Below are 57238 nucleotides of genomic sequence, written 5' to 3'. Positions count from 1 at the left end.
CCGGGTGGCAGCGTGTACGAGGCCTGCAGGGTCGCCGGGTCGTTCGGGTCGGGAATGCGCTCGCGCGAGGCGACATCGGCAAAGGCGCTGAAACCCGCGAATTCGTGGCGACGCCCTTCGCGCACCGCCTCGTCCAGCGGCGGCGCGTAGTCGGTGAAGAACAGGAATGGCGATTGCGCCTGCCAGGGTTCACCCATGAACAGCAGCGGGATCATCGGCGTCAGCAGGGTCAGGGCCAGTGCCGCGCGCAGCGGCGCGGGATCGACCAGCATCGACAGGCGCTCGCCGAAGGCACGGTTGCCCACCTGGTCATGGTTCTGCGCGAACACCACGAAACGCGCGGGCGACAGGTCGGCGCTCGGTTCACCGCGGGGATGGCCATGCAGATCCGGTTCGCCCTGCCAGGCGAATCCTTCGGCCAGGCAGCGCGCCAGCAGTGCTTCGGCGCGCCCGGCATAGGCCGCGTAATAGCCTTCCTGCTCGCCGGTCAGCATCACATGCAGCGCGTTGTGGAAGTCGTCGTTCCACTGCCCCTGATAGCCGCCGCGCAGCCACCGCGCCTGGTTGCGTTCGTTCTCCAACACCAGGTGCGCCTGCGGCACCGTCGCGCGCACCTCATCGGCCAGCTGCTGCAGGAACCGGTCGTCGTCAATGGCATGCACCGCATCCAGGCGCAGGCCATCGAAGCCGTAATCGCGCAACCACATCAACGCATTGTCGACGAAGAACCGCCGCACCCATGGCTGGCGGAAGTCGATGGCCTCGCCCCAAGGGGTGGTGCGGTCGTCACGGAAGAACCCCCGTGCGTAGTCGCGCAGACGGTTCCCCTGCGGCCCGAAGTGGTTGTAGACCACATCCAGCAGCACGGAAAGCCCGGCCTCATGCGCGGCGTCGACAAAGGCCTTCAAGGCTGCCGGCCCGCCGTAGGCATGCGCCGGCGCGTAGGGAAACACGCCGTCGTAGCCCCAGTTGCGCTGGCCGGGGAACTGCGCGACCGGCATCAGTTCAATGGCGGTCATGCCCAAGGCCGCCAGCATCGGCAGCTGCGCGGTCAACGCCGCAAAGCCGCCGCCCGCTCCGATATGCACTTCACAGATCACCAGGTCCTGCCAGGCATGCCCCTGCCACGTGGGCCGTGCTCCATCCATGCCCAGCACCACCGCGCTGTCGCCATCGATGCCGTCCGGCTGCCAGCGCGAGGCCGGGTCGGGTACGTCCTGGCCGGAGGGAAGGAGGAACCGGTAGCGGTCACCATGCGATGCTGGCGTTCGCAGCCAGTGGCAGCCATCCCGGTCGCGCTGCATCGGCCGCTGGGCGCCCTGCAGGCACAGCGCCACCGTATCCACGTCCGGCGCCCACACGCGGAACTCCACCTCTTCGCCGGCCACCGACCATGCGCCCAGGCGCGGGGCCACTGTCGTCATGCATCAACCTGCAGGTACAGCGTAGACAGCGGCGGCAGGGTCAGCCGCAGCGACTGGGCGTGACCATGCATCGCACTCGGCTCGGTAAGCACCGCGCCGAGGTTTCCCACATTGTCGCCGCCGTAATACCCGCTGTCGGTGTTCAGACGTTCGGTCCAACGCCCCGGTTGCGGCACGCCTACCCGGTACCCGTCGCGCTGCACCGGGGTGAAGTTGCTCACCACCAGCAGGGTGCGGCCGCTGCCGGCAGGATCCCGGCGGACGAAGGCATAGACGCTGTTGAGGCTGTCGTCCGCCACGCTCCAGTCGAAACCGCGTTCGTCGCGTTCGTCGCGATGCAACGCAGGTTCGGCGCGCAGCACGGCATTGAGGTCGCCCACCAGGCGCGACAGACCCCGGCCCTCACCGCTGGCCGCCTGTGCCCAGTCCAGTGCCGCATCGTGCGACCACTCATGGCCCTGGCCGAACTCGCCGCCCATGAACAGCAGTTTGCTGCCCGGGTGCGCCCACATGAAGCCGTAATACGCGCGCAGCTGGGCCAGCCGCTGCGCCGGCTCGCCGGCCATCTTGGCCAGCAGCGCCCCCTTGCCGTGCACCACCTCGTCGTGGGACAGCGGCAGCACGAACCGTTCGGAGAAGGCGTAGACCAGGCCGAAGCTGATCTCGCTGTGGTGATGCGGGCGATGGACCGGGTCGCGCCCCAGGTACTGCAGGGTGTCGTGCATCCAGCCCATGTTCCATTTGTGGGTGAAGCCAAGCCCACCCTCCTCCACCGGCGCGGTCACCCCCGGCCATGCGGTGGATTCCTCGGCGATCACCAGCACGTCCGGAAAGCGCTCGCGCAGCGCCTGGTTCATCCGCCGCAGGAACGCGACCGCCTGCAGGTTCTCGCGTCCGCCCTGCTCGTTGGGTATCCACTCCCCCTCGGCACGGCTGTAATCCCGGTACAGCATCGAGGCCACTGCATCCACGCGCAGACCGTCGATGTGGAAGCGCTCCACCCACTCCAATGCGCTGCCGATCAGGTAGGCGGCCACTTCGTTGCGGCCATAGTTGTAGATCAACGTGTCCCAGTCGGCGTGCACCCCTTCGCGCGGATCGGCATGCTCGTACAGCGCGGTGCCATCGAACCCGGCCAGGCCATGCGCATCGTTGGGGAAGTGCGCGCTCACCCAGTCCACGATCACTCCCACGCCGGCCTGGTGACAGCGGTCCACGAAGCGTGCGAAGGCCTGCGGGGTGCCATGGCGTGCCGTCGGCGCGTAGATCCCCAGCGGCTGATAGCCCCAGGAACCGCCGAAGGGATGTTCGCTCACCGGCAACAGCTCGATATGGGTGAAGCCAAGCCCGGCCACGTACGGAATCAACCGCTCGGCCAGGGCATCCCAGTCCAGCGGCGCACCCTCGTCGCTGCGCTGCCAGGAGCCCGCATGCACTTCGTAGATCGACAGCGGTGCGCGGGTTCCGGCCTGGCGGCGGGCCGCCAGCCATGCGTCATCGTGCCACTGCATCGGCACAGCCGAAGGCACCCGCGATGCTGTCGCCGGTGGCAGCTCGGCCCAGCGCGCCATCGGATCGAACTTGTCGGGCATCACCCGGCCGTCGGCGCCGACGATGCGGAATTTGTAACGGGCACCGGCCTGCACGCCCGGCAGGAACAGCTCCCACACGCCGGCGGTGTGACGCAGCCGCATCGGATGACGTCGGCCGTCCCACCCGTTGAAATCGCCAACCACGGCGACCCGCCGGGCATTGGGCGCCCACACCGCGAAGCGCACGCCCGCAATGCCCTGCACCTGCGTCGGCACCGCACCCAGCTGCCGCGCTGCATCAGCATCACCGGCATGAAAGCGCTGCAGAAGCGCCTCGTCCAGCAGCGGGCCGAAGGAATAGACATCGTGCACCTGCTCCACACCCTGCTCGAAATGCAGGGCGAGCAGCGGCACAGGCGCTTCGCCAGCCGGCCCCTCGAACAGCCCGGGCAAAGGGCCCGGCTGCAGACCCCAGCGCCGCTCCGGGCCCGCAATCACTTCCACGCGATGCGCGTGGGGAACCAGTACGCGCAGCTGTCGCTGGCCATCCGGTTGTTGATGCGGCCCGAGCCAGGCAAATGCATCGGCAGGTCGTGCATGGACAAGGTCTTCCAATGCCGGCGCCGCGCGCTCGTCCAGTCCGGCGCCCACCATGGCTTGGTCGTCAAGGCTGGCCGGATGCAGGCTGTCGTGGCTCATGCGGCCACCTGGCAAGTCTGCTGGTACAGCGCCAGATACGCACGCCCCGCCGCATCCCAGCCACCTGGCCGGAGCATGGCGGCGCGGCGCATGGCCTGCAGCAGGCCCGGCAGGCGGAAGGTGCGCATCGCCCGTTCCACGCAACGGCGCAGGCCATCAGCATTGGCGCCGTGGAACAGGAATCCGGTCACGCCATCCTCGACGGTATCCACCAAGCCGCCGGTCGCGTGCGCGATAGGCAGGCAGCCAAAGCGCTGCGCGTACATCTGGCTCAGCCCGCAGGGTTCGAAACGCGAAGGCATCAGCAGGAAGTCGGCGCCGGCAAACATCTGGCGGGCCAGCGCCTCTTCGAAGCCGATGAATGCGCCCACGCGACCCGGGTAGCGCCGGGCCAGCGCCTGCACCTGCGCTTCCACCTGCGGCTCGCCGCCTCCGATGATGACCAGCTGGCCGCCGGCCGCCACGATCTGTGGCGCCACGTCGCAGGTGATGTCCAGGCCCTTCTGGTGCACCAGGCGGGAGACCACCGCGAACAGCGGACCAGCGGAGGGCGCCAGGCCGAATGCACTGCGCACCGCGTGCGCATTGGTGGCACGACCTGTCCACTCACCAATGCCGAAGTGGGCCTTGAGGTGGATGTCACGACGCGGGTCCCAGCTGGCGTCGATGCCGTTGACGATGCCGCTGAGGTGGCCACCAGCCGCTCGGCGCGCCAACAGGTCGTGCAACCCGCAACCATCGTCCGGGGCAGTGATCTGCTGCGCGTAGCGCAGGCTGACCGTGTTCAGGCGCGTGGCATTGGTGATCCCGCCCTGCAGGAACGACATCTGCCCGTGGAAGTGAAGCTCATCCAGGTGTTCGGCCGGTACGCCCAGCGCAGGGGCAAGCGCGTACGGAAACAGCCCCTGGTAAGCCAGGTTGTGGATGGTCAGCAGGGTCGGCACGGCTGTCCGGTCCCAGCGCACGTATGCCGCAGCCAGCGCCACGGGCCAGTCGTTCAGGTGCAGCAGCTGCGGCGACCAGTCCAGCCCGGCACGCCCGGCCGCGATCTCCGCGGCCGCGTGTGAGAGCGTGGCGAAGCGAACCGCGTTGTCCTTCCACTCCTGGCCCTGCCCGTCGACGTAGGGCGATCCTTCACGCTCGTACAGCTCAGGCGAGAGCAGCACATAGATCGGAAGACCGTCTGCCTGCACCGCCATGCCGATCGTGCACGCTGGCAAGCCGGCCCGCGAGCTGACCTGCCCCACCCGCTGCAGCTGTGGCAGGCGCTGCAGTACCTCCGGGTAGCCGGGCAGCAGCACGCGCGAATCACAGGCGCCGCGTACCGCACGCGGCAGGGCTGCGGCCACGTCGCCCAGGCCTCCGGCCTTTATGAAGTCGGCCATCTCGGTGGCGACGAACAACACGCGCTGTACCAGTTCAGGCAGCTGCAATGGTTGCGAGTGGCCACGGCGGGTGCCGATCGGCACCAGCGAACCGGAAGAGGTCGCAACAGATGAAGCGGACTGGACAGCGCTGGCCATGGGAGGGTCTCTCGGGTATTTCAGGTAGACGGACGCCAGCAGCGCCCTGATGGGCGCTGATGGTGGGGAGGAAGTCGACGCAGGACGTGGGGGACGTCAGCGAGAGGCTCAGGACGACAATAGCCCTGCATGCGATCAATCAACCGTGAAGCCATGGCGATTTCTTTGTGACAACACGTCATGAGCTCAGTACACATGACGTCCACCCGCCTCCCGCCCGTGTCTCTCATGTAGAGCCGAGCCCACGCTCGGCTGCTGGCAATCCCGTTTGCCGCGTGAGCCGAGCACGGACTCGGCGCTACGGAGATTCTCCTGCGACACCCGGTCGCAGGCCTTCGCGCCACGCGCTTGACCAATGTCAAACCGCCCGCCGCCGCGCGGGCGTATTCCTATGCAGGACCCGAACACGCCGGCGCGGCCGGCATCCACAAGGACCCTGCGATGAGCTACATCCCCGACAACGCCCAGCTGCTGAACGCCATGCAGAACGTCATGGTGATTTCCACCACCGACCTGCAGGGCAACATCACCTACGCCAACGACCTGTTCTGCACGCTCACCGGCTTCGCCCGCGAAGAACTGATCGGCCAGCCGCACAGCATCGTGCGCCATCCGGATGTTCCCAAGGCCGTCTACAAGGACATGTGGGACACCATCAAGGCCGGCAAGACCTGGACCGGCATCGTGCCCAACCTTGGAAAAGGCGGCGTGCTCTACGTGGTCGACACGACCGTGCAGCCGCTGTTCGACGCCGATGGCAACATCACTTCGTACATCAGCATCCGCCGCGTGGTGAACGACCTGATGCAGAACTACGACCTGGTCGAGTTCAGCAAGGAAAAGTTCGACGACTTCTACGAGGCCGCGTGAACGCCGTCCCGACCAGTACGCCCTTCAGCCGCCTGCTGGTGGGTTTCGCGTCCGAGTCGGGCAATGCCCGCGCCCTGGCCCAGCGTCTGGGCGTGGACCTGCAGCCGCACGCGCCGCAGGTGCTTCCGTTCAACGACATCGACGTGGCCAGTCTCGGCCACGGCGATGTGCTGCTGGCGATTTCCAGCTCGTTCGGCGATGGCGAGCCGCCAGCCAACGGCGAGCAGTTCTTCGAAACGCTACGCCAGACCCCAACGCTGAGCGGTCTGCGCTATGCGGTGTTCGGCCTTGGTGACACCGGCTACCCGAGCTTCTGCGGCTTTACCAAGGCGCTGGATGCCGCCCTGCGCGAGCGCCAGGCGCAGCCACTGCTGCACCGCGTGGATGCCGACCTGGGCTACGAGCAGTTCTTCCAGCAATGGCAGCCGGTGCTGGGCCAGGTGCTGGATGGCGACCTCAACGCTGGCCAGGACCTGCACCTGCAGGTCACCGCTTATGGCGAAGACAATGCCTTTGCCGCGCCTATTCTCGAACGCCGCCGCTTGAACAGCAGCGACCCGGCGGCGTGGCACCTGCAGTTGGACATTGCCGGCAGCGGCATGGCCTTCCGCGCGGGCGACACCCTGCACGTGGTGCCGGGGAACGATCCAACCCTGCTGCACGCGGTGGCGAGCTGGTACGGCGACACTGCCGCCGTGGCCGCCCTGCATGACCGCGAGCTGCGCCTGCTGAGTAAGGGCGTGCTTCGCGAACTGGCCAGGCTCGGTGGCAGCGAGCTGCTGAAGGGCCTGTTGAAGGTCAGCCAGAAGCGCGAGCTGGACGCCTACCTGCACGGCCTGGACCTGCTGGACGTGCTGCAGGACCACGCCACGCCGGACAGCGTGCCGTTGGCCCGGCTGCGTGAACTGCTGTCACTGCGGCTGCCGCGTGCCTATTCCATCGCCTCGCACCCGTGCGACGACCAGCTGAGCCTGTGCGTGCGCGAAGTGCGCTACACCCTGCGCGGCCGCGAGCGCTTCGGTACTGCCACCGGCAGCCTGCTGCATGGCGGCGACCATGCCCGTGTGTACTGCCGCTCCAACCCCGGCTTCCACCTGCCCGATACCGGCGAGGCACCGCTGCTGCTGGTCGGCACCGGTACCGGGATTGCACCGCTGATGGGCCTGATACAGGAGCTGCAGGCCAACGCCCACGAGCGCGAGGTGCATCTGGTATTCGGCGAGAAGCACAGCAAGCACGACTACCTCTACAGGGAACAGCTGCAGGACTGGCACACGCGTGGCGTGCTGACCAGCCTGCATACTGCGTTCTCGCGCGACGGCGCGGAAAAGGTCTATGTGCAGCATGTGCTGCAACAGCGCGCCAGCGAAGTGCGCGATGTCCTGGCCCGCGGCGGGCATCTGTACCTGTGCGGCAACAAGCGCCACCTGGAAAGCGCGGTGCGCGAAGCCATCGATGCCATCGGTGGCGAAGGGCACTGGGACGCGCTGCGGGGCGAAGGTCGCACGCACTGTGAGTTGTATTGATCTGTTGATCCTGTAGAGCCGAGCCCATGCTCGGCTGCTTTTCGCGACACCACTAACAGCAGCCGAGCATGGGCTCGGCTCTACAACCGCAGCTCAACCACCGACGATGCGACCATCCACCACGCGCGCCACCTGCTGGCCGAACATCGCCACATCCTGTGGATCGTGGCTGATCAACAACAACGGGATGCCGGTCCGGTCCAGCACCGTTTCCAGCTCCTGGCGCAGGTGCTGGCGCAGGTCGTGGTCCAGAGCGGAGAACGGCTCATCCAGCAGCAGCGCCTGTGGCTGGGTCACCAAAGCCCGCGCCAGGGCGGTACGCTGACGTTGGCCACCCGATACCTGCGACGGCAGCAGATCGCCCACCGTGTCGATGCGGAATGCGTGCAACCACTGCTCCACCGCATCGATGCGCCGGCTGCGCAATGGATTGAACCAGCCGCGCTCCAGCCCGAACGCCACGTTCTGGCGCACGCTCAGGTGCGGGAACAACGCGTAGTCCTGAAAGACATAGCCCAACCGGCGGCGCTGCGGCGGCAGATCCACACCGGTGGCCGCATCGAACAGGGTCTGCCCCTGCAGCCGTACATGCCCCTGCCCCGGCCGCAGCAGCCCGGCCACCGCCTTCAGGGTCAGGCTCTTGCCCGCGCCCGAGGGGCCGAACAGCACCACCTGGCGCTGCGTGCACTGCAGCGCGACATCCAGCACGAATTCCTGGCCTGCTGCCAGCAGGCGACGCTGCACCTGCAGGTCAAGCCACATCGCGCAGCTCCCGGCGAGGTCCGCCCACCAGCCGCGCAGCCAGCAACAGAATCACGATGCAGACCACCGAGGTCAGGATCACCAGCGCGTTGGCCTTGCCATCCTGACCGGCCTGCACCGCCTCGTAGATGGCGATCGACAGCGTCTGCGTGCGGCCAGGAATACTGCCAGCCACCATCAGCGTCGCGCCGAACTCGCCCATCGCGCGAGCAAACGCCAGCAACAGACCGGCAAGAATGCCACGCCAGGCCAGTGGCAGCGTGACGCGGAAGAACACTGCGGCTTCGGACACACCGAGCGTGCGTGCGGCTTGTTCCAACTGCCCGTCCACTTCTTCGAACGCCGCGCGCGCCGGCTTGAACACCAGCGGAAGCGAGGCCACCGCCGCAGCGATCACGGCAGCCTGCCAGGTGAACACCAGGTTGATACCGAACCACGACTGCAGCCACGCGCCGATCGGGCCGTTGCGGCCGATCAGCACCAGCAGGTAATAGCCCAGCACCGTCGGTGGCAGCACCATCGGCAGGGTCAGCAACGAATCCAGCAGCTCACGGCCGGGAAAACGCCGACGCGCCAGCAGCGCGCCCAGTGCCACGCCCAGCACCAGATTGATCGCGGTGGCCCAGCCGGCCACCTTCAGCGACAACCCCAATGCGCTCCAGTCCAGATCCATGCCTCAGGGCTTGCCGAACCCGTGTTTGGCCAGGATCGCCTGGCCCTGTGCCGAACGCACGAAGGCGGTGAAGCGCTTGGCTTCCGCCTGCTGTGGGCTGGCCTTGACCACGGCCAGCGGATAGGCAATGCGCCCAGACACCGGCACCGCAAAGGCGCGGCGCACCCGGTCGGGCATCGCCTGCGCATCGGTGGCATAGACGAAGCCGGCGTCCACTTCACCGCGCGCCACGTAATCCAGCGACTGGCGCACGTTCTGGGTGGTGATGGTCTTGCCCTGCAGCGACGGCCACAGGCCCGCCGCTTCCAACGCACTCTTGGCATAGCGGCCAACCGGCACGCTGTCCGGGTTGCCCAGTGCGATGCGCTGCACGCCGGCACCGGCCAGGTCCTTCAGGGTGCGCGGCGCGGCCTTGGCCTGCGGCGGCACCACCACCCACAGCGCATTCACCGCAAACACCTCGCGGCTGCCGGCCGCCAGCAGATCCTGCCGCTGGGCCTGGTCCATCGTGGTTTCATCGGCCGAGGCGAACACATCCACCGGCGCGCCACGGCTGATCTGCTGCAGCAGCACGCCGGACGCGGCGAAGTTGAAATCGACCCTGGTTCCCGGGTGCGCCTTCTCATAGGCAGTGCCGAGTTCGCGGAAGCTCTCGGTCAGGCTCGATGCCGCCGACACCGTCAGCTCAGCCGCCCAGGCCGGCACCGTGGCCAGCAGTCCCAGCAACAACAATGCCGCTCGCTTCATGCCCAGCCCTCTGCCTGATCAGTCCAGTCCGGCGTCCCGGGCTACGGCCAGTTCCGCCAGCCGGTCCGGGTCCAGCAACAGCATCTCACGTTGGTTCACCGCAATCACACCCTCTTCGCTCAAACGGCGCAGCACGCGGCTCACCGTCTCCGGCGCCATCCGCAGGTAGTTGGCGATATCGGTGCGGGCCATGCTCAGGTTGAATCGGGTCGCCGAGAAGCCCCGCCGGGCATAGCGCTCGGAAAGATCCAGCAGGAACGCCGCCATGCGCTCCTCGGTGCGATGGTTGGCGGCCAGCGTGGCCACCTTGCCGATCTCGGCGCTGAGCAGGCTGAACAGCCGCGCCTGCAGCCCCGGCATGCGGGTGGCCAGCAGGCTCAATCGCGGGAACGAGATCCGGCACAGGTAGACGGTGTCCAGCGCCACGGCGTTGCACGGGAAGCGCGCGCCGTGGATGGCATTGAGCCCGATCACCTCGCCCGGCAGGCTGAAACCCAGCACCTGCTCGCTGCCCTGGCTGTCATCGACAAAGGTCTTGACCATGCCCGCGCGGACCGCTGCGATCGAATCGAACGGATCGCCCGCACGGAAAAGATAGTCGCCGGCCTGGAACGGGCCGACGTGGTCGACCAGCACATGAAGCTCGCCCAGCGCGGTCTTGTCGTAGCCCTGCGACATGCAGGCGTCGGAGAACGCACAGGTACTGCAGAAGTGCAGCGCGTCACCGTCATCGGCCGCTGCCGGATTGGGCGTAGCCGGTCGGGACGCAGAGGGAGCGGAGGGGTTCAGGGGCATTGCAGCAACGCAGGAACGAAGGCCGTCATCATACGACAGCGGGGCGCCCCACCCTGCGCACCATGCGCCTACTCTGGCGCAGGTTCAGAGCGTCGCTGCGGGCCACGCTGGCGCATGCTGTCGCGCACGTCCACGTCGAACTGCAGCTGCAGCATGCTGTCATCGTCCAACGCGATACCGAAGCCCAGGCCATCGCGGCAGGGCAGCCTCTTCGCTAGTGCTTGAACCGCTTCGCGTGGCAGCACCAACCGGCAGAATGTCCCGCCATCGAGCAGCACCGCCTGATCGCCGGCATGCAGCGACAGCGCTGCGCCCCAGCCACCGCTGCCACCAAAGCGCGTCAGGTTCTCCACCGATTCACCGGCCAGCAGTCGTGCCAGTTCCACTTCATCCACGCGCAGGCGCATCGATTGCTGTTGCAACTGGACCTTCATGCTGTGATGGACTCCCATTCCGACGGGGTATTGCAGTTGAGCAGCATCGCCTGATCCTCCGGCGCCAGCGGCAACCGTGTCACGCCCAGGCGTTCCTGCAGGGCGCGCAGTGAACGGCGCGCCGTCGGGTCATCGATCAAGGCCTGCAGCACGCGGCGGCAATGATCATCGATCTGCAACCGCATCGGCAACGGTTCATCGTCGAACACCGTGCAGGCACGCGCTTGTTCGGCCTGCAGCCGTTGCAACAGCATGGGTGTCACCTGCGGCGTATCGACCGGCACTACCCAGGCAGGGCCATCAGGCATCTGCATCGCCACGCTATAGAGGCCGCCCAGTGGTCCGCAGCGCGCAACCCGATCCGGGATCCCGCCAAACGCCGGGTAGTCACCGCTGACCCAGACCTCGCGCGCGCCCGCCTGCTTCAACAGGCCGCGCATGTGTTCCAGCAATGTGCGCCCCTGCCAGGGCAGCAGTGCCTTGTCGCGGCCCATGCGCGCGGACAGGCCACCGGCCAGCACGATGCCGTTGATGGTTCCATTCATGGTAGAGCAACGCCATGCGTGGCTGCACCGGCATCAATGCGGGTGGTCGTGCGCATGGCCATGGTCATGTTGGGGTTCGCTGTCGGCATGGCACAGGCTGCAACCTTCGCTCCACTGGCTGTCGCCGTCTTCGTAATGCTCCTGCTTCCAGATCGGGCACTGGTGCTTGACCACCTCGATCAGCTGCCGGCAGGCCCGGAACGCCTCGTCACGGTGCGGGCTGCCGGCGGCCACCACCACCGCCACATCGCCGATACCCAACCGGCCCTTGGCATGGGCCACATACAGCTTCAGCTTCGGACCGAACGTGGCTTCGACCTCGGCGGCCAGGCGCTTGAATTCGTTCAGCACCAGCGGCTCGAACAGGTCGTAGGTGATCCCGGTCACCCGCCGGCCCACATTGACGTCGCGCACTTTGCCGATGAACACATCGATGCCGCCGAAGCCCGGGTCGGACACCGCCGCGATGCCCTCGGTCGGATCGATCGCCGCCTGCGCGCGGTCCACCACCTTCGTGATGATCGTCTCGCTCATCGCTCAGCCCCCGCTCACCGGCGGCAGGATCGCCACCCGGCCATCGTCGGGCAACGCCTCGTGGTCGCGCAGCACGCGTTGCTGGTCGGCGAATGCCGAGTAATCCAGCAAACCGGCACGGAAACCCGGCCACCGCACCGGCAGCAGCTCACGCAGCGCCTGGCGCAGATCGGCCACAGTGCCGCCAGCCACTTCCACCGCGATTTCGCGGCTGGCGTCCAGATCGGAAAACGCACCGAACAACTGCAGATTCACCTGTCTCATCACGACTCCTGGCTCGCCAGCTGCACGGGGTTCTGATGACCCCAGCCCTGCACGCGCACTGGCGTGCCGGCAGCGACCACGCCGCCCTCGCCTTCCAGCACCACCCAGGCGTTGGCCTGCAGCATGGACATCAAACGGAACGACTCCTGCCCGGCCAGCACGCGCGCACTCAGGCGGCCCTGCGCGTCCACTTCCACCCGCGCCCGCGCATGGAAGCGCAGGCCGTGCGGCGTGCGCACGTCGGCCTGCAGGGGCAACGTCAACACCTGCTCGGGTGCCAGCCCCAGCAGGCGGCGTAGCACCGGCTCGACGAAGAAACGCTGGCCCACGGCGGCCGACACCGGGTTGCCCGGCAGGCCGAAATACAGCGCGCCATTGGGCAGCACCGCGAACAGCAACGGCTTGCCGGGGCGGATCGCCACCTTGTGGAACACGATGCGCGCCCCCCGGCCGCGCAGCGCGTCGGGAATGAAATCGTAGCGGCCGGCCGAAACCGCGCCGGTACTGATCAACAGCTGCGCACCCGCGTCCAGCGCTTCATCCAGGACCGCGTTGAACGCGGCCACCTCATCGCCCACCGTGCCCTGCCAGACCACCTCGGCACCGGCGGCCTGCAGGCGGCCGACCAGGTACGGCCGGTTGCTGTCACGGATCTGCCCGGATTCCAGCGTCTGCGCAGCTTCGGTCACCAGCTCCTTGCCGGTGGCGATCACCGCGGCCTTCGGCCGTGCCATCACCGCCACCTGAGCCACGCCGATCGCATGCAGCAAGGTGCGCGCGTTGATGTCCAGCACCTGCCCGGCCTGCAGCACGCGCTCGCCGTCGCTAACGTCTTCGCCGCGCAGGCGCACGTTCTGGCCCGGCTTCACCGATGCCTTCAGGGCGATGCGGGTCGGGCGGCCGTCCTCGCTGGCGAGGATCTCCACGTTCTCGACCGGCACCACCGTATCCAGCCCAACCGGCATGCGCGCACCGGTCATGATTTCCCAGGCACCCTCGCGGCCTTCGGCGCCAGCATCGCCAGCCGCCTGCCAACCCTGCACGGCAAATTCGGTACCGGCTTCGAACGTTGCGCCGTTGGCGCGCAGCGCGAAGCCGTCCATCGCCGAATTGTCGAACGGCGGCAACGACTGCGCGCTGTGGATGTCGCTGGCCAAGGTACGGCCGCCAGCCTCATGCAGCGGCAGATGTTCGGCCGGCAGCGGCGTGGCCGCATCCAGCAGATGCTGCAAGGCCTCGCTGTAGGCAATCATCAGTGGCCACCGCCATCGACCATGGCCAGGGCGTGGCCCAGCACCGGCGCCAGAATATCGAGGCACTGCGCCGCTGCCTTCGGGCTGCCCGGCAATGCAAACACCAGCATGTTGCCCAGCTGCACCACCTCGGCGCGGCTCAGCCAGGCCATCGGCGTGTGCTGCGCACTCAGTGCCCGCACCATCTGCGCCAGGCCATGCACCGGCCGCGCGTTCAAGGAACGCAGCGCCTCCGGGGTCAGATCACGCGGGCCCAGCCCGGTACCGCCGGTACACAGGCACAGGCGCACGCCCTCGGCGGCCAAGGACTGCAGGCGGCTGGCCAACGGCTCGATGCCATCGGGCAGCACTTCGGCGACCACCACCTCGCCACCCAGCTTCTTCAGCCCGGTCACCAGGGTCGGTCCAGAGATATCCTCATAGGTGCCTTCGCTGACGCGATCGCTCAGCGTGATCACCGCGCAGGCCGCGCCTTCCAGGCCCTTCGGCGCACGCGGCTTGAACCGCTCACGCTCGGCCTCGTCCATGCCTTCCGGGTGCAGCCAGACACCGCGCTTGCCGCCCTCCTTGAACAGCAGGCGGATGCCTTCGATGCGCAGGGCCGGTTCCACCGGCTTGCTCAGGTCGTACAGGGTCAGCAGCGCCGCGTTGACGCCGGCCAGTGCCTCCATCTCCACGCCGGTGCGCGCCTCGCTGGCGCACTCGCACCACACGCGGATCGCCTGCCGTTCCGGCACCGGCGCGCAGAAGACCTGCACCAGTTCCAGCGGCAGCGGATGGCACAGCGGCATCAGCATCGACGCCATCTTGGCGCCCTGCAGACCGGCAATCTCGGCCATCACCAGCGCATCGCCCTTTGGCAGGCGGCGCTCGACAATCAGCGGATAGGCCACTGGACCGGCATGCAGCTCGCCCACCGCCACCGCACGGCGGCGGCTGATGCGCTTGTTGCGCACATCGGCCATGTGGAAGGCCGCGTTCAATTCCCCACTCATCGTGTTGCTCATCCTCCGATGGAGGCCAGATGCGGGGTCAGCCCGGTCTGGCCCTGGTGCAATCCATGCCCGGCCGTTTTCAGGCCAAGCTGTGTGGTGATGCGTGCCAGCAGCGCGTCATGGTCCTCATCGCGCTGCAGCAGCGGGCGCAGCGGCACGCCGAACTCGCCGAACAGGCACAGCCGCAGGTCGCCCTTGGCGGTCACCCGCAGGCGGTTGCAGCCCTTGCAGAAATCACGCGAGTACGGCGCGATGATGCCGATGCGGCCGCGATGGTCAGGGTGGCCGAACTCGCGCGCCGGGCCGGCATCGGCGGCGCGCAGACGCTCGTGCCAGCCAGCGGCCAGCAGCTGCTCGATCACCAGGTCGGCGCGCAGGTGGTGGCGCTGGAAATAGGCTTCGTTGTCGCCGGTGCGCATCAGCTCGATGAAGCGCACGCTGAAGGGCCGGTCACGCAGGTAGTCCATCCACTGCGGCAGCTCGTCGTCGTTCAGGCCACGCAGCAGCACCGCATTGAGCTTGATCGCCGGCAGGCCCAGCGCCTGCGCCAGCGCCAGGCCCTGCTGGATCTCCGGCAGGCGGTCGTGCCCGGTGATGGTGTGGAAACGCTCGCGTTGCAGGCTGTCCATGCTCACGTTCAGCGCGGTCAGGCCGGCCCGGTGCCAACCCGGCAGGCGCCGCGGCAGCAGCGTGCCATTGGTGGTGATGGCCACCTTGCGGATGCCCGGCACTGCCGCCACGGTGGCGATGATCTCATCCAGGTCCTTGCGCAGGCTGGGCTCGCCGCCGGTCAGGCGGATCTTGCTCATGCCCAACGCCACGAAGGCCCGCACCAGGCGCGCGATTTCATCCACCTGCAGGAAGCGCGGGCGGCCATCTGCCTGGTACCCATCGGGCAGGCAGTAGCTGCACCGGAAGTTGCAGGCTTCGGTGAGCGACAAGCGCAGGTACGGAAAGCTGCGTCCGAAGCTGTCGGTGAGTTGGCTCATGGCTGTTCCGCCTCCTGGTACCACCCTGCAGCCCTGCCCCTGAACGGGTTGTCGACCCCAGCCCGCAGAGTGCGCTGGGGCGTTGAAAGCGTCAACCCGGGAGGCACGCAGCCTGAATTGGCGCCACCTGTCGCGATAGGCCCTCCCCGCCCGTCCCGTTCGCCGTGGCAACCTCGACACCTGTCGCAGATTGCACGGTGCGGGCGGATCCCCACGCCAGCCAGCGCTGGCGGTGCTCAACTGCATGTGAGAATGCCAAAAGCGTCTCCAATCGAGTGATGTTTGCAACTCTTCTGATTGGCATTGCACAGCGCCAGGGGCTCAGATGGGCGTGCCACCGGAAAAGGGGTGGCCGGGCTTCGAATCCCGTGTTGGCTTTGAGTAAGTGCGCTTGCCAGCCGGCGTCACCATGCGTGGCGCCGGCTGGCAATCCGTCTGCCGGCTATGGCGGGCGGTGCGTTGGGGGCGTTCGCGCCCGCCGGCTTGAAGCCAACCCGGATTCGAACCACGTACCGCCCGCCACCTTTCGGGTGGCGGCTACCGATTGCCCTGCACGGAGCCTTGCCATGAACGAATCGGACTTCCCGCATCTGCACGCCTACCGCAGCACCGCCCGCGACGACGGTTCGCCACAGGCTGCGCCTGCAGTGGACAGAAACACCTTGATTGCCAATCTCAACCGCATCGGCTCCGGTGCAGCAGCCGACGGACAACCCTGGCCGGAGCGGCATCAACTACCCGGCCGCTGCCTGGCCCTCGCCGATGCCGATTGCGCGTTGAGCGGGTTGCGGGTGGTGCTGGAAATGCTGCTGGCGGCGGAACGCACCCGGCAGAACGGCGAACCGGAAGAGTACGTGGGCGACCGGGTGATGGAGGGATTGGTCATGGCCTGCCAGTCGTTGTGCGCGCAGGCGGTGGGGCAGTTGCAGCCCGAAGGGTGAACGCGATGCACAACGCCCTTCAGCTTGGACCGCTTTCAGCAGGCGTCAGTGCTCGCTGAAAGCGCTCCTCAGATCGACGCCGATGATCGGCGAGAAGTCCACCTTGCACAGCTCCAGCTCGAAGAGCTGATCGTGATTGTCCAGGCACAAGGTGACCCTCACCGGCACGCCATCGGCATCGGCAAGCATGGCCGTGGCAATGTCGCTTCCGAAGACCTGGGTCGTGCTGGACAGGAACACCACGCCCCCGAATCCGACGACACCCACATCCTCCACCTGGGCGAGCGCCAGATCCTTCAACAACCGTTCGGACAGCTCGATCGTCCCAGGCAGCAGCCTGTGGATGAGGGAGACCTCGTCGGGGGTGAGAAATCTGGGCACGGGATGTCCTTCAGAGCACCGCGTCCGCCATCGGCAGATGCTCGATCCGCCATGTCTTGGCGTAGATGAGAATGACGCTTCCGGTCGAGCTGGTCTCGATACGGAAACACTTCAGTCCGGACAACGGATAGAGCCGACCGCCTTCCAACGATCAAGAAGATCAGCAAGTCACGGCTCGTCATCGTCGACCCCGGCAAACTCTATCCCCTCTCCACCCAACACGCCGAAGTTCATGAGCGCCGAGCACCCGTAGGCTTCCGAGAAGCAAACGGCTGCCTGCCGGCCATCCGGCCAGCGCACGTGGACCTTTACCTCGTCGGATACGCCAGGATTGCTTCTGTCGATGTTGATGGCCAGCATCGTGGCGTCACACCATTCGAGCGCGTTGAAATCCTCATTCATCTACGACGAAGGCGTACCTCACGTGGACTCTTTGGCAAAGAACGCCGCCGCCCCTTTTTTAGGATTTCACACTCCGTCCGTAACCGTTAATGCGCCTTCGTCTCGCCGCGCATAGCGTGTCGCTACGGATTCCTGAACCCGCCACAAACAGCCCAAGCCTCGCCCCGGCAGTCGGCATCAAGGGGTGAAAGGCTCAGACCTGTACTCACACCCATTGATGTCGCGAAACACTACTGAGTATTCCTTATGTTCATCTGCCTGCCCGGGAACGAAGAGCCCGTTTGCATCAAACAATACTACCTGCGGCTTGCCACTACTGACACGCAGACTCCGGGTGGGGCCAGCGACCTCCTCAAGGATCGGGTTGAAAATCCTCCAGCTTGGGCTTCCCTTCGGTCTCTGCTCGGTGACCGCGCTCCGGGCAGCGACATGCCCGTCAGGACCGTCGAGCGCAATCCGGATTGTGGGACCAGACATATGTGTCACCTCGAATCTGCCAACCCGGGATTCGGCAACTGAAGCCGATTCGACATACCGTATCTGGGCCTCACTGCAGACCTTATTACCACCGAGAGTGGAACATGCCGCACTACTCAGTGCGATCGCTAGGAAAAGCGTGACGTTCTTCAATTCACCTTCCCCTGATTATCAATCGATGCTTGCCACTATCATCCCACTGTTGCCTTGACCTGATCACCGCAGGAAGAATGCTCTCCGACAAATGGCTCTGCATTGCGGCGGCACTTTTCACCTCACATTCCTGCGCGCTCTGATATCGGTTTGCGCCAATACTGGCTTCGAATCGCTCTGCGGCAGCTCTTGCATTCTCGGCCCAGCCCTGCAGGTCTCCGACATGATCCATTTCGTCACGCATCGTCGACCGCCTGATGGAAGGAGAATCATATCGATCGCGCATCAGCACAGTCGGAGTGAGGCCGACGGCATACTCCTCAAGGTAGTGGCCGGCAGCATCACAGTTGCACTTGGGGCTGATAGTCCATTCCATGGTTGTCCGAGCAAGTGTATTCGCCCTGAACTCAGACGTTGGTGCGCCCGGGTACGTCGCAGTCATGTCGCCATTTTGAGTCCCCCTCTTCCATGCAACGGGATTCAACTCCCATTCCAGCAAGCCGAATGGATCCGTCGAAGCGACTGGCCTCGCACCTGCATACAGATACAGCGACACCCCACCATTCAACCCCAGCGGATCTCCCTGGGAGTACCGCCCAATCGCAGGGTCATACTCTCGCTGCGAGTTGTAGAAGAAACCGCTCGCATCGGTTGACTGCTGTCCGGGAAAGCGGAGGGCCAACAGGAATGGCACGCCATCACCATCTGGATCAGCACTCGGAATCTGATTGCCGAACACTTCGCTCTTGCTGCTCCACTCCCATATCGCAACATCGCGCGCAGGGTCGATCACCACACGCGGTGTGCCCAGATGGTCCGGCTGGACATAGGCCAGCTCCGGCACACCTGTGCTTGGCACATTGATGAGTGCCACCGGGTAGTTGTCCAGCCAGATCGCCTGCTGCTGAGCCTCGCCCGTCGCCGAATAATTGCCCAGCCACTTCCCCGCCTCGCCATACAGCGTGATCTGCGCTGCGCCACCGGCCGGCTTGCGCAGCACGCGCTCGCCGCGGTGGTTGTAGGCGTAGCTTTCCAGTGCGGCATTGCCCTGCTTCACCGCGTTCATGCGATTGGCATCGTTGTAGGTGAACGTCTTGCTGCCGATGCTGGTGGTATTGCCGGCTGCGTCATGGGTCCGCGACTCGCCATCCACCGCAGTCAGGCGATGGCTGGTTGCGGGATAGGTGTAGTTGGCGGTGCCTGCCGAGGTGGTCAGCGCGGTGCGATTGCCGGTGGCGTCATAGGTATAGGTTTCAATCGGCGTGCCGGTCGTGCCGTCCTGGGTCTGGGTCAGGCGGCCCAGCGTGTCGTAGGCGTATTTGGCCAACACCATCGAACCTGCGCCGTTCTTCAGCTCGGTGATCGAACCGACGGGGTCATAGCCGTAGCCCAGCGACAGGCCGCCCGCGGCCGGGTCGTGCACCGCCTGCGGGCGGTAATCCAGATCCAGCGGACGCTGCAGCTGTCGGCCGTTGCCGTAGGTCCAACCGGTGGCCGGTCCGAAGGCTGCGTAGGTTACGTTGTTCACCACGATCTGGCGCGTCTGGCCGGGTCGGGTCAAACCGATCTGACTGATGCGCCCCTGGGTGTCGCGCACATAGTCGGCCACGCTGCCGTCGGGGTAGGTCAATGCGGTCAGGCGACCCGACTTGCTGTAGGCATAGCGCAGCGTGCTGGCAACGCCGTTGACGGTCTGCACCTTGCGGGTGACCTGGCCGAAGCGATCGTGGCAGTACTGGGTGCTGCCATTGGCGTGCAGCACCTGCCCCAGCCGTCCCTTCCCAAAGCGCTCGTCGACGGCACAGGCGGCCTGTGCCACGTCATAGCTGTAGCCCACGTCCAGATTGGGGTCCGGATAGGCAACGCCGATCAGGCGGTTGAGTGCATCGTAGTGATAGGTGGCGGTGACGCCACGCGCATCGGTAGCCGTCTTGCGGTTGCCGGCGGCGTCCACGGTGAAGCTGCTGGCGCCACTATCCGGGCTGACCTGCCCGGTCAGGTCACCGAAACCGTTGTAGGCGTAGGTGGTATGCAGGCCCTTCGGGTCGGTGACCTGGGTAACCTGGTCCAGCACGTTGTACTGGCTGCGGATCTCCGCCGCCACGCCGCCGACGTCCTGCAGGGTCTGGGCCAAGCGGTTCAGCGGGTCGTACTGCTGGCTGGTAATGCGCTGCAGTGCGTCGGTCACCGTCTGCGGGTTGCCGTTCGCATCGTAGGCGAAGCCGGTGGCGTGATTGCCCGCGTCCTTCAGTGCGGTCAGCTGGCCGAGCGTGTTGAACGTCCGTGCCAGGGTACGGCGGAGGGTGCCGCTGGTATCCAGCGTGTCTTCCTTGAGGCGATTGCCGGCGTTGTCCAGTGTGTAGTGAATCGTGTTGCCTACGTTGTCCTCGATGTCGGTCAAGCGCAGCGCGGCATCGTAGACATAGGTGACGCTGCTGCCATCGGGCTCGGTGACCTGTTGCACCTGGCCGGTCGGCCAGTAGCTGATCTGGGTGACCCGATTCTCGACAGTGGTCGCGCCGCGCACGGTGACCGAGGTTGGCCAGCCGCGGGCATGATAGGTGTACTCGGTCACCACGCCGTTGGCATCCTTGACCGACAACGGCCGCCCGAACGCGTCGTAGGCCAGGGTCTCGACCGTCTGGCCCAGCGCATTGGTCACGCTGCGCAGGTCGCCCTTGCGATAGGTGCAGGCACCTCCGTTCGCGCACCCTGCATCATCCTCCGAGTAATAGGCATAGGTAACCGCATCGGCCACATCCGTGCGCGGGCCATCCACACTCTTCAGCAGCCCCTCCACCGGGCAGCTGCCTGCCGCTGCCACATCGGCGGCTTCGCAGTACGTGTAGCTGGTGATGCGCGTCTGACCGGAAGCGGTGTCGGTCACCGTGTTGGCCGTCGGCTGGCGTCGGGCATTGAAGGCCGTGCGGGTTTCGCGGCTGCCGATCCGGGTGGTCAGTACCGCATTGGCTTCGACGTCGCGCGCCGTGGTCACCACACGCTGCTCGGGCAAGCCGACCGCTTCAGTCACGGTGTGGATGCTGACGGCACGACCGCTCACCGCATCGGTGCCCTGCGCATAGGTGTGCTTGGTCTGGACACCGCGGCGATCGGTGTAGGTATCCAGGCGCCGGCGGAAGTCGACACTCTGGTTGTAGTAGGTTCGGCTGACGGTTCCCTGCGAATCGGTCAGGCCGGTCACCTTGCGCGACGGCGCGGTGTCGCCGCCGGGTGTCAGGGTGTAGTCGGTCTGCCGCCCAAGCGCGTCGGTCACGACCGCACCGCCGTTGGGGCTGTAGGCCAGCGTCACGCCGTCAGCACCGCCGGCGTGCTGACTGGAGATCACACGGCCGTCGGAATCATAGGTAAAGGTGCTGTAGCGGCGACCGTCCTCGGCGGTGATACCCGTCAGGTGCTGGGGGAAGTCCTGATTTTCGTAGTGATACGAGCGTACACCGCCACCCGCATAGGTCACCGTGGCAACCTGGCTCTGCGGTGTGTAGGTATAGGTGGCGAGCGGAATGCCTTCGACCAGGACCGAGCTGATCAGCGCCTCGTAGTCGTTGGACTGGTAGACGAACTCCAGCGTGCGGCCACTGCTGTGGGTGACGGCCGCCAGGCGGTCGCTGTCGTCGTAGATGTAGGTCAGCGACGTGCCATCCGGGAAGCGCTTGGTGGCAAGACGCCCATCCGCGCCGAAGGTCGAGATGGAGCCCGCTGAATACAGCGTCCAGCTCCCGTTCTGGACGAGACGATCCCCGCTATCGTCATCCGCCTCGTAGGCTTGGCCGATCTTCTTGAACGCCCGCTGGAAGCCCGTACTTTCAATGATGCCAACACTGCCAACACCATCCAATGCCAGGTGGGCTCCCAGCGAATGGGTCCAGCCATAGCCGAAGCCACCGGATGAAGTAGAAATACCGGAGTGATAGAAGCGCGTCAGTGCGATCCAGCCCAGATCGAAATCCTGTGCGATTTCGTACTTCTCGCCTGTTTTTACGTCGCAAGGGTTGCCTACGGCTCCGTCGCAGGGCGCCTTGTTCGTGGCCTCCCCCTCCTCTTCCGACTCACAATTCGTGCCAGCGCCGTCCTTGTCGCACTTCTGCGACTTGGAGGTGATGGTCGCAACGAACTCCTCGTTCGCGCAGGCGCTGTGTGTGTTGGACCACTGCGTAAGCGGAACAGGGCAATCAAGGCGGCGTTTGCGACCGAAGGCCGTCTGACTCACATATGGCGCGCAGGGAGATTCGGCCGTGTTCTGCCCCATCATATGCGTGATCTGATAGAACCTGGACTCGACCACGCCTTCCATTTCAGGCACGCCGGAGAACCAGTCTCCCTGTGGTGTAACAGCAGCACCCGGACAGACCGGGTTGCTTGCCTGGACGTCCGCGAGATAGCTCGCAACCATCGCCTCTTCGGTCGAAAACTCCGCTGTACTCAGATAGGTCCAGTCTGGATCAGAGGGTTGCGCCTTCCCCATCCAGTAGGTGATCGACGTGTTTCCGTTCAAGTCCACGACTTTCGACTTGATCTTGTCGACAGATTGCCAGCCGAACTGGAACTCCGGTGGGAACGGGCTGGGTGCGGGCAGGTTCTTGATGGCAGCCACCGCCGCCTGTTGGGTCTTGTATTGAGTCGCATCGCCGCCGGGCTGCGAAATGCGCCAGGTAATCTTGCTTTCCTGCGCCTGTGCCACTGCAGAGGCTAAGCAGCCGAGGGCAACAATCGCCAGCGCGGCACGCGAGAGGGTCTTCAGTCGTTCCAACATCCCTGTTCTCCTTCCTGGACGAACACAGCGCCGGCGGGAACGAGAACGCGAAGGTGTTCCCCGCGTCATGCTTCGGATCGTCCCTGGTCCGGAATGCGGCAGTGCCACATGCCGCCTTTATCGTTGAGGACGCTTACACATTCAAGTGTGGAGCCGAGTAACCGATCACAGATTCAAGCACCCAACGCTATTCAGCGGACTGCGCCCTGCTCCCATGACTTCCTGCACAGAGAGTTGGTGCTCTACCTCACTACATTACCAGCACGACTTGTCGCGACGTCGGCAGGCTGTGGCGCTCCGCTGCAGACCTGACCCATCGGAAGGGCTGGCACGCGTCACGGCCCAGGGGAATGGCAATGAAAAGCAGCCGAGTGACGTTGTGGGCGCTGGCCGCGATTATGGCCGCAGTGGGCGCCGCGCACGCAGGGGAAATCCAGGTGGATCGCGGCGCTTACGCACTGCAGGCCGAAGAGACCGGGGGCGGCCCGATCACCGTGGTCTTTGAATCCGGTTTCGGGCAGGGCGCGGAATCCTGGAAGGAGGTGGTTGCCGGTCTGGGGCGCGACTACCACAGCATCACCTACGCCCGTGCAGGACTCGGCAAGTCCGGCAGCGACGGCCACCCCAAGCGCATCGATGCGCATCTGGCCGACCTCACGGCAGTGATCGATACGCTCGCACCCGGTCGCCGCGTTGTGCTGGTGGGTCATTCCTATGGTGGCCTGCTGGCCACGGAGTTTGCACGCCGGCATCCGGAGCGCCTGCAGGGCCTGGTACTGGTGGACCCGGCCACGATGGGGCAGCGCCATGCGTTCAAGCAGGCCGACAGTGCCCGCGTGCAGGCAGACGATGCCCAGCTGCGGGCAATGCTGCCGCCGGCCATGGCTGCCGACTACGCCGTGCTGACCGAACAACTGGATGCACCCGGTGCGGAGACCCCGCGCACGATGCCGGACGTGCCCGTGGCGCTGCTGACTGCAACGAAGCTGGCTGCCGAACCGCTGTTCTTCGAAGAAACCGCATCGGGCAAGGCACTCTGGAAGGCACAGCACGCCCTGCTCTTCTCGGGATTCACACGCGGTACGCATCGCTATCTGTCGACCGGGCACACCCTCCAGCGCGAGGACCCCGCTGCGGTGGTGGCCGCGATTCAGTCCGTCTCCGGCACCTTGAAGTAGCCGTTCCAGGCAACGGCTTTCCGGGTTGTTCCCTGCTACTGCCCACGCAGGCGCACCGCAAAGTACCGCGTCGGGGAAAGGCCAAGCGCCTTCTTGAACATCGTGATGAAGGCCGTCACCGACTCATAGCCCAGCGTCTCGGAAACGCGTTGTACTGGGGCACCACCGGCGAGTTCACGAATGGCGATGAGCAGATGCAGCTGCTGCCGCCAGCGCCCGAACGACAAGCCCGTTTCGCGCTCAATCAGCCGGGTCAACGTGCGCTCGCCCAGGGCCAGGCGCACGGCCCACTGGCCGATGGTGCTGCGGTCTGCCGGATCCGCCGACAGCGACGCAGCCAACGCCCGCACCTTCGGGTGATGGCTGACCGGCAACGACAGGTGCTCGGCCGGCATCTGTACCAGCTCGTCCAGCAACACCCGCGCCAGCCGGTCGGTGTGGCTGCCGTGCGGGTAGTCCAGCGGCGCATCGGCCAGGTGCAGGATCATCTCGCGCAGCATCGGGGAGATCGCCAGCGTCACGCACTGCGCTGGCAGGTCGACGACGCCGGGCTCGACGAACAGGTAGCACAGGCGCGCGTTGGCGGTGGCGCGATTGCTGTGCGGCATGCCGCCCGGAATCCAGACACCACACTGGGGCGGCACGATCCACAGCGCGTTGGCCACTTCGCAGGTCACCGCCCCGTGCAACGCAAGAATGAGCTGGCCCTTGCGGTGCTCATGCACGGGAATCTCCGCGTCGTGCTCGGCTACCTGCAGGCGGCTGGCGACCGCCGGGCGATCGGTCTCGTCCGGGTCCAGGTCAAAGCCGGGGAGCGAAATGCGAGCCATTCTCACATTGACCGGTTTTAGCGATTGATTGTCATTGTAGCGAAATTCGCCAGTGCGGCCGATCACTAGCATGACCCGCATGCACCTCCCCACACCTTTCCTTCCCCACCTGTTCCAGGCATTTGCCCGGTTGAAAAGCCCTGCCCTCCGGACCGACCAGGAGGCGGTGCTGTTCTCGCTCAAATGCCTGCTCGCCGCCTCACTGGGGCTGTATGTCTCTCTGCGGATCGGCCTGAACCGCCCGTTCTGGGTGATCGGCACGGTCTATCTGGTGTCGCAACCGCTGTCCGGCGCAACGCTCAGCCGCGGACTGTTCCGTCTGCTCGGCACCGTGGGCGGGGCCGTCGCCACCGTCGCGCTGGTGCCACGCTTCGCCAATGAACCCCTGGTGCTGAGCGCCGCGCTCGCCACGTGGATGGCCCTGTGCCTGTATCTGGCGATGCTCGACCGCACGCCACGTGCGTACGCGTTCCTGCTGGCCGGCTATACCACCAGCCTGATCGGGTTTCCTGCGGTGATGGTGCCGGGAGACGTGTTCACCATTGCCATCACGCGGGTGCAGGAAATCTCCATCGGCATCCTGGCCGCCACGCTGGTACATGCGTTGGTGTTGCCGCGCCGGGTCTCGATGCGCGTGCACGCACGGGTTGCTGCCGTGCTGGAAGATGCGGAACGATGGACACGCGACCTGCGCGCCAGTGCATCGGACACGGTGCTGGCGACGGACCGCTCGAAAGTGGCAACCGACCTGCTCGAACTGCATGTGCTGTCGATCCACCTGCCCTTCGACAGTGCCCACGGCGTGGCCCAGGTACAGATCCTGCGCGCCCTGCATGACCGGATGCTGGACGTACTGTTGCTGTCCAGCGCGGTGGAAGATTCCATCGCCCGGCTGCGTTCACCACAGGCCGGCGCGATGGATGCAACGGGCTGGCGCGATCTGCTGCAGGCCAGCCTCGTCGCGCAACAGGCCGAGCTCGACCTCGCCCACGCCGACTGCCGCGTACTGCAGGCGCAACTATGCGCTGCCCGCCCCGACTGGCGCCGGCATGTACCTGCTCGCCTTGCGCGACATGCACAGGGTGCGGTACTTCACCGGGATCATCGGCTTGCCCTGCGCAGCGCGCTGGGCGCGTTCGTCGGCATCCTGCTGAGCTGCGTTCTGTGGATCGTTACCGGCTGGTCGGACGGCGCCACGGCGGTGTCCATCATCGGCACGGCGTGCGTGCTGTTCGGCACGATCGAAGCGCCTGCGCCGCATGTCATGCGCTATCTGGTGGGGTCGTTGATCGGCGTTGCCGTCGGCTTGCTCTACGGTCTACTGATCTTCCCCGCGCTCTCCGATTTCGTCGGCCTGATTGCCGCGCTCGCGCCGGTGCTGCTGCTGTGCGGATCCTTCCTGGCCCGGCCACCCTTCACCATGGCTGCGCTGGGCGTGGTGCTGACGTTTCCGCTCATCGCCGGCCTGGGCGCGACCAATACGGTCAACATCGTCGGTGCACTCAACAACAGCGTTGCGTTGTTCGTCGGTACGGCAATGGCACTGTGCAGCATGCAGCTATTCCAGACCACCGATGCGGGCCGCAACCGCGCACGGTTGGAGCATTCGATCCGTCGGGACATCGCGCGGCGCGCCGCCGGACGAGGTGCTATGACCCGCGCCTGGCTCAGCCGCATGCTGGATCGCATCGGGCTGCTCGCTCCCAGGTTGCAGGGCCGTACCAGCCCAGCACACGACCTGCGAGCGTTGTTTGCGGACGTTCGTGCGGCACGTGCATCCAACCAACTCCGCGCACTGGACACGCGCCTGCAGGATCCGCGCATGCAAGCGCTTCAGGCGACGCTGATCGAACGCGTCGCAGCACATTTCAGGATCCGCGCCCACGCGCCACGCCGTGTCGACGCCCATCTCCTGGAACTGCTCGACCGCATGCGAGAAGCAGCGGTGGCCAGCAGCGCGGATCGGGAGCATCTGTCGCACCTGCTCTGCGGGTTGCGCCGCGACCTGCTGGCACCCCCGCTCACCCATCGGCACCGACCTCATGTTTTCTGATCTTTCCATTGATGGCGTGCTCATTCCCGGCCTGCTCGCCGTGGCCGCCGCCGCGCTGGCGCTGTCGATGCTGACCTCACGCCTGCTCGCCAGCCTCGGTCTGTACCGCTGGTTCGCCGCACGGCCGCTGGTAGGCCTTTCCCTGTTCGTGATCCTGGCGGAGCTGATGATCCGGCTTGCGCCTCTGTTCGAGAAATGAAATGAAACACACGCTTGCTGTCATCGGGCGCTGGAGCGCAACGCTGGTTGTATTCGCGATTGCTGTCGTCGCTGCACTGTCCCTCTGGAATCGTTACGAAACACGCCCGTGGACGCGTGATGGACGGGTGCGCGCCGATGTGGTGCGCGTCGCGTCGGACATGGGAGGCCTGGTCACCCAGGTGCTGGTGCACGACAACCAGCGGGTCAGCGCCGGACAGCTGCTGCTGGTGCTGGATCAACCGCGCTTCGCTGCCGCGCTTGAGAAGGCCGACGCAGCGGTCAGCAGTGCACGAGCGACGCTGGCGCTGGCCCGCCGCGAATCGACGCGTGACAACGCACTTGGCAACCTGGTCGCCTCGGAAACACGCGAACGCAACGCCGCCAAGGTCGATACCGAGCTGGCCGCCCTTGCCCAGGCACGAGCCGAACAGCGCGTAGCCCAGCTCAACGTGCGACGTACCGAGGTGCGCGCGACTACCGATGGCATCGTCACCAATCTGGACCTGCACGCGGGCGACTACCTGCAACCCGGTGCGCAGGCGCTGGCGCTGATCGATACCGGCAGCCTGCGTATCGAAGGCTACTTCGAGGAAACCAAACTGGGCTGCATCACCGAGGGTGATGCCGCCGTGGCCCGGCTGATGGGCGACGCCCGCGATGTCCGCGGACACGTGGACACCATTGCCGCCGGCATTGCCGACGATCAGCGCTCGAGCACGCACAACCTGCTGCCGGCCGTGGCGCCGACCTACACCTGGGTGAGGCTTGCACAGCGCATCCCGGTCCGCATCCACATCGATGATGCGCCGGCGGATACGCGTCTGATCGTGGGTCGCACTGCGAACGTGACCATCACGCCCTCGGCCCAGGGAGCCTGCAAGTGAGCGTGCGAACCGTACGTGGTGGGCTGCTTGCCCTGCTGCTGCCGATGACGGCCTGCGTATCCGGCCCTGATTATCACCTGCCTGCGAATGCCGTCGCGGCCTCCCCCCGGGCGGCCCGGGCGTTCGTCTCAGGCCAGGACGCATCGTTCAGTCACGACGTGCCACCGGATCGGTGGTGGCAACTGTATGGCGACCCCCAGCTTGACGCCTACGTACGCGAAGCACTGGCGGCCAATACCGACCTGCGCGCCGCCGATGCCAACCTTCGGCGCGCCAGCGCTACCGTGCTGGAGTACCGTGCGCGCGGTGCTGTGCAAGCGGACGTGAATGCATCGGGCACGCTCACCCATGCTGGTGGCTACACCCAGGCGTCGGCCGCGTCGCAGTCGTATGCGCTGGGCCTGCACCTCTCCTATCCACTGGATCTTGCAGGCGGCATCCGCCGCGGCATCGAAGCCGCCACCGCGGACGCGGAGGCCGTCGCTGCGGCACGGGACCAAGTCCGCGTGGTTGTCGCTGCGGCCGTCACCCGTGCCTATCTCCAGGTGTGTACCCGCAATCACACGCTCGCCGCAACCCGGCAAGTGCTGGCGATACAGCGCGCCACGCTGGAGGCAACCCGACGCCTGGCTGCAGGCGGGCGCGGAACGGACTTCGATGTCAGCCGTGCCGGTGCCGCCGTCAACCGCAGCGCGGCGGGGATACCGCACCTGCTGGCGGAACGGCAGGCCTCACTGTTCGAACTGGCCGCACTGATGGGCAGGCTCCCGGCAGACTATCCCAGGGAAGCAGAAGGGTGCCCACAGCCCCCTGAGCTGGAGCAAGCATTGCCGGTCGGTGACGGCTGGCAGCTGCTCCAGCGGCGCCCTGACGTACGCGCAGCCGAACGCAGCCTGGCCGCCGCGACTGCAATGATCGGTGTCGAGACGGCGGGGCTCTATCCGCAGATCACTCTGGGCGCCTCTTCCGGCGTGGCTGGCACACCGGCGCATCTGCTGTCAGCCGACAGCTTCGGTGCGAGCATCGGCCCCGTGCTGTCATGGCACTGGCCCAACCGCCGCGCAGCCAAGGCCCGCATCGCAGCGGCTGGTGCCAATGCAGATACTGCTCTCGCTTCGTTTGACGGCATCGTGCTGCGGGCACTGCGCCAGACCGAGACCGCGCTTTCTGCCTGCACGCAGGAGCTTGAACGCGAGCGCAGCCTGGCGCAGGCGCGGATGGACGCAGCGCGGGCCGCCGGGCAGGCACAGCAACTCTACCGTTTCGGCAGGATCGATTTTCTCGACGTGCTTTCGGCCCAGGCCGCGCTGGCAGATGCGGAGTCCGCATTGGCCACCTCGCGCGCGGAGCGGGTCGACCGTCAGATGGAACTGTTCCTGTCATTGGGCGGCGGTTGGGCTGCGGGCGACACAGCCGATGGCGCGACACGCTGAGATCATCTTCGCAGCAGCAGGCGCAACCCGATCTATTCATGAACGGCATGCCGACACCCGTATTCATTCACATGGCTTGCCCTACATTCGCGTTCACAGCGCCGCATACCGCGGCCATGACGGAGGCATCCCGATGACATCCATACGTCTGCTTGCCCTTGCAGTGAGTACGGCCGCAGCACTCGCCGCAGCTCCCGCCTTCGCGGATCCGCCGCACCACGCCCGCGGCAACGGCCCGCCGCCGCATGCCGGCGGCCCCCACAACCGTGATGCGCCGCCGCCGGGCTGGCAGAAGAAGGCCTGGCGCCACGGTGAGCGCCTGCCGTGGTCCGAAGTGGATCGCCGATACTGGGTGGACGACTATGCGCGCTATCACCTGCGTGAGCCGGGCCGCGACCGGCGTTGGGTGCGCCAGTCCGACAACGAGTACCTGTTGGTGGAGATCGCAACCGGCTTGATTGTTGACGCGCTGCATCGTTGAATGTGGAGCGCGCCGGGGCCTTGTAGCCGTGGCCCCGGCGGCGCACCTACCCTGCTGCGACCCACGTCAATGATGCGAACCATCGGATTCCAAGGCGCGCTTCTCGCTGCCTTCCTCGTCGCAGGCCAGCCGGCCCACGCAACCCAGCACCCATCAGCGGCGGATGTAAAAGCGATCGAACAGGTGGTCGAATCGTTCCGCACCTCGCTGATCAACAAGGACAAGCCGACCTACATGGGCCTGTTCTTTTCGGAAAAACCGGAAGATATCGGCTGGCAGTTCGTCTCCGAGGACGCGCGCCTGCAGGACATCCGCAAGGCCAAGCCCGATGCGATCAAGGCTCGGCAGATTCCCACCAACAACTTCATCGCGCTGATCGACGGAGCGGTGGCTTCGCCGAAGCCAAAAGAAGAGACATTCTCCAACACCAAGATCGAGACGGATGGCGATGTGGCCTCGGTGTCGTTCGACTACAGCTTCCACGACGATGGGGTGAAGACCAACTGGGGCAAGGAAATGTGGCAGCTGATCCGGACCGAGCAGGGCTGGAAGATCTTCTCGGTGATCTACTCGGTCCGCGATTCACGCAGCCCGGCCGATTGAACGTCGTTTGACGGGGCCGAACCCCGGCCGCGATCCATTCAGCCTGCGCATTGGCAATCAGTCAGGGATCGGGCACAGTTCGGCCACGCGCAAGGACGCACGCCATGACCCGCCTGCTGATCATCGAAGACAACCCCGAGCTCGTAGCCAACCTGTACGCCTTCTTCGAGCCTCTCGGCTACGTGCTGGACGACGCCCGCGACGGTGCCAGCGGCCTGCGCCGGGCCACGCAGCACGACTACGACGCCATCCTGCTGGACCTGATGCTGCCGCGCCTGGATGGCATGACGCTGTGCCAGAAGCTGCGCCAGGAGTTCCAGAACCCGGTGCCGATCCTGATGCTGACCGCGCGCGATCCGGTCGAAGACCGGGTTCAGGGCCTTGCGTTGGGTGCGGACGACTACCTGGTCAAACCGTTCTCGCTGACGGAACTGGATGCGCGGATCAAGGCCCTGGTGCGACGGGCGCAGGGTCGCCAGGTCCAGAGCGTGCTGGCGTGGAAGGATCTGCAGGTGGACACGCGCTCGCCACAGGCCTGGCGGCAAGGCCACTGCATTACGCTGACACCCACGTCGCACAAGCTGCTGATGTGCCTGGTGCGTGCGGCTCCCGCGGTGGTGCGCAAGCAGGAGATGCAGTACCTGGTCTGGGGCGACGAGCCACCGGACAGCGGCGCGCTGCGAACACACATCCATGAGCTGCGCCTGCAGGTGGACCGGAGCTTTGACACCGCGCTGATCACCACGGTGCACAGCGTCGGCTGGCGCATGCTGGCGTGAGCCCTGCTTCCCTCTACCGCCGGCTGAGCCTGCGCACCCGCATCACGATCTCGTTCGTGCTGTTGATGGCCGGTGCAATGGGTTTCATCGTCCTGGCCGAACAGGTCGACTACGACCAGGTCAGGGCCGCCGTCATCGCGCGGACCCAGGATAGTGCCGTGCAGACGCTGCAGGGAGCACTGACCCGTGGCGAACACCCCGCCCTGCCCTCGGGTAGCCAGTTGTACGACAGCCATAGCGTGCCGATGGTCCTGCGCCAGTACGGTCCGGGCTACCACGGCGAAGCAGCACCCAACGAGTGGCACCTGCGTGTGTTCGACAGTGGCGGCCAACGTTATTACCTGCTGCAGGACGCTGCCCCCTATGGCTACCTGGAACACCTGATCAATGCCTTTGCGGCGCTGGTCATCTCGATCTGCGTGCTGGGCGCCTTCCTGATCGGTCGCAAGGTGGCGACGCACGTCATCGCGCCCATCACGCGCTTGGCGGACGCGGTGCAGGACGGCCAGAAGCCCTTTCCCTATCAGGACGCGCGCGACGAGATTGGTGTACTCGCCCGCGCCTTCGCCCGGCACAGCGACGAGCTCGAACGGTTCCTGCATCGCGAGCAGTGCTTCAGTGGCGATGCCAGCCACGAGCTGCGTACGCCGCTGGCCATCATCGGAGGCGCCGCAGAGACGCTCGCCTGCCAGCTTCCGGCCGACAGCCACCTGGTTCCCAGTGCCGAGCGCATCCTGCGCACCACCCAGGAGATGCAGCGCCAGCTGACCTGCCTGCTGCTGCTCTCGCGCGCCCCCAGTACCGTGCCGCGCAACCAGGTGGCCCTGCGTCCGCTGATCGAATCCAGCATGGAGCGCTGCGAGCCCTGGCTTTCCGGCAAGCCGGTGATCGTTGCGTTTGATGCCCTGCATGACACCGTGCTGGACACCAACGCGAATCTGGCGCACAGCGTGATCTGGAACCTGCTGCGCAACGCCTGCCAGTACACCGAATGCGGCGAGGTGCGGATCACCCTCCACGACGCCGCACTCATCGTCGCCGACACGGGCCCCGGCCTGCCCTCCAGTATCGACCCACAGCAGTTCGAGCGTTTCCTGCCCGGCAACCCGCACAGTGGCGAGGGACTAGGGCTGTCGATCGTGCAGCGCATCGTCGAGCATCTGGGCTGGAAGATGACGGTGCATTCCTCGCAGCAGGGATGCCGGTTCAGCCTGGAGTGGCCCCTCTGACGGTTTCCTGACGCGCGCGTGCACATGCTGGGATGGCTCACTTCACGGCGGAACCCGCATGCAGCACCCCAAGGACAGCGGCAAGTACCCGCACGGCAAGACCGGCCTGAGCCGCATCTTCCACACCCTCATCCATTCGCGCGATGGTTTCATCGCCACCTTCCGCGGCGAAGCTGCCTTTCGTCAGCTGCTGCTCCTGCACGCGCTGTTGATCATTGCAGCGTTCGTGCTGGACATCAGCGCGGTCGAGCGCGCGATAGTGCTGGCGGTCTGTTTCATCAGCCTGCTGGTGGAACTGCTCAACTCGGCGATCGAGGCCGTGGTTGATCGCATCTCGCTGGAGCAGCATCCGCTGTCCAAGAACGCCAAGGACATGGGCAGTGCCGCGCAGACCACCGCGTTGTTGATGGTCGGTGCGGTGTGGAGCGTGATCCTGCTGGGCTAGCCCGGCAATCCTGACAACTTCCTGATAAAGCCGTTTCGATACTGCGCGCACTCCTGTTCCGCGGAACCTGCTCGTGCGTCAATGCCTCCGTTTTCCACGGCTCCATCCGATCGTTCTGGTCTGGGCCGCCGCACTGTTCTTCACCACGATTGGAAACATCGCCCTCTGGAAGACGCTGTGGGGGCTGATCGACCTCAACAGCCTGCGCAGCGTGCTGTTCCTGGCCAGCTTGCCGGTGGTGCTGTTCTGCCTGTTCAACCTGATGCTGACGCCACTGCTGGCACTGCCGTTCCTGCGCAGGCCGCTGCTGGTGCTGCTCGTTGTCGTCAGCGCCGCCTGCAGCTATTTCATGCTGCACTACAACGTGCTGATCGATCGCAGCATGGTGCAGAACGTGTTCGAGACCAACCAGGCCGAGCTGAACGCCTATCTCTCGCTGCCACTGCTGTTGACCCTGCTGGCGCTGGGCGTGCTGCCTGCTGCCGGGCTGGCCCTGGTGCGCACCACCAGCGGGGCCGGTTCGATACGTTCGCTGCTGGTGTGGCCGGCCAGCGTTCTGGCGTCATTGCTGGTACTGCTGGCAGTCGGCTTCGCGTTCTACAAGGACTACTCCTCGCTGCTGCGAAACAATCGTTATATCCGTGACCAGGTGCTGCCGATGAACATCGTGCGCCATACCCACGGTTATCTGAAAGGCCTCTACAGCACCCGCCAGCAACCCTTGCGCCCGATCGGCATGGACGCACGGCGCGTACCGGGCGCGCGTCCGAAGCTTGTGTTCATGGTCGTCGGCGAGACCGCGCGATCACAGAACTTCCAGCTCAACGGCTACCCACGCGCGACCAATCCCCGGCTCTCGCGCAAGGAAGGCGTCATCAGCTTCAGTGATGTTTCCTCATGCGGAACCGCAACGGCGATCTCGGTGCCGTGCATGTTCTCGCAGATGACCCGCCGCCAGTATGACGATGTACGTGCAGCGACCGAGGAGAACGTGCTCGACATCCTGCAGCGCACCGGCATCGGCGTGCTCTGGCGCAACAACAACAACGGCGGTTGCAAGGGCGTGTGCGAACGCGTGCCGACCGAGGACATGCCCGCGCTGAAGGTGGCCGGCCAGTGTGTCAACGCCGACGGCACCTGCTACGACGAGGTACTGCTGCATCAGCTTGGCGCACGCATCGACGCCATCCACGGCGATGCCCTGGTCGTGCTGCACCAGCTGGGCAGCCACGGCCCGACCTACTTCGAACGCTACCCCGCACAGTCGCGGGCATTCAGTCCGACCTGCGACAGCAACCAGATCCAGCGTTGCAGCAACGAGGCGCTGGTCAACACCTACGACAACACCCTGGTCCATACCGACCGCATGCTTGGCAAGACCATCGACCTGCTGCAGGGTTATGCGGACCACCGCGACGTTGCGCTGATCTATGTCTCCGACCATGGTGAGTCGCTCGGCGAACGCGGCATGTACCTTCACGGCACGCCCTACTTCATCGCCCCGCGCGAACAGACCCAGGTGCCGATGGTGATGTGGTTCCCACCGGAATTCAGCCGCAACGCGGGCGTGGACCTGGCCTGCCTGCGCGAGAACGCCCTGCACCGGGCGCACAGCCACGACAACGTCTTCCACTCGCTGCTGGGCCTGTTCGGGGTCAATAGCACGGTCTACCAGCGCGATCTGGATGTGTTCGCCGGTTGCCGCGCGTCGGCTTCGCCGGCTGTGGCCCCCTCGCCAGCAAGGCAGCGCCGGCTGATGCCGGTCGCTGCCCGCAACGTGGCGCGTTACTGTGCGGCCAGGGCGAAATCCAGGCCGGCGCATACCGCCGCCACCTGGGCGTCGTTGCATTCCTGCGGGTTGGTGCGCGGGCTGTCCGGGTAGACCTCGGTGGTGGTGGCAAAGCGTGCATCGGTGAAGCCGGCGCAGGCACCAATCGAACGCGATTCGCCCCAGACCACGCCCGGCGACTGCAACGGCAGGCCGACCAGGTTGCCCTCGGCGTCGGCCGGGGCGATATGGGTGACCGGGGCGACGGCGGCGATCAGGGCCTTCTGGAACTCGGCCTGCGGATCTTCGCTGTTGCCGATCACGTAGAAGCCGTCCGGAATGGTGTCGCGCTCGAACGGCTTGCCGTCGCGGGCACAGCGCGCCGGATCGAACTCGTGCAGATCGCTGTCGGTGGTCTCGTGCAGGTCCAGGTGCACCAGCAGGTTCGGCTTGCGCTCGGCCACCCAGGCCATCAGCGCGGCCGCTTCCTCGATCTGGCCGCCGTCACGGAAGCTGCGGTTGGGGTCGATGGCATCCGGGTTCCAGCGCTGGATGCGCTCGTAGCCCCACGGGCTGACGCACGGTGCCACGATCAGGTTCAGCCGGCCCAGGTAACGCTCGGCCTGCTGTTCCAGAAACTGCAGGGCACCGTGCACACCGCTGGTCTCGTAGCCATGCACGCCACCGGTGATCAGCGCGGTCGGCAGCGCCGGGTTCCAGTCGTGGTTGACCACGGCGAACAGCGGGTAATGGTCCGGCGCATAGTCCAACTGGCCGTACTGGATCACGTCGAAACTGTCGTCCAGGCGCTCAAGGGCGGCCACCACGTCATCGTGGTAACTGCGCTGACGCTGCTGGCGGGCCCGCCACTGTGCGCGTTCCGCGTCGCCCCAGGGCTGTCCGGGGGTGCCGATCGGGTAGAACTGCGCAACGGTCATTGGGGAACTCCAGGGGTCGAACGGATGGGTGCAGCCGGACATTCTAAGCCTTGTCGCGCCTGCGGGCGCCCCCACCCGGCCCCCGCCTTCATCCAGGCCGGGTCATCTGGTTGTAAAATCAACGGTTTTTGGCCCCAACCCCTTGATGGCGAACGCAGCGCAGCCGGTCCTGGGTGGACCGGAGTTCCTCCGCCTGCTCGCCCGTCTCAGCGACGGCGCGATACCGGCCACCAGTCCCGCCCTGACCGATCGCCTCGGCCAGTGGGTGGACTGGAGCCGTGCCGTGGCCCTGTCCGGAGCGCTCGGCGGACGCCTGCCCGAGCCCGGTGAAGCCGCCGAAGCAGTCGAGGATGTGCTGGCCGACTGTGCCCAGGCGCGCGCCAGCCTGCTCGCCTCGATCAGTGAGGATGCCGAGGCTGAGCGCCTGCTGGACCTGGCCGAAGCCGCCGCTGTACCCAACTTCGCCTCGCTGCGCCAGCGCTACCGGGTGCTGCAGCAGGCCATCCAGACCGCCACCGGGCGCCTGCGCGGCCGCCTGCGCGACCAGCTGGTGCAGGTTTCGCCCGAGCTGGCGCGGCTGGCCGAGGTCGATGCGGTGATGGAACAGACCCTCACACCGCGCGAGCACAGCCTGCTGGCCACTGCGCCGGCAGTGCTCAGCGCCCGTTTTGAACGCGTGCACGGCCAGCCCGGCTGGCGCGCGGCCTTCCGCCAAGACATGCGCACGCTGCTGCTCGCCGAGCTGCAGCTGCGCTTCCACCCGATCGAAGGGCTGCAAGACGCCCTGCGCTCCCACTGACCGGAACACCATGTCCAGAACTGCTTTCCATGTCGTTGTTTTCCTTGTCGGCCTGCTGGCCGTGTGCTGGATCGGCATTGGCTACGTTTCGGTGCATCCGCTGGGTGCAGCGGTGGCGGCGATCATCGCGGCCTGCTACATCGCCGGTGGCGTGGAGCTGTACCGCTACCGCCAGGCCAGCAACGGCCTGCGCACCGCACTGAACGATCTGTCCAGCGCGAAGGAAAGCCTCGCCCCCTGGCTGGAGCGCGTGCCGGTGGGCCTGCGCAACGCCGTGCGCCTGCGCGTGGAAGGCGAGCGCACTGCCCTGCCCGCACCGGTACTGACCCCGTACCTGGTTGGCCTGCTGGTGCTGCTGGGCATGCTCGGCACCCTGCTGGGCATGATGGACACGCTGCGTGGCACCGGACTGGCCCTGCAGAGCGCGACCGACATGGCCGCGATCCGCGGCTCGCTGGCCTCGCCGGTGCAGGGCCTGGCGGTGGCATTTGGTACCTCGATCGCCGGTGTGGCCAGCTCGGCCATGCTCGGCCTGCTGGCAGCGCTGCTGCGTCGTGACCGCCTGCAGGCCGTGCAGCAGCTGGACCGCGCCATTGCCGGCGACCTGCATCCGTACTCGCAGGCCTGGCAGCGCGCCGAATCGCTGCGCCTGCTGCAGGCACAGTCCGCGGCGCTGCCGGCGCTGGTCGACCGCCTGCAGGCGATGACCAGCACCTTTGAACAGCACAGTGCGGCTGCCAATGAGCGCCTGCTGGCCGGCCAGGCCGAGTTCCTGACCCAGAGCCAGGCCCTGCAGGAGCGCCTGGCGGTCTCGCTGCAGCAGTCGCTGCGCGAAGGCGCCGAAGCCAGCGCCGCCGCCATCGGTGGCGCGCTGCAGCCGATGGCCGAGACCACCCTGGCTGGCCTGGCCCATCACGGCGAAGCACTGCATGCCCGCGTCGAGCAGGCCGTGCAGCAGCAGCTGGCCGGCCTGAGCGACGGTTTCGAGCGCAGCCGCGTCGCCACCGAGGCCAGCTGGGCCAAGGTGGTCAGTGAACAAACCCAGGCACAACAGGCACTGGTGGGTGATCTGCGCCAGCACCTGCAGGCCTTCAGCGATGGCCAGGCCACGCATGCCGAAGCGCTGGTCGCGCGCATCGGCGAGCGCCTGCAGGCCGATGCACAGGGCAATGCAGAGGCCTTGCGCGCCGCCGCCGAACAGCAGCAGGCCCTGAACAGCGCGCTGGTCGAGCGCCAGCAGCAGGCGCTGCTCGCAGTCGGTCAGCAGCTGGAGGAGCACGCGCAGGCGTTGCTGCAAGCACTGGAGCAGCAGCACAGCGCCAGCCAGTCGCTGCTGCAGGACCACGAACAGCAGCGCTCGCAGGATTGGCAGGCCGCGCAGGCCGCCGCCGCGACCGCGCATGCCGAACTGCAGGCCAGCCTGGACAGCCGCGAACAGCAGCGCCAGGCGCGCTGGGACGCGGTCAGCGCCGAGCTGCAGCAGGCCCACGCCACCCTGCAGGCACAGCTGCAGGCCGGCGATGAACAGCGCCTGCAGCGCTGGAGCGATGCCTTGCAGCACGTTTCCACCGATCTGGCCGAGCGCCTGCAGGCCAACGGCGAACGCCTGGCCGCGCAGCAGCAGCAGGTCTGCGACACGCTGGCGGCCACCGCGCAGCAGATCGGCGAGAACGGTCGCGCGCAGGCCAACGCCACGCTGGCCGAGGTGTCGACCCTGCTGCAGACCGCGGCGGCGGCACCGAAAGCTGCTGCCGACGTCATCAACGAGCTGCGCAGCACGCTGTCCGAGAGCCTGGTGCGCGACAACGCGATGCTGGAAGAACGCGGACGCCTGCTGGCCACCGTGCAGACCCTGCTCGATGCGATCAACCATGCCTCGCACGAACAGCGCACCGCTGTGGACGCACTGGTCGGTGGCTCGGCCGAGCTGCTGGAGCGCGTCGGCAATCGCTTCACCGACCATATCGCCGCAGAGACCGGCAAGCTTGATGGCATTGCCGCAGCGCTCCACGGCAGCGCGGGCGACGTCGGCCAGCTGGCCAGCAGCTTCGGCGAAGCGGTCGCGCAGTTCGGCAGCGCCTCCACTGAATTGTCCGGCCGCCTTGAACAGATCGGCGGCGCACTGGATGCCTCGCTGGCCCGCAGCGATGAACAGCTGGCCTACTACGTGGCGCAGGCGCGCGAGGTGGTCGACCTCAGCCTGCTGTCGCAGAAGCAGGTGATGGAAGAACTGCAGCAGCTGGCCGCCCGCCGCGGCAAGGCCGGCAGCGCATGAGCGACGAGCTGGAGGTCGATGGCGGCTCGCACGCCCCAATCTGGGCCGCCTTCGGCGATCTGATGTCGGTGCTGCTGGGTGCGTTCGTGCTGATCCTGGTCGGCGTGGTCGCCGTGCAGCTGGAACTGTCGCAGCGACTGGACCAGGAAATGAAGCAGCGGCAGGCAGAAGCCAAGCGCCTGCAGACCCTCGAGCAGGCACTGGCTGGCCCGCTGGCTGCTGGGCGGGTGACGCTGGTGGATGGCCGCATCGGCATCAGCGGTAGCGTGCTCTTCGCGCTGAACTCCGACCAGCTGCAGCCGGAAGGCCAGGAGCTGCTGCGCAGCCTGGCCGCACCACTGGCTGCCTACCTGGGCAGCCGCGAAGAGATCCTGATGGTCAGCGGCTTCACCGATGACGCGCCGGTACGCGAAGGCAACCGTCGTTTCGCCGACAACTGGGAGCTGTCCGCGCAGCGGTCGCTGACCGTGACCCGCACCCTGATCGCCGACGGCGTACCGGCCGACGCCGTGTTCGCCGCCGCGTTCGGCAGCGAGCAGCCGGTCAGTTCCAATGCCAATGAAGAAGGCCGCGCACGCAACCGTCGCGTGGAGATCGCGCCGATTCCCAAGCCCAAGGCGCCGGATGCCAAGTAAGCCGCCAGCGCTCGAAGGCCTGCGCGCACTGGTGCGTGACCTCGATGCGGGGTCGCGCTCGCTGCCGCATTACCCGCAGGTGCCTATGTTGCAGCAGGTGCAGCGTGAATGGTCGGAGCTGCGCAGCGAGCTACAGGTGCGCCGCTCACTGCGCGCCGAAGCCCCGGCCGACGGCGGCCCGCTGAACTCGGCGGTGCTGGTGCAGCGCATGCTGGACACGATGCAGGCGACCAGCCCCGGCTACCTGCGCCACTTCATCGATTACGTGGATACGTTGTCGTGGCTGCAGGCGCTGCAGGACGGCGCCGCCAGCGGTGCGGATGCCGCGAAGCCGAAGCGCACGCGCAAGCCGCGCAACGCGGGTTGATCGCACATTGACGCCGACCTCGTTCGGCGTTCCTGGATACGACAATCCTGATCCGCGCTTCTGGTAGACGCCAACCTTGGTTGGCGCTCCACCAACGACACCGCGCATGCCAACCAAGGTTGGCATCCACCAATGCATGCGTCGGCATGCCACGCGTGTAGCGGTGTCACCAGACAGTCATCTGTCTAGCGCACCATTTTCACGTTGACCCACGGCGCCTGCAGTGCCTGCCGGTCGCATCGGCTATCTCCCTCTTCAAACTCCATGAGCTCCGCGCCCTCGCGGTGGCTCGTGCCCGCCTGAGTGTCCGTAACATGACGAAAACTTTGTTGGCCGCAGCGCTGTCGATCGCGCTCGCTCCTGCGGCCTGGGCGCAGGATGCTGCCCCGACCTCCAGCACACCCTCCGCCACCACCCTCGATGCGGTCTCGGTGATCGGCAGCGGTGAAGCACGCCAGGTGCAGCGCATCACCCGCGAGAACCTCGACATCCTGCCGCCGGGGACCAGCCTGCAGAAGACCCTGAACCTGCTGCCGGGCGTCAACGCGCAGTCGGCCGATGCGCTGGGCACCAACGAGCAGTCGATGACGCTCAGCCTGCGCGGCTTCAACTCCACCCGTCTCGGTTACACGTTGGACGGCGTGCCGCTGGGCGATGGCGCGTACAACAACTACAACGGCCTGACCATCAACCGTGCGCTGATCAGCGAGAACATGGCCGGCGCCGAGCTGGCGGTGGGCATCGGCAGCCTCGGCACGCCGTCCACCAGCAACCTCGGTGGCACCATCTCGTACACCTCCGACCGCCCGGCCCAGGAAATCGGCGGTCGCGTGGTGCAGACCTTCGGCAGCGATGCCAATCGTCGCACTTTCGCGCGCGTGGACAGCGGCGAGTACAACGGTTTCTCCGGCTACGTCTCCGGCATGAACGCCGTCTCCGATCTGTGGAACGACCAGACCGCCTACAACAAATCCACCACCAAGCAGTTCAATGCCAAGGGCGTGTGGAACTTCGGCCGCGGCCAGATCACCGGTTTCGTCGATACCTCGCGGACCACGCAGGCTGACTACTTCTACCTGTCCAAGGACGAGATGTCGCGCGGCCTCGGCTGGGACTGGGGCGGCTACGCGCCGGACTGGAACAAGGCCGTGGCCAAGGCCTACTGCAATACCGCCAGCTTCAACGCGAAGAAGTGCGACAACAGCGGCCCGGACAAGGATGCCGATGGTGCCTTCACCGCCGGGCAGATTCTGCGCGATGACAACCTCTACTATCTGGCCGGCGATTTCTTCCTGACCGATGGCTTCAGCCTGCGCGCCCTGGCCTACCACCACGATGACCGCGGCGAAGGCCACAACTGGAACAGTGGCGCGTGGTCGAACAAGGGCACGGCGCAGGAGATTCCGATCATCTTCCGCAACACCATCTACACCATCGACCGCGATGGCGGCACGCTGTCGTTCGACTGGGAGCTGCGTGCACATCGCATCGAAGGCGGCGTCTGGTACGAGCGCAACACCAGCACTGCCGAACGCTACCAGACCGCCGTGGATGGCCCGCGCGACCTGAGTGGCATGAACACCCTGCCCTCCGATGTCGGTGTGTTCGCCCAGCGCACGCGCTGGAAGACCCATCAGTTCTTCCTGAAGGACACCTGGCGCCTGCTCGATGATCGCCTGACCCTGGAATTCGGCGCCAAGAGCCTGCATGCCACCTCCGATGCACAGGCCTTGCCGGGCGACGCGAAGGCGCCGATCCCGCCTGCCTCGAACAACCAGTTCGCCACCGGCTCGTTGAAGGCCAGCAAAAACTTCCTGCCCAGCATCGGTGCCAATTTCCGCCTGGCCGAGCACCACGAAGTATTCGCCAGCTACGCCGAGAACATCGCCATGTTCCAGGGCGGGTTCAAGCTGGGCCCGCAGGCGGTCAGCCAGGCCACCTGGAATGCGCAGGGCAACCTGAAGCCGGAGGAATCGCGCTCACTCGAAGCCGGCTACCGCTTCGTCACCGATACCCTGCAGGCCTCGATCGCGGCCTACAGCGTGCGCTTCGACAACCGCCTGCTGCAGTACAACCCCTGCGACTCGCGCCAGCCGGTCGGCCCGACCTGCGGCAACCGCTTCTACAACGTGGGCGGCGTCGACAGCCGCGGCGCCGAGCTGACCGTGCTGTGGACCCCGAACGAGCACTTCAGCTGGTACACCTCGGCCTCGCTGAACCGTTCGACCTACGCCTCCAACTACGTGCAGGCCGGTGTGGAGCAGCAGATCAAGGGCAAGATCCAGACCGATACACCCAAGCAGCTGCTGGCTACCGAGATCACCTGGCGTGACAACGGCTGGTTCGCCAGCCTGCGCGGCAAGTACACCGGCGAACGCTTCTACACCTACACCAACGACCAGGGCTTCGGCGGCTTCACCGTGTTCGACGTGGCCGGCGGCTATGACTTCGGCCAGGTCGGCTTCGCCAAGGGCATGCGCCTGTCGTTCAACGTGACCAACCTGACCAACAAGCGCTACGCCAGCAACCTGGATTCGAGCGTGTTCGCACCCAGCGACCCTGCCGGCAAGCTGTATGTGTTCCATGCCTCGGCACCGCGCCAGGTGTTCGGTACGATCGACCTTCGCTTCTGATCGCCCCGGAGTCCACCGATGCTCGCCACCGCCCTGCTGCTGGCCACGCTCTCCGCCAGCGGATACGCCGCTCCGCACGAGGCAACGGGTGCACAACCACGCACCCTGCAGCTGGGCGGTCGTACCTATGTCGACAAAGGCCTGGTCGCCGCCGGGCGGCTGCCGGCGGGCACGGTGGACTTCCTGGGCGACACGCTGGGCTCGTTCTCGTCGCTGGCGGTGCAGCCCGGCACCTGGAAGCGCACCGCCAACGGCTACGAAGGCGTGCTGTGGACCCTGCCCGACCGCGGCCGCAACGACCCCGAGGCCGGCCTGTTCTACGACTACACCGGCCGAGTGGAGCGCATGCAGCTGCGCATCGACGTTTCCCCGGGTAAATCCGAGCTTGGCACGCTTACGATGGTGCCCGACAAGGGCGTGGTGCTGAAGGATTTCAACGGGCAACCGTTCACCGGTGCCGACCCCGGTGACCACACGGTCACCCAGCGCCAGGTGGTGCTGCCCTCGCCCGCCAGCGGCGCTGGTGCGGGCAAGGTGTCGCTGGACGCGGAATCGCTGCAGTTCACCGCTGCTGGTCACTTCTATATCGGCGACGAGTACACCGCCAACGTCTACTACTTCGATGCGCAAGGGCACCTGCAGGGCGTGATCGTGGCACCGCCTGCGATCAGGCCGCAGCGCGATGGCAAGCCGGCGTTCGGTTCACTGGCGCCACCGCAGACCGGCCGGCGCAACAACCAGGGCGTGGAAGGCATGGGCCTGTCACCCGACGGTACCCGCCTGTTCGTCGCCCTGCAGAGCGCCACGCTGCAGGACAGTGCTCAGGGCAACGCGGCGGGCCGCATCAACACCCGTGTACTGGTCTACGACGTGACGGCCTCGCCGACGCCACAGCAGCCGATCGGCCATTACGTGCTGGCCCTGCCCGCCTACGCGCACGATGGCAAGGGCAAGCTGGACCGCACCGCCGCACAGAGCGAGCTGCGCGCGCTGGACGACCATCGCTTCCTGCTGCTGGCCCGCGACGGCAACGGGCTGGGCAAGGACGGCGAAGACCCGATCGTCTACAAGTCGGTGCTGCTGGTGGATGTGGGCGATGCCAGCAACCTGGCGGGAAGCAACCATGAGTCCGGTACCGCCTCGGTGCTGGCCGACCCGGCGGGTACCGCGCTGAAGGCCGGCATCGTGCCCGCACGCAGCGATGAACTGCTGAACCTGCTCGACCGCCCGCAGCTGGCCCGTGCAGGGCTGGATCTGGACACGAAGCGCGGCCCACATGCCGGCCTGCTGTCGGAAAAGTGGGAAGCCATGGACGTGCTGCCGGCGCTGGACCCGCAGCATCCGAACGACGTACTGCTGCTGATCGGCAACGACAACGACTTCATCGCCCGCCATTGCCGCATGCAGGGCCAGACCTGCGACAGCCCGTACGACAACGACAACCGCGTGCTGGTCTATCGCCTGACGCTGCCTTGACGAAGAACAGACGTCACGCTCTCTGTAGAGCCGAGCCCATGCTCGGCTGAGGCAGAAAGCAGCCGAGCATGGGCTCGGCTCTACAACCCCCGATCCATTTCATCGCAGATGGAGTGCCATCAACCGCGCAGGGTGGCGCCGCCGTCGACGTACAGGTCACTCATTGCCACGTGCCCGGCCTGCTCGGACAGCAGGAACATCACCGAATGGGCGATGTCTTCCGGCGTGGCCAGCTTGCGCAGCGGAATGCCGGCCTTGTAGGTCTCCAGGCTGCCGGCGATCACGCGCTCGGCACCGTGCTCGTCCTGCCACATACCGGTCTGCATCGGGGTCAACGTTGAACCCGGGGCGACAATGTTGCAGCGGATGCCCAGCGGCGCCAGTTCCAGCCCGAGGCAGCGCGTGAACATCGTGGCGGCGGCCTTGGATGCCGCGTAGGCGGCCATGCCGTGCCGCGGCACGCCGGCAGCGTTCGAGCTGACGGTAACGATCGCGCCCTGGCCGCGCGGCGACATCACACGTGCCAGTGCACGCCCGACATGGAACACGCCATCGGCATTGACCGCGAACACCCGACGCCAGTCGTCATCGGTGGTATTGGTCACGCCACCCAAATGCAGCACCCCGGCGACGCTGGCGGCCAGCGCGATCGGCCCGATGCTGGACTCTACCCGGTCCACCAGCGCGTCCACAGCCGCACTGTCGGTCACATCAAGAGCAAATGCCTGCACACGTGCCTCCACGACCATGGGTGCCTCGCGATCGGTCGCCACCACCGTGCAGCCGGCCTCGGCCAGCAACCGAACCAGTGCCTCTCCGATGCCGCCGGAAGCACCGGTCACCAACGCCACGCGGCCTTCAAAACCGGTCAACTGCATGCTGCGATCTCCTGTTGCTCGTCCCATTGGCGCAGTCGCGCCGACAACCACGGTGCCAGCTGCGCCACCGCATCGCGGCCGGTCAATTCGGCATGCAGGAACGGCAGTTCCAGCGCCTGCACCTTGCGCGCGTGCGTCCGCCACAACGCCGACTGCAGCTGCGGTCGCGCCTGGTGATCCCGGCCCGCACGGACGTGCACCAGCGTGCCGTCAAACGGTTGATGGATGTGTTCGCGGATCAGTCGATTGGTGCCGGTCACGGCCCGCACCACGCCATCGAGAACCACATCCGGCAGGCTGCCGAGTGCACTGCCGCCACGACGCAGAAACGCCAGAATGCGTTCACGGCTGTCCAGTTCCGGATGCGCATCCGGGTCATGACCGGCAATCGCCAGCAGTGCCCGCAATGCGGCGATGGCATCGGGTTCCGGCTCGGCCCGCCAGCACTCGCTGGGATAGGCGTCCAGCAGCACCAGCTCGCCGACGTCGCGGCCGATCTCATGCAGGCGCACCGCCATCGCCTGGGCGAGGATGCCACCCACCGACCAGCCCAGCAGATGCACCGGCCCCTTCGGCTGCAATGCGACCACGCGCTGTACGTAGTCGTTGGCCATCGCCTCGATGCTGCTCGGCAGCGGCTGCCGCGCGTCCAGTGCCGGCGACTGCAGGCCGTACACCGGGCGTGCCGGCTGCAGTGCCCGGGCCAGGGTGCGGTAGTTCCAGGCGATGCCCCCGGCCGGATGCAGCACGAACAGCGGCGAAGGACCAGCGGCGTCGGGCTCGGCCAATGCAATCACCGGCCCCAGTGCGTGATCGGCCAGCACCGGCGGCTCGGCAATACGAACCGCCAGCGCGGCCACGGTGGGCTGCGCAAACAAGACACCCAGACCCAGATCGCGGCGCCAGCGCTGCTCGATCGCCAGCAGCAGGTGCACCGCCGACAGCGAGTCACCGCCGAGACTGAAGAAGTCCGCATCCACCGCCACCTGCGCCTCACGCCCAAGCGCCTGTGCGAACAGCAACGCGAGTTCCTGTTCCAACGGCGTGCGCGGCGCCAAGCCGACGACTTCAAGTTGCGGTGGCTTCGGCAACGCGTTGCGGTCGAGCTTGCCGTTGGCGGTTACCGGCCAGTGGTCCACGCCGACAAACGCCGAGGGCACCATGTAGTCCGGCACCCGCGCGGCCAGGTGGCTGCGCAGCGTCACGGCGCCGGCAAGCGCGGTTGGCACATAGGCCACCAGCCGGGCGTCTCCCGGGGCATCCTGGCGCAGCAGCACTTCCACCCGCTCCATGCCCGGCAGTTCGCGCAGTGCCGCCTCTATCTCGCCCAGCTCGATGCGCAGGCCGCGCAGTTTCACCTGGTGGTCGCTGCGGCCGAGGTAGTCCACCGCACCATCGCGCCGCCAACGGGCCACGTCGCCGGTGCGGTAGATGCGCTCGCCCGCCCGGAACGGATCCGCGATGAAGCGTTCGGCAGTCAGATCGTCGCGACCGAGATAGCCGCGTGCCAGCTGCACCCCGCCCAGGTACAGGTCACCGGCCACACCGACCGGCACCGGCTGCATCCGGGCGTCTAGCACGTACAGGCGGGTGTTCCAGACCGGGAACCCGATCGGCACCGGTCTCGAGCGATCCCGCGCCGACGCCGGCCAGTAGCTGACATCCACCGCCGCCTCGGTCGGGCCGTACAGGTTGTGCAGCTCTGCGTGCACGCGTGTGTGGAAACGGTCGCGCAACGCGGCATCCAGCGCCTCACCGCTGGTGAACACCCGGCGCAGCTGCAGCCCCGCCGAGGCCGGCGCAGCGAGGAAGGCATCGAGCATCGACGGCACGAAATGCGCCGTGGTGATGCCATGCCCACGGATCAAGCGCGCCAGTTCAGTGGGATCGCGGTGCGCTTCCGGCCCGGCGACCACCTGGGTGGCCCCGCACAGCAGCGGCAGGAAGAACTCCCAGACCGAGACATCGAAGGTGGCCGGGGTCTTCTGCAGCACGCGGTCGTCGGCACGGATGCCGTAGTGCTCGCGCATCCACAGCAGGCGGTTGACGATGGCACGGTGTTCGATGACCACGCCCTTGGGCTCGCCGGTCGAACCGGAGGTGTAGATCACATAGGCTGCATCGCTGGGCGAAGGATCGGCCCACGGCGCGGCGAAGCTCAGCGCGGTCCACTGTTCCGGCGCGAGCACCGCTACGCCAGCCATGCGCGCCGAAACCTCGGAAGCAGCCAGTACGCACACAGGCTGTGCCGAGGCGAGGATACGCGCCAGCCGCTCATCGGGATGGGCAAGGTCCAGCGGAAGATAGGCCGCGCCTGCGCGCAGCACCGCAACCAGCCCGATCACCAGCTCCAGCGAGCGCGGCAATGCCACCGCCACCACGCTGCCCGGGCCGACATCCATCGCCCGCAGCTGTGCCGCCAGCGCGAAACTGCGCGCTTCCAGCGTTGCGTAATCCAAAGCGGCGTCGCCGAACACCAGCGCCGGCGCGTGCGGGTCCCGATCCATGCCCTGCTGCAGCAGCTCGACCAGGGTCGTCTCCGGCAGCGCGTGCGCGGTGGCATTGAAACCATGCAGCACCTGCTGCGCCTCCACGGGCGTCGCCAGAGGCACGGCTGCGATATCGTCAGCCTGCACTGCCGCGGACACGAAATGCAGCAACCGCGCCGCATGCGCCTCGACATCCTCGCGACTGTACAGCGCGGGATTGGCCTCGATCTCCAGATCCAGCAGACTCTGGCCGTCGCCACGGAAGCCCAGCGTCAGGTCATCCACCGGCCCGGTGCACAGCACCTCCAGCGTGGCCTGCACGCCGGTCAGCGCCAACGGCTTGTAGAACGGCTGTACATTCACCAGCGGGCCGTACAGGCGCTGCTGCGCGCCGACCAGGCCCAGGTCCCGGCGCAGCTGCTCGCCGCGGTAGCGGCCGTGCTTGCGGCCCTGGCTGAGCTGCCGGCCCAGCCCACGGGTAAAGGCCTCGACGCTGCCCTCGCCGGCCGCCACGCGAAGCGGCAGTACATTCATCACCATCGCCGGCACCCGCGCTGACGCGTTGCCGAGCCGCCCCATGTAGGGCACGCCCAGCACCACTTCATCGGCCGCGCTCATCCGCCGCAGGTACTCGGCCGACAACGCGGCCAGCACATCCGGCCATGGCTGCAGCCAACGTGCCGAGGCCTGCAGCAGCTGCTCACGGAAGGCCGCATCGAGCGGCTGCACCCGGCGCAGCGCGTCGTCACTGGCCGCGAGCGTGCCGGCCAGGCCCACGCCTGCCGGTGCGCCCTGCATGTGCTCGCGCCACCATTGCCCGGCCTGCGTGCGGCGCGGGTCGGCACGATAAGCGGCATCATCGGCCAGCACGCCCGCCAGCCCCGGCAGTGGCTCACCCATGCGGCCGGCGTACAACGCGCAGACGCGATCGGTGAACAGCGCCATGCCGTATCCATCGGCGGCCAGATGATGCACGCGCAGGTACCAGACCCAGCGCTGCCCGCCCAGCTCAAGCAGCACCTGCTGGCTGATCCGGTCGCGGGTGGGGTCGACCGGGCTCATCCGGTCAGCGTGCATCAGGCTGCGTGCGGCAGCGGAGGGATCCGCCGCGGCGGAAACATCACGCACCGAAAGCAGCGGCACGTGTGCCGGGTCATGCCACTGCAGCGGCTGGCCATCGGCCCCTTCGGCAAAGCGCAGCGCGAAGGCCTGCGCCTCGCCCGCAGCCTGGTCTGCCGCTGCAACGAACGCGGCCACGTCCAGCGGGCCGTCGATCCACACCGCATGCGCGGTATTGAATGACGGGTTGTCCGGTGCCAACCGCTGTGCGAACCACAGTCCGGCCTGGGCCTCGGTCAATGCCACCGGCGTGGCCAGCGCGACGGCGTTCATGCGTTCTGCGCGGCCTGCAGCGTCTGCACAACGTTCCACCACTGGCGCAGCGTGGTGTGTTCGGCCAACTGCGAGAACTCCAGCGGCAGGCCGGTGTTGCCCCAGGCCAGGACCAGGCCGAGCATGCGCATCGAGTCCAGGTCCAGGTCGATCAGATTGTCGTCGTCACCGATCTCTGCTGGCTCGCACTCAAGAACGCGCGCCACGTCGGCACGCATCCGCTCCAGATCCAGCACCTCACCCGTGGCAGCCATCACAGCACCTCCAGCAGCTGGTCGGTGGTCATCGGCACCCCGCTGGTGCGCGCGATCCAGTGCAGCGCCTGATCGTGATCGGCGCGCGAGAAGTCCGCCACCGCATCGGCGGCGATGAAGGCCTCGATATCGCGCTGGAAGGCCTCGACCACGGTCGCGGTGCAGCCGATATGGGCGTACACGCCGGTCACCAGCAACTGGTCGCGGCCACGCACCCGCATCAGCGTCTCCAGGTTGCTGCGCTGGAACGCGCTGTAGCGGTGCTTGACCAGCACGTGCTCGCCCGGCTGCGGTGCCAGCGCCTCGATGATCGGTTCATGGTCGGCGCTGCGGCGCATGCCCGGCCCCCACAGGTCGGCCTGCAGGCCACGGTCACGGCGGTCCTGGTCGCCATGCTGGGCGGTGTAGAACACCGGAATACCGTGCGCGCGGCAATGCGCCAGCAGGCGTGCGATGTTGTCCACGGCCGGCCGCAGCGGTGCGTTGCCGGCGTCGAATGCGGCCAGGAAGTAGCGCTGCATGTCGTGCACCAGCAAGGCGACACGATCGCGCCGCGGGCGCCACGGGCCGCGCGCCTGCGGCAGTTCGGCGGCGGTCGGCAAGGGGTAATCGGTGATACGGGGCAGCGCCATCAGCGCGTTCCTCCTGTCTGTTGCAGATGACGCGCACGCAGTTGCGCGCGCAGTTCGCGGCGGCTGATCTTGCCGACCGCGGTGGTATCGAAACTGTCGACGAACACGACCTGATCGGGCACCTTGAACGCCGCCAGGCCACGACCGCGCATCCAGGACTTCAACGCCGGCGCCTTGAACGGTTCGCCCTGCGGAATCACGAAGGCGCAGCTGCGCTCGCCCAGGTACTCATCGGGAATGGAGACCACGGCGGCATCGAACACACCCGGATGTGCCAGCAGGTGGTCTTCGATCTCCTCGGCGGAGATCTTTTCGCCGGCACGGTTGATGTGGTCACCGGCGCGGCCCTGCACCACCAGGTAGCCTCCGGGCAGCTGCTGCACGCGGTCGCCGGTGCGATAGAAGCCATCGTCGGTGAACGAACGCGCATTGGCCACCGCATCGTTGTGGTAGCCGCGGATGGTGTACGGGCCACGGGTGAGCAGATGCCCCACCTCGCCTTCGGCCACCGGCTGGTCATGGTCATCGACCACGCGCACTTCATCGTCCGGACTGATCGGCCGGCCCTGGCAGGCCACGATCAGTTCCTCCGGATCATCCAGCCGGGTGTAGTTGACCAGGCCTTCGGCCATGCCGAACACCTGCTGCAGTGTGCAGCCCAGGCCGTCGATTACGCGCCGCGCCGCCTCCGGCACCAGTTTGGCGCCGCCTACCTGCAGTACCTGCAGGCTGGACAGGTCATGCTTGCTGGTGGCAGCCGCCTGCGCCCACAGCAACGCCAGCGGCGGCACCAGCCCACAGCAGGTCACCTGCTCGCGGGCGATCAGCGGGAAGGCCGCGTCCGGACCGGGGCCGGGACTGAGCACCACGCGGGCGCCGGCATACAGTGCGCCGAAGAAGCCCGGCGAACTCATCGGGAAATTGTGCGCGGCCGGCAGAGCGACCAGATAGACGCTGTCGCGGTCGATGCCGCAGAGGTCATTGCTGGCGCGGAACGAGTAGATGTAGTCGTCGTGGGTACGCGGAATCAGCTTGGACAGCCCGGTGCTGCCTCCGGAAATCTGCAGGAACGCCACCGACTGCGGGTCCGGATCGGCCGGCAGCTGGCTGCGATCGCCCTGCAGTGCCTCCAGCGCGATGAACTCCGCCGCATCGCCGTCGATCACCACATGGCGAACCGCCGGCACTTCGGCCTGCAGCGCCCTTGCCAACCCGCGATGATCGAAGCCATCGTGCAGTGCGGTGGTGATGTAGGCGCTCGCTTCAGCCTTGTTGGCGAAGTGGACCAGCTCGGTGATGCGGTGCGCCGGCAACGCATACACCGGCACCAGCCCGGCGCGGAACAGGCCGCAGACCGTGGTGATGAAGCCTGCCGTGTTGCCCAGCTGCACCAGCACCCGTTCACCCGGCTGCAGGCCGAGCGCCAGCAGGCCCGCGCCGATGCGCCCTGCCTCGTGCCACAGCTGCGCATAGCTCAGGCGTACGTCGCCGGCGACCACCGCGATGTCATCGGCATAGCGTTCTGCGCGCTCGCGCAGGAAACCCGGGAAGGTCTCGCCACGCCAATGACCGGCTTCGCGATAGTGCGCCACCAGCGTGTCGGGCCACACCTGCTGCAGTGGCAGGCGGGAAGAGTCAGTGGAGGTACTCATGCGGCAGGCTCGATGGCGGGCGCGGATTCATGGACACCCAGCGCGTTCAACAGGGCAGCGAACTTCGCAGCGGTTTCGGCCACCTCGGCCTCGGGGTGTGACTCGGCGACGATGCCGGCACCGGCATACAGGCGCAGCTGCGTGCCCTGCAGGCGCGCGCAGCGGATCGCCACGTACCAGTCACCGTCACCCTGCGCGTCCAACCAGCCCACGGCGCCGGCATAGAAGCCACGCGGCACCGGCTCCAGTTCGCGGATGCGCTGCAGCGCCGCCAACCGCGGCGTACCGCAGACCGCCGGCGTGGGGTGCAGCTGCGCCAGCAGTTCGGCGGCAGACGTCTGCGGATCCTTCAGGGTGGCGTGGATGCGGGTGCCCAGATGCCACATGCTGGCGGTGGCATGCAGCACCGGCCGCGGCTGCGCATCGATGTGGCTGCAGTACGGCGCCAGCCCCTCGACGATGGCTTCGACCACGTGGCGGTGCTCGTCGTGGTCCTTGGTCGAGGCAAGCAGCGCCTGCGCCGCACGCTCGTCCTCGGCGACATCGGCGCTGCGCCGCGCGGAACCGGCCAGCGGATGCGACAACAGCTCGGCGCCGCGCTTGCGCAGCAGCAGTTCCGGGGTTGCCCCCACCAGCCATGCTGGCGCCTGCCCTGGCTCCACCGGCAACGGCACCGCGTAGGTCGCCACCGACGGATCCGCGCCCAGACGTGCCAGCAGCACGTCCGGGAACAGCGCCTGGCGGGTGCGCGCCAGCAGGCTGCGCGCCAGCACCACCTTCTGGAGGTTCAGTTCGGGCGCGCGCAGTACCTGCACCGCCGCGGCAACCGCTGACGCATAGTCCTGCGGCGCAGGCTCGGCCTTCAGGGAACCGTCCAGCGGCGGTGCGGCCTGCGGCTGCAGTGCCAGCGCCGGCAGCAGGCGCTCGGGCTGGTACAACGCGTCGTCCGCACGCGGTTCGAACGGCACCGCCCCCACCAGCAGGCCCGGGCCGCCACGCTGCTGGGCAAAGAACGCCGCAACGCGCTCTGCCAAGGTCGCCAGCGCACCGGCCGGCAGCGTGGCGCGACAGCCGCGTGCGTGCACGTGCTGGCCCGCATGCTGCAACAGGAACAGCGACGCGTCGTCGGTGCTCTCCTGCGGCGCTGGCGCAGCCTCCGGCCACACGCCCTGCATCAGGGAATCGTTCATGCGGTCTCCTTCATCCGATGCGCTGCAGCCAGCGCGCACAGCAACAGCAGCAGCGCGCCGACCAGCAGGTAAGGCAGGCTTGGCCCGCCGCGATACAACAGCGTGCCGAGCATCGGCCCGGCCACCATGCCCAACCCCTGCGCGGCAGCGACGGTGCCGGCGGCGGCGCCCTGCTCGTGCCCCTCCACCGCATCGGCGGCCAGCGCCTGGAACGAGGGGAGTACGAAGCCCATGCCAAACGCGGCCAGCGCATACGCCGCCGGCAACTGCCAGGCCTGCTGCACGCCTGCCACCGAGGCAAAGCCAATGCCGGAAATCAGGGCGCCAAGGACGATCCAGCGGCGTGGATGTACCTCCAGCTTCATCACCAGCGCCTGCGCCAGGATCAGGCCGACGCCGACCGTTGTGAGTGCAATGCCGGCCATGCGCGCGCCCGCAGCCGCATCCAGGCCCAGGCGATCAATCGCGAAGAAGCCGACCGTGACCTGCGCGATGGTCACCGAGACCATCGCGATGAACGCCGCCAGCTGCGGCAGGCGCAGGCGCGCGTCGAGGCGGCTCATCGGCGTGCGGCGCTGTGCGTTGCCAGCCGCCGCCGGGGGTGTCGCCGGCAGCCGCCAGGCCAGCAACGCCAGTGCCAGCAACGGCAGCAGCGCGGCCACGTACAGCGCCAGCGACAGGTTGGTATAGGCCAGCCAGCCCGCGGCGGCCGGGCCGAGCACCATGCCCAGCGCGTTGGCGCTGCCCAGGCGGGCGAGGAATTTCGCACGTTGGCCGGTCGGTGCCTTGTCGGCGATGAGCGCGGCTGCGGTAGGAGGCACCGCCGCATAGAACAGGCCGATCAGGCCACGCGCGCCGACCAGCACCAGCACTGACACCAGTACCGGCGGCACCGCCTGCAAGGCAATGTCGATGAACACCGCCAGCGCGATGTAGACCACGGTGTAGGCACTCATCGCCAGCATCAGCACGCGCTTGCGGCCGATGCGGTCGCTGAGCTGGCCCCAGGGGCGCGCGGCCAGCATCCACAACACGCCTGCGGCAGTGACCGACAGGCCGGCATGCCACTCGGACAGGCCGAGCATGCGGACCACCGGGCCGATCACAGCGACGAAGGACATCATCGCCATGGTGCCGATCAGGGCAGCCAACACCAGCGCCGGCAAGCCGGGAACGACGGGACGTGCATGCATGAAACACCAGCCCTAACAGGAAAGGATGGGCGGGCGCACCTGCGCGCCCCACCCGGCACCGGCCCCGCTCAGGACCAGACACCACCCTTAAATGATAACGGCTCGTATTTGCATTTGATACCCATTCTCTTGAATGGGCATGCAACAGCGGGTTCAGCGCATCGCACGCAGGCCCAGCAGGCCACGGCGCTTGAACCACCACTCCAGCGGCAGCGTCACCAGCGGCGGGATCGCCGCCAGCAGCGCCAGGGCGCTGGCCCACCACGGCCAGCGCAGGCGCACTGCCGCAAACAGGGTGACTGCCACATAGACCAGGAAGGCCACGCCGTGAAGGGGCCCGAACAGCTTCACCAGCGCCACGTTGGCCATTGGGCCGTACTTCATCCACATGCCGATGAGCAGGCCGGCCCAGGTCACAGCCTCGATGAAAGCGACCGCGGCGAACAGACGTCCGGTCGGGTGCATGGGGGAAGGTTGGGTCACGCGGGGCTCCGGCATCGGGGTATCAAATGCGAATGATACGCAGATGCGAACCCCATGTAGAGTCGGGCCGTGCTCGACTGCTGGAACGTGTCCCACCCAGGTGGCCACCTACCGGAGCATATGCGGCAGAACCTGCTCCCCGATCTCGCGCAGCACCGCGTCCATCGGTCGCCCGTTATCGACCAGGTTGAACATCACATGCGCCACGCCCTGCGCATGCACGCGCAGCAGGTAGTCACGCAGGCCATCGCGGCCAACCTTCAGGCCCAGCGGCAGCGGCTCGGCTGGCGCCTGCGGATCCACCTGCAGATCCAGCAGCATCGACTGCACGAACGGCTTGCCTGGTCCGCCGCGCTGCGCCAGCGCCTGCTGCCACAGGCCGATGCGTCCTTCCTGCGCAGCCTCCTCGCGGTGATAGGTGGCCCAGCCTTCGGCCTCGCGGGCGACCCACTGCAGGCTCTGCCGCGCGGTACCCACCACCAGCATCGGAATGCGCGCTGCCGGCGCCGGCAGCACGTCGAAGCCACCCGTGGCCTGCAGTACGGCGCTCCGCTCATCGGCCTCCGGTGACAACGCCGCGCGCAGCAACGTCCAGCGCTCACGGAACGTCGCCGCCCTGCCCTCCAGATCCTCACCGAAGGCGGCGAATTCTTCCGGGCGGTCGCCCGAACCCAGGCCCAGCACGAAGCGTCCGCCGCTGATCCGGTCCAGGCTCAAGGCCGACTTCGCCACCTGCAGCGGCTGCCGCAATGGCAGCACGATGGCCGCGCTGCCGACCACGATGCGTCCGGTCGCGGCAGCCAGCATGCCCAGCCACAGAAACGGGTCATCCAGCGCGCTTGCTGTCGCGTCCGGACCCTGCGGCACCATCAGTGGTACATCACGCGTCCACAATGCGGCAAAGCCCAGATCATCGGCCAGTCGCGCAATGCGCCGCGCCTCGTGCGGATCGGCCAGTCCATGCGCGGCGACAGGCGTCATCAGGCCCAGGCTCAGGCCCTGTTGCGGAAACAAGGCAACGTAAGCAGGATTGAGATCACTCATGCCCGCAGCTTAGCGTGCAGGCCTGCGGCAACGATGACGCGCCGCCCACTACCGGAAGAACACTGCATGCCGATGATCCGCCCTGCCCACGTCGATGACCTGCCCGCGATCAGTGCGGTGTGCCTGGCTGCGTTCACTGCGGCGGTCGCGCCTTCGCTCAGCGCGGCCGGCATCGCCACCTTCGGCAGTGTCGCCGCAGCCGAAGCGTTCGGCGCGCGCCTGCACGGCGACAACCACATCCTGGTGGCCGAGCAGGACGGCCGCGTCGTCGGCGTGGTCGAACTGAAGGAAGGCCGGCACCTTGCGATGTTGTTCGTCGATCCCGCCTGCCAGGGCCAGGGCATCGGCCATGCTTTGTTTGAGGCGGCGCTTCCACAGGTGCGCGCGCCGGTCCTGACCGTGCGCGCCTCGCTCAATGCAGTACCGACCTACCTGCGCTATGGCTTCGTGCTGGACGGCGACGTCGGCGAGTTCAACGGGCTGGTGTATCAACAGATGGTGCGGGCAGCGGCCTGAAGGCATCCGCCGGGTATGCCCGGCAATGCCGGGCGGGCGTCATGCCATGCAGCACGCCCGTCATAAGCAAACTGAATCAGCAAGCTCCCCGGCGGTTCCTACAATGGCCTGTCACCCTGCCCTTCGAGATGCTGCCGATGCGCGTCGCGCTTTCCGTGTTGCTGCTGGCTTCGGCGCTGAGCGCCTGCACCCCGGCCCCGGTTTCCACCGCCAACTCCGCCGAGGCGCCCGCGCCGGCCAAGGCAATCGCCTGGCGCCAGGGCGATGTCGACGATGCTTTCGCCGAGGCCGCCGACAGCGGCAAGCCGGTGCTGCTGTACTGGGGCGCGGTCTGGTGCCCGCCGTGCAACCAGCTCAAAGCAGGCTTGTTCAAGGATCCGGCCTTCATCGCGCTGACCAGCAAATTCGTTCCTGTCTATCTGGATGGCGACGAGGAAGGGGCGCAGGCCTGGGGCGAGCGCTTCGGCGTACGCGGCTATCCGACCCTGATCGTATTGGACCCACAGCGCAACGAAATCACCCGCGTGGCCGGCGGCAACGACGCCGCCGAACTGACCCGGGCACTGACCGTCGCCGCAGGCCGCCGCAGTGCCGTTGCCGCCACCCTGGCCACAGCGCTGGCGACGCCGGGCAAGCTGGCTGCCGAAGACTGGCAGGTGCTGGGCGACTACGGCTGGGAAGTGGACGCCAACCGCCTGGCCGGCGAGCGCAGGAGCCAGGACGTGCTGCGCCAGCTGTCCAAGGCGGCACCGGATGCCGCCCTGCAGCGCCGCTTCGCTCTGCTTGCCTTGGCGACGGCCGAAAAGCCCGATGCCTCACCCACCGAAGTACGCGAACTGCTGCAGGCAGTGCTGGCGCAACCGGCGGAAGTACGCCGCAACCGCGAGTTGCTCGGCTATGCAGGCGTGCAGCTGGTCAAGCAGGCCAGTGCCGGGCCGGCCACCAGCAACACGCTGGGACAGCAGCTGCTGGTCGCACTGGAGCGGGCAGACACCGAGCGCGGCGACCGCGCCGACGACGCGTTGTCGCGCGCGCTGACCGAAGTATCGCTGGTCCGCCAGCAGCAGCCGGAGGGTGCACTGCCCGCGCCGCTGGTTGATCGGGTCAAGCAGCGCGTGGCCGCTGCCGATGCCGCCGCCACCGATGCGCATGCGCGCCAGGCCACGATCAGCAGCGCGGTCCATGCCCTGCGCGAGGTTGGCGACGACGCGGGTGCCGAGGCGCTGTTGCTGGCCGAGCTGAAGCGCAGCGAACAGCCGTACTACTACATGCCCGAGCTGGCCGAACTGGCCGAGCAACGCGGCGATACCGCCGGGGCGCTGGAGTGGTTGAAGCGTGCCTACGACGGTGCGCAGGGTCCGGCCACCCGCGTGCAGTGGGGCGTGCTGTACGTAGAGGGCCTGCTGAAGCTGGCGCCGGACGACGCACCACGCATCGAGCAGGCCACCGCCTCGCTGATCGCCGAACTGGAAGCACAGCCTTCGGGCTACCACCAGCGCACCCGTCAGCGCTTCGAGCGCCTGGCCGGGCAGTTGAAGACGTGGAGCGGCAAGCACCAGGGTGCGGAGACACTGGCGCGGCTGCAGCAGCGGATGCAGCAGGCGTGCGGCGACCAGGTGGATGGTGCGTGCAAGGATTGGTTGAGTTGAGTTGATGAAGGCGCTGGCGGCTGGTTCGTCTGCCGGCGCTTTTGTTGATATCGGTTGTGGCGGGGGAAGGCGCTGGCCGGGACACGCCGTAAACCCACGGGCAATACATCAGCGCGCCGATGAGGTTCGAAAGGCGGGTTCTGGTAGTGGCGGGGGGGGGGGGGGGGGG

The 57238-nt window shown here is 67.0% G+C and carries 50 protein-coding genes (1 of these 50 cut by a window edge); 22 read left to right on the top strand and 28 right to left on the bottom strand.

The features are described 5' to 3' along the window. The 3 genes in view from treZ to glgA are tightly spaced (at most 41 nt apart) and all read right to left on the bottom strand, a layout consistent with a single transcriptional unit that may run on beyond the window. On the bottom strand, positions 1-1424 hold the 5' portion of the coding sequence (treZ, locus tag R1H25_RS08235) for a malto-oligosyltrehalose trehalohydrolase (RefSeq protein ID WP_317223305.1). The gene continues 295 nt to the left of window position 1, outside the view; the window shows 1424 of its 1719 coding nt (coding positions 1-1424); the start codon lies at positions 1422-1424; the stop codon falls past the left edge of the window. Next, complete coding sequence (locus R1H25_RS08230) at positions 1421-3610, bottom strand: 1,4-alpha-glucan branching enzyme (protein ID WP_373695558.1); 2190 nt, start codon at positions 3608-3610, stop codon at positions 1421-1423. Before R1H25_RS08230 ends, treZ begins: the two co-directional genes overlap by 4 nt. 41 nt (positions 3611-3651) lie before the next feature. Further along, a complete protein-coding gene (gene glgA / locus R1H25_RS08225) occupies positions 3652-5178 on the bottom strand; it encodes a glycogen synthase GlgA (RefSeq protein WP_080392825.1) in 1527 nt (508 codons plus the stop codon). Between the two features lie 441 nt (positions 5179-5619). On the opposite strand from glgA, the gene R1H25_RS08220 reads away from it, so the two are divergent. Both R1H25_RS08220 and R1H25_RS08215 read left to right on the top strand, forming a co-directional pair. Beyond that, the gene (locus R1H25_RS08220) at positions 5620-6048 is read left to right on the top strand and encodes a PAS domain-containing protein (protein WP_088480784.1); all 429 of its coding nucleotides are present in this window, start codon (positions 5620-5622) and stop codon (positions 6046-6048) included. Further along, positions 6045-7574 (top strand): sulfite reductase flavoprotein subunit alpha, encoded by a 1530-nt coding sequence (locus R1H25_RS08215; protein ID WP_317223303.1) that lies wholly within the window; start codon positions 6045-6047, stop codon positions 7572-7574. The genes R1H25_RS08220 and R1H25_RS08215 overlap by 4 nt, the downstream gene beginning before the upstream one ends. A gap of 93 nt (positions 7575-7667) precedes the next feature. On the opposite strand, the gene R1H25_RS08210 is transcribed toward R1H25_RS08215, so the two are convergent. The 11 genes from R1H25_RS08210 to moaA all read right to left on the bottom strand — a co-directional run bounded on the left by R1H25_RS08210 (position 7668) and on the right by moaA (position 15565). Further along, entirely contained in the window at positions 7668-8336 is a 669-nt protein-coding gene (locus R1H25_RS08210) for an ATP-binding cassette domain-containing protein (protein ID WP_088480786.1), read from the bottom strand. Further along, positions 8326-9009, bottom strand: a complete 684-nt coding sequence (modB, locus tag R1H25_RS08205; RefSeq protein ID WP_049447647.1) for a molybdate ABC transporter permease subunit — start codon at positions 9007-9009, stop codon at positions 8326-8328. Before modB ends, R1H25_RS08210 begins: the two co-directional genes overlap by 11 nt. A 3-nt stretch (positions 9010-9012) precedes the next feature. Further along, positions 9013-9756 carry a molybdate ABC transporter substrate-binding protein gene (gene modA, locus R1H25_RS08200; protein ID WP_317223302.1) on the bottom strand — a complete coding sequence of 248 codons (744 nt, stop codon included), beginning with the start codon at positions 9754-9756 and terminating at the stop codon, positions 9013-9015. Positions 9757-9774: 18 nt separating this feature from the next. Beyond that, entirely contained in the window at positions 9775-10551 is a 777-nt protein-coding gene (locus R1H25_RS08195) for a helix-turn-helix domain-containing protein (protein WP_317223301.1), read from the bottom strand. 68 nt (positions 10552-10619) lie between these two features. Further along, complete coding sequence (locus R1H25_RS08190) at positions 10620-10985, bottom strand: hypothetical protein (RefSeq protein WP_317223300.1); 366 nt, start codon at positions 10983-10985, stop codon at positions 10620-10622. After that, the gene (locus R1H25_RS08185; protein WP_317223299.1) at positions 10982-11530 is read right to left on the bottom strand and encodes a molybdenum cofactor guanylyltransferase; all 549 of its coding nucleotides are present in this window, start codon (positions 11528-11530) and stop codon (positions 10982-10984) included. Before R1H25_RS08185 ends, R1H25_RS08190 begins: the two co-directional genes overlap by 4 nt. A gap of 33 nt (positions 11531-11563) precedes the next feature. Next, the gene (locus R1H25_RS08180; RefSeq protein WP_317223298.1) at positions 11564-12064 is read right to left on the bottom strand and encodes a molybdenum cofactor biosynthesis protein MoaE; all 501 of its coding nucleotides are present in this window, start codon (positions 12062-12064) and stop codon (positions 11564-11566) included. Between the two features lie 3 nt (positions 12065-12067). Next, positions 12068-12328, bottom strand: a complete 261-nt coding sequence (locus tag R1H25_RS08175) for a MoaD/ThiS family protein (RefSeq protein ID WP_053463023.1) — start codon at positions 12326-12328, stop codon at positions 12068-12070. Next, positions 12328-13581: a gephyrin-like molybdotransferase Glp gene (gene glp / locus R1H25_RS08170; RefSeq protein ID WP_317223297.1), complete on the bottom strand. Its 1254-nt coding sequence runs from the start codon at positions 13579-13581 to the stop codon at positions 12328-12330. The genes R1H25_RS08175 and glp overlap by 1 nt, the downstream gene beginning before the upstream one ends. Beyond that, on the bottom strand, positions 13581-14576 hold the full coding sequence (moaCB, locus tag R1H25_RS08165) for a bifunctional molybdenum cofactor biosynthesis protein MoaC/MoaB (RefSeq protein ID WP_317223296.1): 996 nt from the start codon (positions 14574-14576) through the stop codon (positions 13581-13583). The genes glp and moaCB overlap by 1 nt, the downstream gene beginning before the upstream one ends. Before the next feature lie 8 nt (positions 14577-14584). Further along, positions 14585-15565 (bottom strand): GTP 3',8-cyclase MoaA, encoded by a 981-nt coding sequence (gene moaA / locus R1H25_RS08160; protein ID WP_317223295.1) that lies wholly within the window; start codon positions 15563-15565, stop codon positions 14585-14587. 566 nt (positions 15566-16131) lie between these two features. Here moaA and R1H25_RS08155 point away from each other — a divergent pair. Further along, entirely contained in the window at positions 16132-16506 is a 375-nt protein-coding gene (locus R1H25_RS08155; RefSeq protein ID WP_317223294.1) for a hypothetical protein, read from the top strand. 45 nt (positions 16507-16551) lie between these two features. Here the strand turns inward: R1H25_RS08155 and R1H25_RS08150 are convergent, their stop codons facing one another. The 3 genes from R1H25_RS08150 to R1H25_RS08140 form a co-directional block, all read right to left on the bottom strand. Next, positions 16552-16887, bottom strand: a complete 336-nt coding sequence (locus tag R1H25_RS08150; protein WP_317223293.1) for a hypothetical protein — start codon at positions 16885-16887, stop codon at positions 16552-16554. Positions 16888-17055: 168 nt separating this feature from the next. Continuing rightward, positions 17056-17289 carry a hypothetical protein gene (locus R1H25_RS08145; RefSeq protein WP_317223292.1) on the bottom strand — a complete coding sequence of 78 codons (234 nt, stop codon included), beginning with the start codon at positions 17287-17289 and terminating at the stop codon, positions 17056-17058. Positions 17290-17920: 631 nt separating this feature from the next. After that, positions 17921-22690, bottom strand: a complete 4770-nt coding sequence (locus R1H25_RS08140) for an RHS repeat-associated core domain-containing protein (RefSeq protein WP_317223291.1) — start codon at positions 22688-22690, stop codon at positions 17921-17923. Between the two features lie 356 nt (positions 22691-23046). Between R1H25_RS08140 and R1H25_RS08135 the strand changes: the two genes are divergently transcribed. Further along, entirely contained in the window at positions 23047-23868 is an 822-nt protein-coding gene (locus R1H25_RS08135; RefSeq protein WP_317223290.1) for an alpha/beta hydrolase, read from the top strand. A gap of 35 nt (positions 23869-23903) precedes the next feature. Here the strand turns inward: R1H25_RS08135 and R1H25_RS08130 are convergent, their stop codons facing one another. Further along, a complete protein-coding gene (locus R1H25_RS08130; protein WP_317223352.1) occupies positions 23904-24698 on the bottom strand; it encodes a helix-turn-helix transcriptional regulator in 795 nt (264 codons plus the stop codon). Between the two features lie 70 nt (positions 24699-24768). Here R1H25_RS08130 and R1H25_RS08125 point away from each other — a divergent pair, with 70 nt between their 5' ends. The 10 genes from R1H25_RS08125 (at position 24769) to eptA (ending at position 34688) form a co-directional block, all read left to right on the top strand. Continuing rightward, positions 24769-26751, top strand: coding sequence for an FUSC family protein (locus R1H25_RS08125; RefSeq protein WP_317223289.1), 1983 nt, complete (start codon positions 24769-24771; stop codon positions 26749-26751). Continuing rightward, positions 26741-26950: a DUF1656 domain-containing protein gene (locus R1H25_RS08120; RefSeq protein WP_049447662.1), complete on the top strand. Its 210-nt coding sequence runs from the start codon at positions 26741-26743 to the stop codon at positions 26948-26950. Before R1H25_RS08125 ends, R1H25_RS08120 begins: the two co-directional genes overlap by 11 nt. 1 nt (position 26951) lies before the next feature. Then, positions 26952-27836 carry a biotin/lipoyl-binding protein gene (locus R1H25_RS08115; protein WP_088480795.1) on the top strand — a complete coding sequence of 295 codons (885 nt, stop codon included), beginning with the start codon at positions 26952-26954 and terminating at the stop codon, positions 27834-27836. After that, positions 27833-29269, top strand: a complete 1437-nt coding sequence (locus R1H25_RS08110; RefSeq protein ID WP_317223288.1) for an efflux transporter outer membrane subunit — start codon at positions 27833-27835, stop codon at positions 29267-29269. Before R1H25_RS08115 ends, R1H25_RS08110 begins: the two co-directional genes overlap by 4 nt. A gap of 133 nt (positions 29270-29402) precedes the next feature. Beyond that, positions 29403-29750 carry an RcnB family protein gene (locus R1H25_RS08105; RefSeq protein ID WP_317223287.1) on the top strand — a complete coding sequence of 116 codons (348 nt, stop codon included), beginning with the start codon at positions 29403-29405 and terminating at the stop codon, positions 29748-29750. 72 nt (positions 29751-29822) lie between these two features. Next, a complete protein-coding gene (locus tag R1H25_RS08100) occupies positions 29823-30353 on the top strand; it encodes a nuclear transport factor 2 family protein (RefSeq protein ID WP_099589231.1) in 531 nt (176 codons plus the stop codon). Positions 30354-30457: 104 nt separating this feature from the next. Further along, a complete protein-coding gene (locus R1H25_RS08095) occupies positions 30458-31132 on the top strand; it encodes a response regulator transcription factor (protein ID WP_317223286.1) in 675 nt (224 codons plus the stop codon). Then, positions 31129-32361 (top strand): HAMP domain-containing sensor histidine kinase, encoded by a 1233-nt coding sequence (locus R1H25_RS08090; protein WP_317223285.1) that lies wholly within the window; start codon positions 31129-31131, stop codon positions 32359-32361. The genes R1H25_RS08095 and R1H25_RS08090 overlap by 4 nt, the downstream gene beginning before the upstream one ends. Positions 32362-32419: 58 nt before the next feature. Continuing rightward, positions 32420-32806, top strand: coding sequence for a diacylglycerol kinase (locus tag R1H25_RS08085; RefSeq protein ID WP_317223284.1), 387 nt, complete (start codon positions 32420-32422; stop codon positions 32804-32806). A 73-nt stretch (positions 32807-32879) separates the two neighbouring features. Next, entirely contained in the window at positions 32880-34688 is a 1809-nt protein-coding gene (gene eptA, locus R1H25_RS08080; RefSeq protein WP_317223283.1) for a phosphoethanolamine transferase EptA, read from the top strand. On the opposite strand, the gene R1H25_RS08075 is transcribed toward eptA, so the two are convergent. Then, positions 34592-35512 carry a M14 family metallocarboxypeptidase gene (locus tag R1H25_RS08075; RefSeq protein ID WP_005409936.1) on the bottom strand — a complete coding sequence of 307 codons (921 nt, stop codon included), beginning with the start codon at positions 35510-35512 and terminating at the stop codon, positions 34592-34594. The two genes, eptA and R1H25_RS08075, sit on opposite strands and share 97 nt — an antisense overlap. Positions 35513-35657: 145 nt before the next feature. On the opposite strand from R1H25_RS08075, the gene R1H25_RS08070 reads away from it, so the two are divergent. The 6 genes from R1H25_RS08070 (at position 35658) to R1H25_RS08045 (ending at position 43697) form a co-directional block, all read left to right on the top strand. Further along, positions 35658-36311, top strand: coding sequence for a DUF3348 family protein (locus R1H25_RS08070; RefSeq protein ID WP_317223282.1), 654 nt, complete (start codon positions 35658-35660; stop codon positions 36309-36311). Between the two features lie 10 nt (positions 36312-36321). Next, positions 36322-38586 carry a DUF802 domain-containing protein gene (locus R1H25_RS08065; RefSeq protein WP_317223281.1) on the top strand — a complete coding sequence of 755 codons (2265 nt, stop codon included), beginning with the start codon at positions 36322-36324 and terminating at the stop codon, positions 38584-38586. After that, positions 38583-39221 (top strand): OmpA family protein, encoded by a 639-nt coding sequence (locus tag R1H25_RS08060; protein ID WP_111129142.1) that lies wholly within the window; start codon positions 38583-38585, stop codon positions 39219-39221. Before R1H25_RS08065 ends, R1H25_RS08060 begins: the two co-directional genes overlap by 4 nt. After that, positions 39211-39588 (top strand): DUF2894 domain-containing protein, encoded by a 378-nt coding sequence (locus tag R1H25_RS08055; protein ID WP_317223280.1) that lies wholly within the window; start codon positions 39211-39213, stop codon positions 39586-39588. The genes R1H25_RS08060 and R1H25_RS08055 overlap by 11 nt, the downstream gene beginning before the upstream one ends. A gap of 314 nt (positions 39589-39902) precedes the next feature. Then, positions 39903-42221, top strand: coding sequence for a TonB-dependent receptor domain-containing protein (locus R1H25_RS08050; protein WP_317223279.1), 2319 nt, complete (start codon positions 39903-39905; stop codon positions 42219-42221). Between the two features lie 18 nt (positions 42222-42239). Beyond that, positions 42240-43697, top strand: a complete 1458-nt coding sequence (locus R1H25_RS08045) for an esterase-like activity of phytase family protein (RefSeq protein ID WP_317223278.1) — start codon at positions 42240-42242, stop codon at positions 43695-43697. Between the two features lie 119 nt (positions 43698-43816). On the opposite strand, the gene R1H25_RS08040 is transcribed toward R1H25_RS08045, so the two are convergent. The 9 genes from R1H25_RS08040 to R1H25_RS08000 all read right to left on the bottom strand — a co-directional run bounded on the left by R1H25_RS08040 (position 43817) and on the right by R1H25_RS08000 (position 54904). Next, entirely contained in the window at positions 43817-44575 is a 759-nt protein-coding gene (locus R1H25_RS08040) for a 2,3-dihydro-2,3-dihydroxybenzoate dehydrogenase (protein ID WP_317223277.1), read from the bottom strand. After that, the gene (locus R1H25_RS08035; protein WP_317223276.1) at positions 44566-48456 is read right to left on the bottom strand and encodes an enterobactin synthase subunit F; all 3891 of its coding nucleotides are present in this window, start codon (positions 48454-48456) and stop codon (positions 44566-44568) included. The genes R1H25_RS08040 and R1H25_RS08035 overlap by 10 nt, the downstream gene beginning before the upstream one ends. Then, positions 48453-48710 (bottom strand): phosphopantetheine-binding protein, encoded by a 258-nt coding sequence (locus tag R1H25_RS08030; protein ID WP_099498057.1) that lies wholly within the window; start codon positions 48708-48710, stop codon positions 48453-48455. The genes R1H25_RS08035 and R1H25_RS08030 overlap by 4 nt, the downstream gene beginning before the upstream one ends. Next, complete coding sequence (locus tag R1H25_RS08025) at positions 48710-49342, bottom strand: isochorismatase family protein (protein ID WP_099559492.1); 633 nt, start codon at positions 49340-49342, stop codon at positions 48710-48712. Before R1H25_RS08025 ends, R1H25_RS08030 begins: the two co-directional genes overlap by 1 nt. Beyond that, positions 49342-50994, bottom strand: a complete 1653-nt coding sequence (locus tag R1H25_RS08020; protein ID WP_317223275.1) for an AMP-binding protein — start codon at positions 50992-50994, stop codon at positions 49342-49344. Before R1H25_RS08020 ends, R1H25_RS08025 begins: the two co-directional genes overlap by 1 nt. Continuing rightward, positions 50991-52184, bottom strand: a complete 1194-nt coding sequence (locus R1H25_RS08015) for an isochorismate synthase (protein ID WP_317223274.1) — start codon at positions 52182-52184, stop codon at positions 50991-50993. The genes R1H25_RS08020 and R1H25_RS08015 overlap by 4 nt, the downstream gene beginning before the upstream one ends. Continuing rightward, positions 52181-53377, bottom strand: a complete 1197-nt coding sequence (locus tag R1H25_RS08010; protein WP_317223273.1) for an MFS transporter — start codon at positions 53375-53377, stop codon at positions 52181-52183. Before R1H25_RS08010 ends, R1H25_RS08015 begins: the two co-directional genes overlap by 4 nt. A gap of 153 nt (positions 53378-53530) precedes the next feature. Continuing rightward, positions 53531-53842, bottom strand: a complete 312-nt coding sequence (locus R1H25_RS08005; RefSeq protein WP_032129991.1) for a DUF3817 domain-containing protein — start codon at positions 53840-53842, stop codon at positions 53531-53533. A gap of 126 nt (positions 53843-53968) precedes the next feature. Next, positions 53969-54904 (bottom strand): TIGR03571 family LLM class oxidoreductase, encoded by a 936-nt coding sequence (locus tag R1H25_RS08000; protein ID WP_317223272.1) that lies wholly within the window; start codon positions 54902-54904, stop codon positions 53969-53971. 66 nt (positions 54905-54970) lie between these two features. Between R1H25_RS08000 and R1H25_RS07995 the strand changes: the two genes are divergently transcribed. Both R1H25_RS07995 and R1H25_RS07990 read left to right on the top strand, forming a co-directional pair. Continuing rightward, positions 54971-55420: a GNAT family N-acetyltransferase gene (locus R1H25_RS07995; protein ID WP_317223271.1), complete on the top strand. Its 450-nt coding sequence runs from the start codon at positions 54971-54973 to the stop codon at positions 55418-55420. Between the two features lie 128 nt (positions 55421-55548). Further along, positions 55549-57069, top strand: coding sequence for a thioredoxin family protein (locus tag R1H25_RS07990; protein WP_317223270.1), 1521 nt, complete (start codon positions 55549-55551; stop codon positions 57067-57069). Positions 57070-57238 lie beyond the last annotated feature (169 nt).

The sequence above is a fragment of the Stenotrophomonas veracruzanensis genome, assembly GCF_032911525.1.
Taxonomy (GTDB): domain Bacteria; phylum Pseudomonadota; class Gammaproteobacteria; order Xanthomonadales; family Xanthomonadaceae; genus Stenotrophomonas; species Stenotrophomonas africana.
The sequence above is the reverse complement of the archived record's forward strand: the minus strand, read 5'-3'. Positions and strand labels throughout refer to the sequence as shown.

Excerpts from the sequence above, each read along its gene's own strand:
- R1H25_RS08230 (WP_373695558.1), bottom strand. The coding sequence starts at position 3,610 with ATGGTGGGCGCCGGACTGGACGAGCGCGCGGCGCCGGCATTGGAAGAC.
- glgA (WP_080392825.1), bottom strand. The coding sequence starts at position 5,178 with ATGGCCAGCGCTGTCCAGTCCGCTTCATCTGTTGCGACCTCTTCCGGT.
- R1H25_RS08220 (WP_088480784.1), top strand. The coding sequence starts at position 5,620 with ATGAGCTACATCCCCGACAACGCCCAGCTGCTGAACGCCATGCAGAAC.
- R1H25_RS08210 (WP_088480786.1), bottom strand. The coding sequence starts at position 8,336 with ATGTGGCTTGACCTGCAGGTGCAGCGTCGCCTGCTGGCAGCAGGCCAG.
- modB (WP_049447647.1), bottom strand. The coding sequence starts at position 9,009 with ATGGATCTGGACTGGAGCGCATTGGGGTTGTCGCTGAAGGTGGCCGGC.
- modA (WP_317223302.1), bottom strand. The coding sequence starts at position 9,756 with ATGAAGCGAGCGGCATTGTTGTTGCTGGGACTGCTGGCCACGGTGCCG.
- R1H25_RS08195 (WP_317223301.1), bottom strand. The coding sequence starts at position 10,551 with ATGCCCCTGAACCCCTCCGCTCCCTCTGCGTCCCGACCGGCTACGCCC.
- R1H25_RS08190 (WP_317223300.1), bottom strand. The coding sequence starts at position 10,985 with ATGAAGGTCCAGTTGCAACAGCAATCGATGCGCCTGCGCGTGGATGAA.
- R1H25_RS08185 (WP_317223299.1), bottom strand. The coding sequence starts at position 11,530 with ATGAATGGAACCATCAACGGCATCGTGCTGGCCGGTGGCCTGTCCGCG.
- R1H25_RS08180 (WP_317223298.1), bottom strand. The coding sequence starts at position 12,064 with ATGAGCGAGACGATCATCACGAAGGTGGTGGACCGCGCGCAGGCGGCG.
- R1H25_RS08175 (WP_053463023.1), bottom strand. The coding sequence starts at position 12,328 with ATGAGACAGGTGAATCTGCAGTTGTTCGGTGCGTTTTCCGATCTGGAC.
- glp (WP_317223297.1), bottom strand. The coding sequence starts at position 13,581 with ATGATTGCCTACAGCGAGGCCTTGCAGCATCTGCTGGATGCGGCCACG.
- moaCB (WP_317223296.1), bottom strand. The coding sequence starts at position 14,576 with ATGAGTGGGGAATTGAACGCGGCCTTCCACATGGCCGATGTGCGCAAC.
- moaA (WP_317223295.1), bottom strand. The coding sequence starts at position 15,565 with ATGAGCCAACTCACCGACAGCTTCGGACGCAGCTTTCCGTACCTGCGC.
- R1H25_RS08155 (WP_317223294.1), top strand. The coding sequence starts at position 16,132 with ATGAACGAATCGGACTTCCCGCATCTGCACGCCTACCGCAGCACCGCC.
- R1H25_RS08145 (WP_317223292.1), bottom strand. The coding sequence starts at position 17,289 with ATGAATGAGGATTTCAACGCGCTCGAATGGTGTGACGCCACGATGCTG.
- R1H25_RS08140 (WP_317223291.1), bottom strand. The coding sequence starts at position 22,690 with ATGTTGGAACGACTGAAGACCCTCTCGCGTGCCGCGCTGGCGATTGTT.
- R1H25_RS08135 (WP_317223290.1), top strand. The coding sequence starts at position 23,047 with ATGAAAAGCAGCCGAGTGACGTTGTGGGCGCTGGCCGCGATTATGGCC.
- R1H25_RS08130 (WP_317223352.1), bottom strand. The coding sequence starts at position 24,698 with ATGGCTCGCATTTCGCTCCCCGGCTTTGACCTGGACCCGGACGAGACC.
- R1H25_RS08125 (WP_317223289.1), top strand. The coding sequence starts at position 24,769 with ATGACCCGCATGCACCTCCCCACACCTTTCCTTCCCCACCTGTTCCAG.
- R1H25_RS08120 (WP_049447662.1), top strand. The coding sequence starts at position 26,741 with ATGTTTTCTGATCTTTCCATTGATGGCGTGCTCATTCCCGGCCTGCTC.
- R1H25_RS08115 (WP_088480795.1), top strand. The coding sequence starts at position 26,952 with ATGAAACACACGCTTGCTGTCATCGGGCGCTGGAGCGCAACGCTGGTT.
- R1H25_RS08105 (WP_317223287.1), top strand. The coding sequence starts at position 29,403 with ATGACATCCATACGTCTGCTTGCCCTTGCAGTGAGTACGGCCGCAGCA.
- R1H25_RS08100 (WP_099589231.1), top strand. The coding sequence starts at position 29,823 with ATGCGAACCATCGGATTCCAAGGCGCGCTTCTCGCTGCCTTCCTCGTC.
- R1H25_RS08095 (WP_317223286.1), top strand. The coding sequence starts at position 30,458 with ATGACCCGCCTGCTGATCATCGAAGACAACCCCGAGCTCGTAGCCAAC.
- R1H25_RS08085 (WP_317223284.1), top strand. The coding sequence starts at position 32,420 with ATGCAGCACCCCAAGGACAGCGGCAAGTACCCGCACGGCAAGACCGGC.
- R1H25_RS08075 (WP_005409936.1), bottom strand. The coding sequence starts at position 35,512 with ATGACCGTTGCGCAGTTCTACCCGATCGGCACCCCCGGACAGCCCTGG.
- R1H25_RS08070 (WP_317223282.1), top strand. The coding sequence starts at position 35,658 with ATGGCGAACGCAGCGCAGCCGGTCCTGGGTGGACCGGAGTTCCTCCGC.
- R1H25_RS08065 (WP_317223281.1), top strand. The coding sequence starts at position 36,322 with ATGTCCAGAACTGCTTTCCATGTCGTTGTTTTCCTTGTCGGCCTGCTG.
- R1H25_RS08060 (WP_111129142.1), top strand. The coding sequence starts at position 38,583 with ATGAGCGACGAGCTGGAGGTCGATGGCGGCTCGCACGCCCCAATCTGG.
- R1H25_RS08055 (WP_317223280.1), top strand. The coding sequence starts at position 39,211 with ATGCCAAGTAAGCCGCCAGCGCTCGAAGGCCTGCGCGCACTGGTGCGT.
- R1H25_RS08050 (WP_317223279.1), top strand. The coding sequence starts at position 39,903 with ATGACGAAAACTTTGTTGGCCGCAGCGCTGTCGATCGCGCTCGCTCCT.
- R1H25_RS08045 (WP_317223278.1), top strand. The coding sequence starts at position 42,240 with ATGCTCGCCACCGCCCTGCTGCTGGCCACGCTCTCCGCCAGCGGATAC.
- R1H25_RS08040 (WP_317223277.1), bottom strand. The coding sequence starts at position 44,575 with ATGCAGTTGACCGGTTTTGAAGGCCGCGTGGCGTTGGTGACCGGTGCT.
- R1H25_RS08035 (WP_317223276.1), bottom strand. The coding sequence starts at position 48,456 with ATGAACGCCGTCGCGCTGGCCACGCCGGTGGCATTGACCGAGGCCCAG.
- R1H25_RS08030 (WP_099498057.1), bottom strand. The coding sequence starts at position 48,710 with ATGGCTGCCACGGGTGAGGTGCTGGATCTGGAGCGGATGCGTGCCGAC.
- R1H25_RS08025 (WP_099559492.1), bottom strand. The coding sequence starts at position 49,342 with ATGGCGCTGCCCCGTATCACCGATTACCCCTTGCCGACCGCCGCCGAA.
- R1H25_RS08020 (WP_317223275.1), bottom strand. The coding sequence starts at position 50,994 with ATGAGTACCTCCACTGACTCTTCCCGCCTGCCACTGCAGCAGGTGTGG.
- R1H25_RS08015 (WP_317223274.1), bottom strand. The coding sequence starts at position 52,184 with ATGAACGATTCCCTGATGCAGGGCGTGTGGCCGGAGGCTGCGCCAGCG.
- R1H25_RS08010 (WP_317223273.1), bottom strand. The coding sequence starts at position 53,377 with ATGCATGCACGTCCCGTCGTTCCCGGCTTGCCGGCGCTGGTGTTGGCT.
- R1H25_RS08005 (WP_032129991.1), bottom strand. The coding sequence starts at position 53,842 with ATGCACCCGACCGGACGTCTGTTCGCCGCGGTCGCTTTCATCGAGGCT.
- R1H25_RS08000 (WP_317223272.1), bottom strand. The coding sequence starts at position 54,904 with ATGAGTGATCTCAATCCTGCTTACGTTGCCTTGTTTCCGCAACAGGGC.
- R1H25_RS07995 (WP_317223271.1), top strand. The coding sequence starts at position 54,971 with ATGCCGATGATCCGCCCTGCCCACGTCGATGACCTGCCCGCGATCAGT.
- R1H25_RS07990 (WP_317223270.1), top strand. The coding sequence starts at position 55,549 with ATGCTGCCGATGCGCGTCGCGCTTTCCGTGTTGCTGCTGGCTTCGGCG.